The 57176-nt window shown below is 68.1% G+C and carries 49 protein-coding genes (2 of these 49 running past the window's edge); 34 read left to right on the top strand and 15 right to left on the bottom strand.

Translation table 11 applies throughout. From position 1 onward, the window contains the following. The 4 genes from DDF62_RS11380 to queG form a co-directional block, all read left to right on the top strand. Window positions 1-589: the 3' portion of a cation diffusion facilitator family transporter gene (locus tag DDF62_RS11380; RefSeq protein WP_116489223.1), read on the top strand. Its footprint begins 299 nt before the window's first position; the window shows 589 of its 888 coding nt (coding positions 300-888); its start codon lies beyond the left edge, outside the window; its stop codon occupies window positions 587-589. A 206-nt stretch (window positions 590-795) separates the two neighbouring features. Further along, on the top strand, window positions 796-2250 hold the full coding sequence (gene rfaE1 / locus DDF62_RS11375; RefSeq protein WP_116489222.1) for a D-glycero-beta-D-manno-heptose-7-phosphate kinase: 1455 nt from the start codon (window positions 796-798) through the stop codon (window positions 2248-2250). A gap of 229 nt (window positions 2251-2479) precedes the next feature. After that, a complete protein-coding gene (gene fzlA, locus DDF62_RS11370; protein WP_116489221.1) occupies window positions 2480-3166 on the top strand; it encodes an FtsZ-binding protein FzlA in 687 nt (228 codons plus the stop codon). After that, window positions 3147-4229, top strand: a complete 1083-nt coding sequence (queG, locus tag DDF62_RS11365) for a tRNA epoxyqueuosine(34) reductase QueG (protein WP_116489220.1) — start codon at window positions 3147-3149, stop codon at window positions 4227-4229. The genes fzlA and queG overlap by 20 nt, the downstream gene beginning before the upstream one ends. Here the strand turns inward: queG and rfbC are convergent. Together rfbC and DDF62_RS11355 are read right to left on the bottom strand one after the other, a co-directional pair. Further along, window positions 4217-4783 (bottom strand): dTDP-4-dehydrorhamnose 3,5-epimerase, encoded by a 567-nt coding sequence (gene rfbC, locus DDF62_RS11360; protein WP_116489219.1) that lies wholly within the window; start codon window positions 4781-4783, stop codon window positions 4217-4219. The two genes, queG and rfbC, sit on opposite strands and share 13 nt — an antisense overlap. Next, entirely contained in the window at window positions 4783-6018 is a 1236-nt protein-coding gene (locus tag DDF62_RS11355; RefSeq protein WP_116489218.1) for a glycosyltransferase family 4 protein, read from the bottom strand. The genes rfbC and DDF62_RS11355 overlap by 1 nt, the downstream gene beginning before the upstream one ends. A gap of 69 nt (window positions 6019-6087) precedes the next feature. Between DDF62_RS11355 and DDF62_RS11350 the strand changes: the two genes are divergently transcribed. Next, window positions 6088-7110, top strand: a complete 1023-nt coding sequence (locus tag DDF62_RS11350; protein ID WP_116489217.1) for a glycosyltransferase family 2 protein — start codon at window positions 6088-6090, stop codon at window positions 7108-7110. On the opposite strand, the gene argE is transcribed toward DDF62_RS11350, so the two are convergent. Then, window positions 7073-8251 carry an acetylornithine deacetylase gene (gene argE, locus DDF62_RS11345; RefSeq protein ID WP_116489216.1) on the bottom strand — a complete coding sequence of 393 codons (1179 nt, stop codon included), beginning with the start codon at window positions 8249-8251 and terminating at the stop codon, window positions 7073-7075. The genes DDF62_RS11350 and argE overlap by 38 nt on opposite strands. 158 nt (window positions 8252-8409) lie before the next feature. Between argE and purU the strand changes: the two genes are divergently transcribed. After that, window positions 8410-9252 (top strand): formyltetrahydrofolate deformylase, encoded by an 843-nt coding sequence (purU, locus tag DDF62_RS11340; protein WP_116489215.1) that lies wholly within the window; start codon window positions 8410-8412, stop codon window positions 9250-9252. A gap of 61 nt (window positions 9253-9313) precedes the next feature. Here purU and DDF62_RS11335 read toward each other — a convergent pair whose 3' ends face one another. Both DDF62_RS11335 and DDF62_RS11330 read right to left on the bottom strand, forming a co-directional pair. Next, window positions 9314-11449: a TonB-dependent receptor domain-containing protein gene (locus DDF62_RS11335; protein ID WP_116489214.1), complete on the bottom strand. Its 2136-nt coding sequence runs from the start codon at window positions 11447-11449 to the stop codon at window positions 9314-9316. Between the two features lie 158 nt (window positions 11450-11607). Beyond that, window positions 11608-12129 carry an FKBP-type peptidyl-prolyl cis-trans isomerase gene (locus DDF62_RS11330; protein WP_116489278.1) on the bottom strand — a complete coding sequence of 174 codons (522 nt, stop codon included), beginning with the start codon at window positions 12127-12129 and terminating at the stop codon, window positions 11608-11610. Between the two features lie 172 nt (window positions 12130-12301). Here DDF62_RS11330 and galU point away from each other — a divergent pair, with 172 nt between their 5' ends. From galU to DDF62_RS11300, 6 genes are all read left to right on the top strand, one after another. Continuing rightward, a complete protein-coding gene (gene galU, locus DDF62_RS11325; protein ID WP_116489213.1) occupies window positions 12302-13171 on the top strand; it encodes a UTP--glucose-1-phosphate uridylyltransferase GalU in 870 nt (289 codons plus the stop codon). A 126-nt stretch (window positions 13172-13297) separates the two neighbouring features. Next, window positions 13298-13726 carry a hypothetical protein gene (locus tag DDF62_RS11320; RefSeq protein ID WP_116489212.1) on the top strand — a complete coding sequence of 143 codons (429 nt, stop codon included), beginning with the start codon at window positions 13298-13300 and terminating at the stop codon, window positions 13724-13726. Window positions 13727-13792: 66 nt separating this feature from the next. After that, a complete protein-coding gene (locus tag DDF62_RS11315) occupies window positions 13793-15964 on the top strand; it encodes a glycosyltransferase (protein WP_165832235.1) in 2172 nt (723 codons plus the stop codon). Between the two features lie 401 nt (window positions 15965-16365). Further along, on the top strand, window positions 16366-18441 hold the full coding sequence (locus DDF62_RS11310) for a hypothetical protein (RefSeq protein ID WP_133244917.1): 2076 nt from the start codon (window positions 16366-16368) through the stop codon (window positions 18439-18441). Then, window positions 18431-19264, top strand: a complete 834-nt coding sequence (locus tag DDF62_RS11305; RefSeq protein WP_133244916.1) for a coiled-coil domain-containing protein — start codon at window positions 18431-18433, stop codon at window positions 19262-19264. Before DDF62_RS11310 ends, DDF62_RS11305 begins: the two co-directional genes overlap by 11 nt. Before the next feature lie 88 nt (window positions 19265-19352). Then, window positions 19353-20330 carry an NAD-dependent epimerase/dehydratase family protein gene (locus DDF62_RS11300; RefSeq protein WP_116489208.1) on the top strand — a complete coding sequence of 326 codons (978 nt, stop codon included), beginning with the start codon at window positions 19353-19355 and terminating at the stop codon, window positions 20328-20330. 49 nt (window positions 20331-20379) lie between these two features. Here the strand turns inward: DDF62_RS11300 and DDF62_RS11295 are convergent, their stop codons facing one another. Beyond that, complete coding sequence (locus DDF62_RS11295; RefSeq protein WP_133244915.1) at window positions 20380-21972, bottom strand: hypothetical protein; 1593 nt, start codon at window positions 21970-21972, stop codon at window positions 20380-20382. Between the two features lie 239 nt (window positions 21973-22211). Here DDF62_RS11295 and DDF62_RS11290 point away from each other — a divergent pair, with 239 nt between their 5' ends. After that, entirely contained in the window at window positions 22212-23246 is a 1035-nt protein-coding gene (locus DDF62_RS11290; RefSeq protein WP_116489206.1) for a hypothetical protein, read from the top strand. Here the strand turns inward: DDF62_RS11290 and DDF62_RS11285 are convergent. From DDF62_RS11285 to DDF62_RS11275, 3 genes are all read right to left on the bottom strand, one after another. Then, entirely contained in the window at window positions 23230-24984 is a 1755-nt protein-coding gene (locus DDF62_RS11285) for a hypothetical protein (protein WP_116489205.1), read from the bottom strand. The genes DDF62_RS11290 and DDF62_RS11285 overlap by 17 nt on opposite strands. A 69-nt stretch (window positions 24985-25053) precedes the next feature. Continuing rightward, window positions 25054-25548 (bottom strand): NUDIX hydrolase, encoded by a 495-nt coding sequence (locus tag DDF62_RS11280; protein ID WP_208866851.1) that lies wholly within the window; start codon window positions 25546-25548, stop codon window positions 25054-25056. A gap of 115 nt (window positions 25549-25663) precedes the next feature. Then, on the bottom strand, window positions 25664-26866 hold the full coding sequence (locus DDF62_RS11275; RefSeq protein WP_116489203.1) for a threonine ammonia-lyase: 1203 nt from the start codon (window positions 26864-26866) through the stop codon (window positions 25664-25666). 243 nt (window positions 26867-27109) lie between these two features. Between DDF62_RS11275 and DDF62_RS11270 the strand changes: the two genes are divergently transcribed. From DDF62_RS11270 to DDF62_RS11255, 4 genes are all read left to right on the top strand, one after another. Beyond that, window positions 27110-27901, top strand: coding sequence for an ABC transporter permease (locus tag DDF62_RS11270; RefSeq protein ID WP_116489202.1), 792 nt, complete (start codon window positions 27110-27112; stop codon window positions 27899-27901). A gap of 10 nt (window positions 27902-27911) precedes the next feature. Further along, window positions 27912-28670: an ABC transporter ATP-binding protein gene (locus tag DDF62_RS11265; protein WP_116489201.1), complete on the top strand. Its 759-nt coding sequence runs from the start codon at window positions 27912-27914 to the stop codon at window positions 28668-28670. 82 nt (window positions 28671-28752) lie between these two features. Continuing rightward, entirely contained in the window at window positions 28753-30339 is a 1587-nt protein-coding gene (locus DDF62_RS26480) for a glycosyltransferase family 4 protein (RefSeq protein ID WP_116489200.1), read from the top strand. Then, a complete protein-coding gene (locus DDF62_RS11255; RefSeq protein WP_116489199.1) occupies window positions 30336-31565 on the top strand; it encodes a glycosyltransferase in 1230 nt (409 codons plus the stop codon). Before DDF62_RS26480 ends, DDF62_RS11255 begins: the two co-directional genes overlap by 4 nt. A gap of 37 nt (window positions 31566-31602) precedes the next feature. Here the strand turns inward: DDF62_RS11255 and DDF62_RS11250 are convergent, their stop codons facing one another. Beyond that, the gene (locus DDF62_RS11250) at window positions 31603-32385 is read right to left on the bottom strand and encodes an FkbM family methyltransferase (protein ID WP_165832234.1); all 783 of its coding nucleotides are present in this window, start codon (window positions 32383-32385) and stop codon (window positions 31603-31605) included. A gap of 237 nt (window positions 32386-32622) precedes the next feature. Between DDF62_RS11250 and gmd the strand changes: the two genes are divergently transcribed. Continuing rightward, window positions 32623-33603, top strand: coding sequence for a GDP-mannose 4,6-dehydratase (gmd, locus tag DDF62_RS11245; RefSeq protein WP_116489197.1), 981 nt, complete (start codon window positions 32623-32625; stop codon window positions 33601-33603). Beyond that, complete coding sequence (locus DDF62_RS11240) at window positions 33603-34559, top strand: GDP-mannose 4,6-dehydratase (protein ID WP_116489196.1); 957 nt, start codon at window positions 33603-33605, stop codon at window positions 34557-34559. Before gmd ends, DDF62_RS11240 begins: the two co-directional genes overlap by 1 nt. A 63-nt stretch (window positions 34560-34622) precedes the next feature. Here DDF62_RS11240 and DDF62_RS11235 read toward each other — a convergent pair whose 3' ends face one another. The 3 genes from DDF62_RS11235 to tkt form a co-directional block, all read right to left on the bottom strand. Then, window positions 34623-37817, bottom strand: coding sequence for a calcium-binding protein (locus DDF62_RS11235; protein WP_116489195.1), 3195 nt, complete (start codon window positions 37815-37817; stop codon window positions 34623-34625). 162 nt (window positions 37818-37979) lie between these two features. Further along, window positions 37980-39062: a 2OG-Fe(II) oxygenase gene (locus tag DDF62_RS11230; protein ID WP_116489194.1), complete on the bottom strand. Its 1083-nt coding sequence runs from the start codon at window positions 39060-39062 to the stop codon at window positions 37980-37982. A 38-nt stretch (window positions 39063-39100) separates the two neighbouring features. Beyond that, a complete protein-coding gene (tkt, locus tag DDF62_RS11225) occupies window positions 39101-41068 on the bottom strand; it encodes a transketolase (RefSeq protein WP_116489193.1) in 1968 nt (655 codons plus the stop codon). Window positions 41069-41269: 201 nt separating this feature from the next. On the opposite strand from tkt, the gene DDF62_RS11220 reads away from it, so the two are divergent. Further along, the gene (locus DDF62_RS11220) at window positions 41270-43297 is read left to right on the top strand and encodes an NAD(+) synthase (RefSeq protein WP_116489192.1); all 2028 of its coding nucleotides are present in this window, start codon (window positions 41270-41272) and stop codon (window positions 43295-43297) included. A gap of 57 nt (window positions 43298-43354) precedes the next feature. Further along, on the top strand, window positions 43355-44728 hold the full coding sequence (locus DDF62_RS11215) for a mannose-1-phosphate guanylyltransferase/mannose-6-phosphate isomerase (protein WP_116489191.1): 1374 nt from the start codon (window positions 43355-43357) through the stop codon (window positions 44726-44728). On the opposite strand, the gene DDF62_RS11210 is transcribed toward DDF62_RS11215, so the two are convergent. After that, on the bottom strand, window positions 44712-45866 hold the full coding sequence (locus DDF62_RS11210) for an AGE family epimerase/isomerase (protein WP_116489190.1): 1155 nt from the start codon (window positions 45864-45866) through the stop codon (window positions 44712-44714). The two genes, DDF62_RS11215 and DDF62_RS11210, sit on opposite strands and share 17 nt — an antisense overlap. A 100-nt stretch (window positions 45867-45966) precedes the next feature. Here DDF62_RS11210 and DDF62_RS11205 point away from each other — a divergent pair, with 100 nt between their 5' ends. The 10 genes from DDF62_RS11205 to DDF62_RS11160 all read left to right on the top strand — a co-directional run bounded on the left by DDF62_RS11205 (window position 45967) and on the right by DDF62_RS11160 (window position 53772). Continuing rightward, on the top strand, window positions 45967-46515 hold the full coding sequence (locus DDF62_RS11205; RefSeq protein WP_116489189.1) for an HAD family hydrolase: 549 nt from the start codon (window positions 45967-45969) through the stop codon (window positions 46513-46515). Beyond that, window positions 46512-47561 (top strand): dTDP-glucose 4,6-dehydratase, encoded by a 1050-nt coding sequence (rfbB, locus tag DDF62_RS11200; protein WP_116489188.1) that lies wholly within the window; start codon window positions 46512-46514, stop codon window positions 47559-47561. Before DDF62_RS11205 ends, rfbB begins: the two co-directional genes overlap by 4 nt. Then, a complete protein-coding gene (rfbD, locus tag DDF62_RS11195; protein WP_244286794.1) occupies window positions 47558-48442 on the top strand; it encodes a dTDP-4-dehydrorhamnose reductase in 885 nt (294 codons plus the stop codon). Before rfbB ends, rfbD begins: the two co-directional genes overlap by 4 nt. Continuing rightward, window positions 48439-49314, top strand: coding sequence for a glucose-1-phosphate thymidylyltransferase RfbA (gene rfbA / locus DDF62_RS11190; protein WP_116489187.1), 876 nt, complete (start codon window positions 48439-48441; stop codon window positions 49312-49314). The genes rfbD and rfbA overlap by 4 nt, the downstream gene beginning before the upstream one ends. Window positions 49315-49386: 72 nt before the next feature. Then, window positions 49387-50040, top strand: coding sequence for a fructose-6-phosphate aldolase (gene fsa, locus DDF62_RS11185; RefSeq protein WP_116489186.1), 654 nt, complete (start codon window positions 49387-49389; stop codon window positions 50038-50040). A gap of 153 nt (window positions 50041-50193) precedes the next feature. Then, the gene (locus DDF62_RS11180) at window positions 50194-50430 is read left to right on the top strand and encodes a hypothetical protein (RefSeq protein WP_116489185.1); all 237 of its coding nucleotides are present in this window, start codon (window positions 50194-50196) and stop codon (window positions 50428-50430) included. 86 nt (window positions 50431-50516) lie between these two features. Then, window positions 50517-51929: a pyridoxal-phosphate dependent enzyme gene (locus DDF62_RS11175; protein ID WP_116489184.1), complete on the top strand. Its 1413-nt coding sequence runs from the start codon at window positions 50517-50519 to the stop codon at window positions 51927-51929. 60 nt (window positions 51930-51989) lie between these two features. Next, window positions 51990-52253, top strand: a complete 264-nt coding sequence (locus tag DDF62_RS11170; RefSeq protein WP_116489183.1) for a type II toxin-antitoxin system ParD family antitoxin — start codon at window positions 51990-51992, stop codon at window positions 52251-52253. Further along, window positions 52254-52583: a type II toxin-antitoxin system RelE/ParE family toxin gene (locus DDF62_RS11165; protein WP_116489182.1), complete on the top strand. Its 330-nt coding sequence runs from the start codon at window positions 52254-52256 to the stop codon at window positions 52581-52583. Window positions 52584-52596: 13 nt separating this feature from the next. Next, window positions 52597-53772, top strand: coding sequence for a trans-sulfuration enzyme family protein (locus DDF62_RS11160; protein ID WP_116489181.1), 1176 nt, complete (start codon window positions 52597-52599; stop codon window positions 53770-53772). Here the strand turns inward: DDF62_RS11160 and DDF62_RS11155 are convergent. Then, on the bottom strand, window positions 53699-54682 hold the full coding sequence (locus DDF62_RS11155) for a mechanosensitive ion channel family protein (protein WP_116489180.1): 984 nt from the start codon (window positions 54680-54682) through the stop codon (window positions 53699-53701). The two genes, DDF62_RS11160 and DDF62_RS11155, sit on opposite strands and share 74 nt — an antisense overlap. A 481-nt stretch (window positions 54683-55163) precedes the next feature. On the opposite strand from DDF62_RS11155, the gene DDF62_RS11150 reads away from it, so the two are divergent. From DDF62_RS11150 to DDF62_RS11140, 3 genes are all read left to right on the top strand, one after another. Continuing rightward, on the top strand, window positions 55164-56324 hold the full coding sequence (locus DDF62_RS11150; protein ID WP_116489179.1) for a DegT/DnrJ/EryC1/StrS family aminotransferase: 1161 nt from the start codon (window positions 55164-55166) through the stop codon (window positions 56322-56324). Window positions 56325-56391: 67 nt separating this feature from the next. Beyond that, a complete protein-coding gene (locus DDF62_RS11145) occupies window positions 56392-57165 on the top strand; it encodes a hypothetical protein (RefSeq protein ID WP_116489178.1) in 774 nt (257 codons plus the stop codon). Further along, on the top strand, window positions 57165-57176 hold the 5' portion of the coding sequence (locus tag DDF62_RS11140; RefSeq protein ID WP_116489177.1) for a hypothetical protein. The gene runs 873 nt beyond the window's last position; 12 of the gene's 885 nt are visible here — the first part of the coding sequence; it begins with the start codon at window positions 57165-57167; its stop codon lies beyond the right edge, outside the window. Before DDF62_RS11145 ends, DDF62_RS11140 begins: the two co-directional genes overlap by 1 nt.

The following is a 57176-nucleotide window of genomic DNA, read 5'->3' as shown; positions in this document are numbered from 1 at the left end:
CGCCCTGATCGGGCGCGAGGCGATCGGCGGCCTGCTGAACCCGAAACCGGTGGAGCACGGGATCTGGGGCGTGGGCGTAATGGTCGTCTCCATCGCCCTGACCCTGGCCCTGATCCGCGCCCAGGCCGCGGTGATGGCCCGCACGCGCTCGGTGGCCGTGGCCGGCGACCACGCCCACTACGCCGCCGACCTGGCCTCCAACGCCGTCACCCTGGTCGGCCTGGCCGCCGTGGCCCTGCTGGACTGGACCTGGGTCGACGCCGCCGCCGGCCTGGTGGTCGCCGCCTGGCTGCTGTGGGGCGCGGTCGGGGTGCTGCGCCAGGCCGCAGACCAATTGATGGACCACGAGCTGCCCGTCGAGGAGCGCGAACGGATCCTGGCCCTGCTGGTCGACGATCCGCGCATCGGCGGCGTCCACCAGCTGCGCACCCGCGCGGCCGGCCCGCACATCCACGTCCAAGGCCACATGGACCTCGCCGCCGGCCAGAGCCTGGCGGAAGCCCACGCGATCATGACCGCCGCCGAGGCCCGGGTGAAGGCCGCCTTCCCGACGGCCGACGTGCTGCTGCATCCCGATCCACGCAGATAGATCCTCCCCCTCTGGGGGAGGTGTCGGCAAAGCCGACGGAGGGGGTGTGGCTGATGAAACGGCCGGCGTCCTGAAAGCTGAAAACGTCCCCCCTCCGGCCCTTCGGGCCACCTCCCCCAGAGGGGGAGGATCTTCGCCGCCCTCTTGCCCTCTCCGCCTGATGCGCCCAATTAGCGGCCTTCCCCCCATCGACGAGCCCCCCTTCCATGGACGACACCCTGGCCCGCCTGCCCGACGCCTTTTCCGGCAAGACCGTGCTGGTGCTGGGCGACGTCATGCTCGACCGGTTCGTCTATGGCGCGGTCGACCGCATCTCGCCCGAGGCGCCGGTGGCGGTGATCGCCATCGAGCGTGAGACGACCATGCTGGGCGGGGCCGGCAACGTGGCCCGCAACGTCGCCGCGCTCGGCGGGCGGGCGGTGCTGGCCGGGCTGGTCGGCGACGACGACGCCGGCCGCGCGGTGGCCGCCCTGGTCGAGCGCGAGCCGGGCCTGGACAGCGCCCTGGCCGTCGATCCATCGCGCCGCACCACCGAGAAGACCCGCTATGTCGCCGCCTCGCACCAGATGCTGCGCGCCGACCGCGAGGACCGCCACCCCGCCGACGCCGCCCTGGTGCTGGCGGCCTTCGAGAAGGCCCTGGCCGCCGCCGACGTCGTGGTGCTGTCCGACTACGCCAAGGGCGTGCTGACGCCCGACGTCCTGGCGGCCGCCATCGCCGCCGCCCGCGCCGCCGGCAAGCCGGTGATCGTCGACCCCAAGAGCCGCGACCTCGCCCGCTATGACGGCGCGACGGTGATCAAGCCCAACCGCCGCGAGGCCGCCGAGGCCACGGGCGTGACGGGCGCGGGCGACGAAGCCGCCGAGGCCGCCGGCGAGGCGATCCTTTCCGCCGCCCCCAACCTGTCCGCCGCCCTGGTCACCCGCGGCGCGGCCGGCATGACCCTGTCGCAGCGCGGCGCGGCCCATGTGCACCTGCCGGCCAGCGCCCTGGAGGTGTTCGACGTCTCGGGCGCGGGCGACACCGTGGCCGCCACCCTGGCCCTGTCGCTGGCCGCCGGGGCGGACCTGCCCGCCGCCGCGCGCCTGGCCAACGCCGCCGCCGGCCTGGTGGTCGCCAAGCTGGGCACCGACGTCGTCACCGCCGCCGAGCTGAAGGCGGTGCTGGCCGGCGCCCACGGCGATCCCGGCCAGGAAAAGATCGCCGCCCGCGACCGGATGCTCGAGATCGTCGCCGGCTGGCGCGCGCGCGGCCTGAAGGTCGGCTTCACCAACGGCTGCTTTGATTTGCTGCACCCCGGCCACGTCTCGCTTCTGGCTCAGGCGAAAGCCGCCTGCGACCGCCTGGTGCTGGGCCTCAACACCGACGCCTCGGTCCAGCGCCTGAAGGGCCCGACCCGCCCGGTGCAGAAGGAAGACGCCCGCGCCGCGGTGCTGGCCTCGCTGTCGGCCGTCGATCTGGTCACCCTGTTCGACGAGGACACCCCGCTGGAGCTGATCACCGCCATCAAGCCGGACGTGCTGGTCAAGGGCGCCGACTACACGGTAGAGACCGTGGTCGGCTCGGACGTGGTGCTGGCCAATGGCGGCCGCGTGGTGCTGGCCGACCTGAAGGCGGGCCAGAGCACGACGGCGCTGATCGCACGGGCGAATACGCCTTGAGGAACCTCCCCCTCTGGGGGAGGAGATCGCGTAGCGATCGGTGGGGGCGTTTCTGCGAAACCCGCCAAGGACACGGCGGCTGAAAACTTCCCCCCACCGGCCTTTGGCCGCCTCCCCCACGGGGGGAGGTTCCAAAAACGCTCATTCGGCTCAATAGTCCTTGCCCGGCAATATCTTGTTAAGCAAAGCGGCGCATCGATCAGACGATGCAGCCTGAACGCATGTGGGCATGAGCGTCGAACGCACTCTTCACCATTTCCCGTTGGACCCGGCCTCGCGCCAGGTGCGCCTCGCGCTGGGCGAAAAGCGGGTGGCGTTCTCCGAGGTCCAGGTGCGCTATTGGGAGTCGCCGCCGGAGTTCACGGCGCTGAACCCGTCGGGCCTGACGCCGGTGCTGGTCGAGACCCGCCACCAGCGCACCGCCGTGATCTGCGAAAGCCGCGCCATCCTCGAACACATCGAGGAACAGGAGCCCGAACCCGCCCTGCTGGGCCGCGAGGCCGGCGAGCGCGCCGAGGCGCGGCGCCTGATGCAGTGGTTCGACCGCAAGTTCGACAACGAGGTCAACGGCTTCCTGCTGCACGAGAAGATGGAAAAGCGCCTGCTGCGGATGGGCGCGCCGGATCTCGGTTCGCTGCGCCGGGGCCGCGACGCCCTGCGTGACCACCTGGGCTACATGGAAAGCCTGTTGCAGCAGCGCGACTGGCTGGCCGGGCGCCGCATGAGCCTCGGCGACTTCGCCGGCGCGGCGCATCTTTCCGTCATCGACTATTTCGGCGACGTGCCGTGGAAGGACTTCCCCGCGGTCCGCACCTGGTACATGAAGCTGAAATCGAGGCCGTGCTTCAGGCCCATCCTGGCCGATCGCTGGCCCGGCCTCGCGCCGGCCGCGCACTATGACGACCTCGACTTCTGACCTGACGCCCCAAGATCGCCTTCTGGCTATTCGGGACGAGATCCGCCGCGAAGCCCTCGCGCTGGGCTTCGACGCCTGCGGCTTCGCGTCGGCCGCCGACGCCTGGCCCAATGGCGAGTGGCTGCGCCAGTTCGTGGCCGAGGGCCTGCACGGCGCCATGGGCTGGATGGAGGAGACGCTCGAGCGGCGCAGCCACCCTACCGCCATGTGGACCGAGGCGAAGAGCGCGGTGGTGCTGGGCGTCAACTACGGCCCCGACATCGATCCGCTGACCCAGCTGGAGCATCGCGACCGCGCCGCCATCAGCGTCTACGCCCAGGGCGACGACTATCACGACGTGGTCAAGAAGCGCCTCAAGCAGCTGGCCGGCTGGATGCACCGCCGCTGGGGAAACGACGTGAAGGTGTTCGTCGACACCGCGCCCCTGATGGAAAAGCCGCTGGCCCAACGCGCGGGCCTGGGCTGGCAGGGCAAGCACACCAACCTCGTCTCGCGCCAGTTCGGCTCGTGGCTGTTCCTGGGCAGCGTGCTGACGACTCTGGACCTGCCGGCCGACGAGGCCGAGTTCGACCGCTGCGGCTCGTGCCGGGCGTGCCTGGACATCTGCCCGACGAACGCCTTCCCCGCGCCGCACCGGCTGGATGCGCGGCGCTGCATCTCGTACCTGACCATCGAGCTTGCCGGCCCGATCCCGGACGAGTTCCGCCCCCTGCTGGGCAACCGCATCTACGGCTGCGACGACTGCCTGGCCGCCTGCCCGTGGAATAAGTTCGCCAGCCTGTCGGCCGAGGCCAAGTTCCACGCCCGCGAGACCCTGAAGACCCCGTCGCTGGCGCAGCTGGCCGTGCTGGACGATCCGTCGTTCCGGGCCCTGTTCAGCAAGAGCCCGATCAAGCGCATCGGTCGCGACCGCTTCGTGCGCAACGTGCTCTACGCCATCGGCAACAGCGGCGATCGCGCGTTGATGGCCGTGGTCGAGCCGCTGCGGAGCGACCCCGACGAGACCGTCCGCGACGCCGCCGACTGGGCGGCGGCGCGACTGGCGCCGGCTCAGGCCTCGTAGACGTAGGGGCTGGCCAGGTCGGCCAGCAGCGGCGCGGCGGCGTCGCGGGCGTTGACGGTCAGGTCGGCGCCCGGGATGGTCCAGTCGACGCCGATGGCCGGATCGTCGAAGCGCAGCGTGCCTTCGGCCTGGGGCGCGTAGTAGCCGGTGACCTTGTAGAGCACCTCGCACTCGTCGGTCAGGGTGCAGTAGCCGTGGGCGAACCCTTCCGGCACCAGCAGCTGCAGGGCGTTGTCGGCCGAAAGCTCGGCGCCGACCCACTGACCGTAGGTGGGCGAGCCCGCGCGGATGTCCACCGCCACGTCGAAGATCGCGCCGCGCACGCAGCGCAGCAGCTTGGCCTGGCCGTGCGGCGGCTTCTGGTAGTGCAGGCCGCGCACGACGCCGCGCGTGGTCGAGCGCACGTGATTGTCCTGCACGAAGGCGCCGCCCGTGAAGCCGGCCTCCTCCAGCGCCGACTGGCGGAAGGTCTCGGAGAACCAGCCGCGCTCGTCGCCGTGGCGGACGGGCGCGATCAGCAGGACGTCGGGAATGGCCAGGGGGGTGATCTGCATCACGCGGCGTCCTTGTTGTTCAGCGCATCGTCGACCAGCGCGGCGACGGCCGGCAGCGAAAGCCGCGCGGCGATCGCCCGTCGGGCGCGCTCGCCCAACGCCCCGCGCTCGATCGGATCGTCGATCAGCCGCGCCAGGGCGCGAGCGGCGAAATCGAGGTCGGGATCGGCCCACTGCCCGTCGGCATAGACGCCCTGGGCGTCTTCGACGGCCACCAGCCTGACGGGCGCCAGGACGGCGCTGTCCTCGTCCATGAAGTCGAGATTGCCCGACCATCCGGTGGCGACCACCGCCTTGCCGGCCGCCATGGCCTCGGCCGGGAACAGGCCAAACCCCTCGGCGCGATGCAACGACAGCAGGATGTCGCAACTGGCGACCAGGCGGTCCTTGTCCGCCGGGCTCATCGGCTCGACGAGCAGGCGCACGTCATCGGCGTCTCCGATCGCCTGGCGCAGCGACGCCAGGGCCTCGGGCGCGGCCTCGGAGCCGACCGTCTTGAACACCAGGACGGCGGGCGTCGGCGTCAGGGCCCGCGCCCGGCGGAAGGCCTCCAGCGCGCCAAGCGGGTTCTTGCGGGCGAACGACGAGCGGAAGTCGAAGGCGCACAGCACCACCACCGCCTCGGGCGGCAGGCCAAAGCGCGCCCGGTCAGGCGCCTGCGGGTCGACCTCGACCGTCAGCGGCGCGACCCTGACCTTCACGCGCCGCGGCGCGTCGCGGCGTATCGCGTCGGCCCCGAACTCCGACAGCGCCCAAACCTCGTCGACATAGCGGAAGGCGGGCCTCCAGGCCTTGGGAATGCGCGGCAGCTCCCAGGCCCAGCAACCGATCGTGCGGCGCCCGGCGAAGGGCGCGCCCCGGGTCTGGGAGATCAGGTGGATCAGTTCGACCGGATTGACCTGGACGATCATCACGCCCGTTCCCTGGGCCGGGGTCTCCGGATCCCCCTCGTCCAGGCGGCGCGCATGCCCCAGCCGTTCGGATACGTCCCAGGCGACGACCTGCCGCCCCGTGAGCCGAACCGCGCGCGTCAGCCCGCGCACCGCCTCGCCTAGGCCCAGGACCGCGCCCTGAAACCCCGCGACGATCACCGGCGCGTCGGCCGGCGCGGTGCGCACGCCTCGACGCTTCCAGCCATGGAACAGATAGGCGCGGACATAGGGCAGGCGTAGGGAAACCGCATGCGCCGCCCCGGGCAGGGCGCGCCAGACAAGACGCTTGAGCTGCTTGATCACCTTCGCCGTACCTTTGCGGGGCCCCCTGTGTTAGCGAGTGTCGCGCCGCGTTCAACCAAGCATTTGGGCATGCCGATCGTTTCCCCCGCTTTCAGCGTCATCATCGTCGCCTACCAGAGCGGCCCGACCCTGGCCCGCTGCCTGGCGGGCTTGGCCGCCCAGACCTTTGTCGACTTCGAGGTGCTGCTGGTCGACAACGCCTCGACCGACGGCGCGCCGCAGGCCGCCGCGAAGGCCGATCCGTCGATCCGGCTGATCGAGCCCGGCGCCAACACCGGCTTCGCGGCCGGCAACAACCTGGCGGCGCGGGAGGCCAAGGGCCGCTGGCTGGTGCTGCTGAACCCCGACGCCTATCCGCATGCCGACTGGCTGGAGAAGCTGGCGGCGGCCGCCGAGCGCCATCCAGACGTCAACAGCTTCGCCTCGCTGCAGCTGGTGGCCGACGAGCCCGAACTGATGGACGGGGCCGGCGACGTCATGACCTCGGCCGGCATTCCCTTCCGCGGCGGCTATCGCCGCAAGGCTTCGGCCAAGGTCTTCGAGGGCGAGGTGTTCTCGGCCTGCGGCGCGGCGATGATGCTGGACCGCGACCTGTTCCTGCGCCTGGGCGGCTTCGACGAGCGGTTCTTCTGCTATTGCGAGGACGTCGACCTGGGCTATCGCCTGCGGCTCGACGGCGAGCCGACCCTGCTGGCGCCCGACGCCAAGGTCGAGCACGTCGGCTCGGCGACGCTGGGGGTGCGCTCGGACTTCGCCCTGTTCCACGGCACGCGAAACCGCGTGTGGACCTTCCTGAAGAACACGCCCGGGCCGATGCTGTGGTGGAGCGCGCCGCTGCACTTCGCGGTCACCGGCGGCCTCTTCCTGCTGCACCTGCGCCGGCGCGACGCCGGTCCGGTGTGGAAGGGCTTCAAGGCCGCCTTCGTGAAGGCCGACCTCGATCCGATCCTGGCCTCGCGGCGCGAGATCCAGGCCGCCCGCAAGGCGCCGACGATCGACATCCTGCGGGCCATGGCCCTGGACCCGGTGGCCTTCTTCGGCCGCCGGATCGTCATCAGGCAATGGCGAGGTCGTCGATCAGGCGCCGCATGAACTGGGCGCCGCGCTCCATCTGGGCGACCTCGACATATTCGTCGGGCTGGTGGGCCTGGTCGATCGAGCCGGGACCGCAGATGACGGTGGAGAAGCCCGCGCCCTGGAACTGCCCGGCCTCGGCGGCGTAGGGCGCCACGCGGGCGGGGCCGTTGTCGCCGGCCATGCGGCGGGCGAAGGCCTCGGCGACCCCGTCCTCTTCCGGCGCGAAGGACGGCGTCAGCGAGCGCACCTCGACCTTGACCCCGCCTTCCGGGGCCTTGGCCCTGACCTCGGCGTCCAGCGAGGCGGCCAGGGCGAAGAAGTCGGCGAGGATGGCCTGCGGATCCAGCCCCGGCGGCGTGCGCAGGTCGAAGACGAAGACGCACTGGCGGGCCAGGATGTTGACCGCCGTACCGCCGTTGACCTGGCCGATGGTCAGGGTCGCGCCCTTGGGCATGAACGGCGAGGCCGGGTCGGCCTGGCGCTCCAGCCGCTCGGACAGCTCGACCAGATGGCTCATCAGCTTCACCGCGACCATGTTGGCCGAGACGCCCAGGTGGGTCAGGCTGGAATGGGCCTCGCGCCCGGTCACCGTCACCCAGTAGCTGGCGATGCCCTTGTGGGCCTGGACGGCGACCATGTCGGTGGGCTCGCCGACCACCACCAGGGCGGGCCTGGGCAGGTCGCGGGCGATGACCTCGATCATGTCGGGCGCGCCGAGACAGCCGACTTCCTCGTCATAGGAGAAGGCCAGGTGGACGGGACGCTTGAGGTCGGCGGCGGCCAGATCCGGCGCGGCGGCCAGGGCCAGGGCCAGAAACCCCTTCATGTCGCAGGTTCCCCGGCCGTAGAGGCGGCCGTCGCGCTCGGTCAGGGTCCAGGGATCGCTCGACCACGGCTGGCCGTCGACCGGCACGACGTCGGTATGGCCCGACAGCACGACCCCGCCCTCCACGGCCGGGCCGATGCTGGCCATCAGGTTGCTCTTCGTCCCGTCGGCGCTGGGCACGCGCCGGGAGGCCACGCCCAGGTCCGAGAGATAGGCCTCGACCCATTCGATCAGAGCCAGGTTCGAGCCGCGCGAGGTGGTGTCGAACGAGACCAGCCTGGCCAGGATGTCGACCGCGCGGGCGGAAAGCGCTTCGGGAGAGGAAACCATCCGCCAAGCCTAGGCCGCGCCGCCCCGGCCCGCCAAGCCCGGGCGGACCACCCTGGGCAGGATCATGCAGCGGCCCGAGAAAAGCTCGCTCCGCGCGCAAGAAACGTGCTGCGCCACGGCTTTTCTTCGTCCGAGCCAAGCTTTAGAGGAGACGGACCATGATCCTGACCCTCTCCTGCCCCGACCAGCCCGGCATCGTCGCCAAGGTCTCGACCTTCCTGTTCGAGCGCGGCTGCAACATCCTCGACGCCCAGCAGTTCGACGACCAGGAGACGGGCGACTTCTTCATGCGCGTCGTCTTCGATCCGGACGGCGCCGACCGCGCCGCCCTGCGCAGCGAGTTCGAGACCCTGGCCAAGGGCTTCTCGATGCGCTGGACCCTGCGCGACCCGGCCGAGCGCTACCGGGTGATGATCCTGGCCAGCAAGTTCGACCACTGCCTGGCCGACCTCGTTTATCGCTGGCGCATCGGCGAGCTGCCGATGGACGTCACCGCCATCGTCGCCAACCATCCCGCCGAGACCTACACCCACGTCGACCTGTCGGGCCTGCCCTTCCATCACCTGCCGGTGACCAAGGAGACCAAGTTCGAGCAGGAGGCCGCGCTCTGGAAGCTGATCCAGGAGACGCAGACCGACATCGTCGTGCTGGCCCGCTACATGCAGGTGCTGTCGGACGGCCTGGCGGCCAAGCTGAAAGGCCGCTGCATCAACATCCACCACTCGTTCCTGCCGGGCTTCAAGGGCGCCAAGCCCTACCACCAGGCCCACGCCCGCGGCGTGAAGGTGATCGGCGCCTCGGCCCACTACGTGACCGGCGACCTCGACGAGGGCCCGATCATCGAGCAGGACGTCGAGCGCATCAGCCACCGCGACACGCCCGAGGACCTGGTCCGCAAGGGCCGAGACATCGAACGCCGCGTCCTGGCCCGCGCCCTGCGCTGGCGGCTGGAGGATCGGGTGCTGCTGAACGGCCGCAAGACGGTGGTGTTCACCGACTGAGGCGGCGCCGGGAACTACGCGGAACGAAAAAGGGGCGGCCCGAGAGCCGCCCCTTCTGCTTTTAGAAGTCCACCTGCACCGAGACCCACAGTCGGCGGGGCTCCTGGTTGTTGGTGTATTCAGGCGAATAGGCCACCGGCGTCCCGTAGGGCAGCTGGCGCACGAAGTCCTTGTTGAACAGGTTGTAGATCGTGGCGTTCAGGGTGACCGCCTCGGTCGCCTTGAACGACCCGCCCAGGTGGAACAGGCTGTAGGCCTTGAAGTCGCCCAGGGCGGCGCGGGCCGGACCCTCGCCGCGATAGCGTTCGCTGCGGTACTCGCCACGCACCCAGGCGTTCACCCGGTCGGTCACCCGCCAGCGCAGATTGCCGTTGACCATGTGCTCGGGCGTATCGGTCAGCTTGCGGCCGGCCTCGGCCCCGCTCTTCTGCTCGCTGTCGGTGAAGGTGTAGTTCAGGCCCAGCGTCCAGTCGTCGGCGAAGCGCCAGCGCGCGGCCGCCTCGACGCCCTGCGTCACCGCCTCGTCGATATTGATGCTCTGGGCGAAGGTGGCCGCGTTCGGGAAGAAGCCGACGTCGACGCAGCCGGCCGGACGGCCCTGGCCCGAATTGTATTGCGTCTGGGTCAGGCCGAAGGCGCAGTTGGTCACCGGCGGGCCCGAGGCGATCTTGTCCTCGAACTTGTTGTGGAAGACCGTGACGTTGGCGGTGAAGCCGGCCTTGTTGTCGTAGTAGGCGCCGGCCTCGGTGCTGGTGCTGGTTTCAGGCTGCAAGCCGGGCGAGCCCAGCAGCGGCAGGCGGCCCTGCTGGCCGAAACCCATGATGCCGGACGCCAGCTGCTCCAGGCGCGGGGTCTTGAAGCCCTGGCTCACCCCGCCCTTGAAGGTCCAGTTCTGGTTGGCGTTCCAGACGAGGTAGGCGCGCGGGCTGAAGTGGCCGCCGAACACGCTGTGGTCGTCGTGGCGGGCGCCCAGGGTCAGGGCCAGGCCTTCGGTGAAGCGCCACTCGTCCTCGGCGAACACGGCCCACTGCTCGTGCACGAAGGGCTGCGGCGCGACGCCGTCCTTCATCTCGGCGTCCCAATACTGGCCGCCGATGGTGAAGGTGTGGTTCTTCCAGCGCGAATAGAGCTTGGTGTCGAAGATGGTGTTGGTCGATTCCAGGTCACGCGCGCCGCCGGCCCCGGCCACGCCGTTGGGGATGATCCGGCCGATGGTCTCGGTCTTGGCCTGCGAGAGGTTGCTCTCGATCTGGCCAAAGGGTAGGCGCCAGTTGTGGGCCAGGGCGATCTGGCGACGGTTGAACTCCAGGGCGTTGGCGTAGCCGCCGGCCGTGGTGTTGGTGCCCATCTGGCCTTGCGAATTGTCGTACCACTGGGTGGACTCGTCGATGTCGAGCCACAGGTCGTGGTCGGCGTGCGGCGTCAGGGTCAGGCGCGCGCCGATGGTGCGCAGTTCGCTCTTGGTGGCGCTGCGGCCAAAGCCGGTGATCGGCGCGTCGACGCCGCCCACGTTCTCGAAGGTCAGCTTGGAGGCTTCGCGGTTCAGGAAGCTGCCGCGCACGGCCAGGCCCAGCAGATCGCGGACGATCGGGCCGTTGGCGTAGAGATTGCCGCCGTAGAGATTGCCGAACTCGTCGTCGCCCTGCAGCGTGCCGTCCAGGCTGGCCGTGCCGCTCCACTTGGTCCCGACCTTGCGGGTGATGATGTTGACCACGCCGCCCATGGCGTCCGAGCCGTAGAGGGTCGAGACCGGGCCGCGCACCACCTCGATGCGCTCGATGGCCGCCACCGGCGGCAGGAAGCTGGTCGAGGTTTCACCAAAGCCGTTGGGCGTGACGCTGCCGGCGGTGTTCTGGCGGCGGCCGTCGATCAGGATCAGCGTGTAGTCGCTGCCCATGCCGCGGATGTTGATGTTCAGGCCGCCGGTCTTGCCCACGGCCGAGCCGACGTCGACGCCTTCGACATTGGTCAGCACCTCGGCGAGGCTCGCCGCGCGCATCTCCTGCAGCTCCTCGCGCGGCACGACGGTGACGCTGGCCGGGGCGTTGACCAGCTTCTGCTCGAAGCCGGCGGCGGTGACGACAACGCCGTCCAGGTCGGCCGCGTCCGGCGCGGGCTCGGCGGCCAGGGCCGCGCCCGACAGGGCCATGGCCGCGGCGGACCCCATCAGAACGGAAGCAAACGTAACGCGCGACATCCCCAACTCCAGCCAAGCTTCTTGCGAGTGATTGTCGCTATCAGCCCAGTGAGCCCGGGAAACCAAGCAGTTTGACCGCCTGGACACGATTTGAAACCAGCCAGCAACGCGAGCGCAAGACAGCGCCCGCGCCGACCGGTTCGTCAGTCGTCGGAAGATCAGCTCTTGGGAGCCTGCAACTTGCTGCGCAGCACGTCGATCAGTTCGATCTTGAACACCAGGGTGCTGCCCGGCGGAATGTCGGCTCCCGCCTGGTTGTCGCCATAGGCCAGGTCAGCGGGCACGTAGAGCATCCACTCGTCGCCCGGACGCATCAGCTGCATGGCCTCGATCCAGCCGGGGATCAGGCCGCGCAGCGGGAACGAGGCGGGCACGCCGCGCTCGTAGGAGCTGTCGAACACGAAGCCGTCGAGACGCTTGCCCTCGTAGTGGACCTTGACCTCGTCGATCGGGCGCGGGTGCAGGCCGGTTTCCGGGCCCGACCGGATCACCTTGTATTGCAGGCCGCTGGGCAGGGTGACGACGCCCGGCTCCTTGGCGTTCTTGGCCAGGAAGTCGGCGCCGGCGGTCTTGGCGGCCGACATCGCCGCCTGCCGCGCGGCCAGGTCTTCCTTGGAAGGACCGCAGGCCGCCAGCGAAACGCTGGCCAGGGCGGCGAGAAGAAGGAACCGAGCGCGCATGAAAGTGTTTCCGATGGCCAAATCCGCGTCCTGAGCTAGCAGGCCTGGCGCGAACATCAATCATTCCGTGCTTGGAACGCATTCCCGACACCGTTGTCACGCAACGGTGGTGGCGCGCTCCGGGGGCGCGCTCTAGAACTCTGTCCATCCGAGACACAGACACGAGGTGCTCATGAAACCCGTCCGCAAGGCTGTCCTTCCCGTCGCCGGCTTGGGCACTCGCGTTCTGCCCGGGACAAAGTCGACGCCGAAGGAGCTCCTCAACGTCGTGGACCGGCCGATCCTGTCCTACATCGTCGAGGAAGGCCGCGCCGCCGGCATCGAGCATTTCGTCTTCGTCACGGGTCGGAGCAAGGGCGCGATCGAGGACTATTTCGATCACCAGATCGAGCTGGAGATGCAGCTCGAGGCCAAGGGCAAGCTCGAGATCCTCAAGCAGCTGCGCGACGAACTGCCCAAGCCGGGCGAGATGAGCTTCGTGCGCCAGATGGCTCCGCTGGGTCTGGGCCACGCCGTGTGGTGCGCCCGCGACATCATCGGCGACGAGCCCTTCGCCGTGCTGCTGCCCGACGTCATCGTCGACTCGCCGAAGTCGGCGCTCAGCCAACTGATCGAGGTCTATGACCAGGTCGGCGGCGGCAACGTCATCGGCGTCGAGGAAGTGCCCGAGAGCGAGACCCACAAGTACGGCGTCGTCGCCCCCAGCAAGGTCGAGGGGCGACTGGCCACCATGAGCGGCATGGTCGAGAAGCCGCCCAAGGGCACGGCCCCGTCGAACTGGGCCATCGCCGGCCGCTACATCCTCCAGCCCGAGATCTTCGACCTGCTGGCCAGTCAGGAAAAGGGCGCCGGCAATGAGATCCAGCTGACCGACTCCATGGCCAAGCTGATGCAGGACCAGGCCTTCCACGCCTATGTCTACGAAGGCGACACCCACGACTGCGGCGACAAGATCGGCCTGCTCAAGGCCAATGTCGCCCTGGCGTTGAAACGCCCCGACCTGGGCGAGGCGGCGCGGAAGGCGATTTCGGGGCTGCTGTAGTCGCCAAACAGCCAAGCTTTTCGCTAAGGCCTTGCCCCGAACCTCGAAAGGTGCTGACACGAGCACTGTCCGATCGCGCCCAGGCGCTCAACCTGGGCGGGACCCGCACCGAGTGTCGAGGAGTTCATGAACCACCCCGCTTCCGATCCAAAGATCGCCGCCGGCCGCTCCGCCAAGACCTCGGCCGGCAAGGACAACGATCTCGACGCGGCCCTCAAGGCCGCGCAATCACGGGCGGACCGCAGCGAGGCCGAGCTGCGACGCGTGGTGGTCGAACTCGAGGCCTACCAGCAGGAACTGTTCGAGAGCGAGCGGCACGGCGCCTACCTGGCGGCCGAGCGCCAGGGGCTGGCGGGGCAGGTCGCCTATCTCGAGGCGCTTCCGCGCCTGGGCGAGCCGATGAGCGACGTCCAAAGCAAGCTCGCCGCCCTCGAACGAACCGTGGAGATGAACGCCTCCTACATTCGCTCCCTGGAAGCATGGGTCAATCGCGCCGAGGAACGGGCCGCCGCCGCCGAAGCCGAACTTGTTCGTCTGCGCGCCGATCGCGCCTAGGCCGTCGATCTCGCCTCTAGTCTAAGCCCGTTTGATTTCAGGTCCGGTATGGTCCAGCAGAGCAACTTGAACGCAGAGATCTGCGTCGTCGGCCGTTGTCGCTTCGATGTCGGAATTGGCCACCACACCTACGCCTATTGCGAACTCCTGGCCCGCAACTTCCCCGTCTGCATTCTGCCCACCGAGCCGGAACTGCGCGATCGCGACGAGGTCGTCCTGCCCAGCGGCCGCAAGATCCCGGTCTGGAAGGGCCAGGCGCTCAAGGCCTCGATCTTCGTCGATGTCCTGTGGAACGGCGCGTACGACACCAATTACGAGCTGACGCCCCAGGACGGCCTGCGACTGGCGCTGGTGGTGTTCGACTCCGACCTGCTGCCGCCCGAGTGGACGCGGATCCTCAACGAGCGTTTCGACGGGGCCATCGTGACCAGCCCCCACATGCGCGACGTCCTCGAGAAGAACGGCGTCACCGTTCCGGTCAGCGTCATCCCCCTGCCCCTCAACAACGAGCCGCTGCTGCGTCGCCCCGCGCGTGAATGGCGGGGCAAGACCCGGATCGGCTCGATCGCCGCCTTCCATCCGCGCAAGGGCGCCGACGTCCTGGTCTCCGCCTTCGCGCAGACGTTCGGCGACCGCGACGATGTCGAACTCGTCCTGCATTCAAATCTTTCGTTCTCGCGGACGGTCGAGAACCTCAAGCGGCAGATCGCCGACCTCGGGCTGCGCAACGTCGTCGTGTCGACGGACAACCTGTCCGACGAAGACAAGTCGGACCTGATCAGCTCCTTCGACGTCTTCGCCAGCTTCTCGCGCGGCGAGGCCTATTCCATCGGCCCGCGCGAGGCCCTTTCGGCCGGCGCCGTCCTGGCGCTTTCCGACGTCGGCGGCCACAGCGACCTGGCGGACGTTCCCGGCGTCTTCCTCACTCCCGCGCGGCTGCGGCTGCCGGCGCGCTACGTCGAGATCGACAACCGCGTGTTCGGCGAGCAGCGCGGCGTGGTCGTCGAGGACGCCGCCGCCACGCTGAAGCGGGCCGTGGAGTTCGTCGAGAGCGGCCGCGCCCACGAGACCCGAACCGCGCGCCGGGCCTATGCCGGCGCCCTGTCGTTCAGCCGGATGTCCACCGCCGTCGCCGAGCTGCTCGAGCCCGACATCCGCGCATTCCGCCGCGACGCTCCCCAGGCCGAGCATGTCTCGATCCCGGCGTCCTTCAAGACCACCATCCGCGGCGGGCTGGCGGCGAGGGGCGGCTTCAGCCACAAGCGCGCGCGCGTCATCCAGGCACATGACGGCGGGTTCTTCTCGCTCTTCAACACCTACTTCAGCCACATGGCGTGGGACCTGAAGGACGAGCGCTGCCATCGCACCCTGCCCGACTGGGACGTCAATCGCTTCCTGGAGCGACAGAACGGCGCTCCGGCCACCAGCTTCTGCTACGGCCGCCCCGAGGACGGCAACGCCTGGACCCAGCTGTTCGAGCCCGTCTTCGACCTCACCGTCGAGCAGATGAATGACGGCGACCTGCTCTACGCCAACGCGGTGCGCCCGGACTATCCGTTCAACGAGGCGAGGGAACCGACCCTCACCTACGTGCACGCCTACCGCCTCTACAAGACGCCCCAGTTCCGTAACTTCAGGCGGCACTACAACCGCATCTATCGGGATCACATCCGCCTTCATCCCGAACTGGCCGCGGAAATCGACCGCTTCGCCGCGGACCTTCCGACCGACGGCGTCCTGTTGGGCGCGCATGTGCGCCACCCCAGCCACGCCATCGAGCAACCCGGCGAGGGCATGGCCCACACCGAGAGCTACATCCAGGCGCTGAAGGCGCAGATCCGCGACAAGCAACTGGAGAAGAAGGGCGCGCCCGACTGGAAGATCTTCCTCGCCACCGACCAGGAAAGCGTCGTGCGGCGCTTTGCCGAGGAGTTCGGCGACCGGGCCTGCTGGTTCACCTCCGTCGAGCGCACCAAGGAAGCGGACGACGCCAAGCTGATGGGCGGCGGGGCCGAACTGCAACGCGTTCAGGGCCATCAGGTCCAGCACCTGATGGCCGCGTCGGTGGACACCTGGTCGGCCGACCTGGCGCGTCAGGTGATCCGCGACGCGGTCATGCTGTCACGCTGCCAGTCGATGCTGCACGTCGTTTCCAACGTCTCGACCGCGGTCTCGTACATGAATCCGGATTGCGAATTGATCTTCTGTCGACCGGGCGAAATGGCTTCGACCGGATGAGTTCCCCCGGGAATGGGGTAGAGGGGCGCTGCTCAACCGCGGAATGCGGGCGCCGGTTTACTCCGCACTTGGGTTAGTCCATATCCTCACAGGGGGCGAGGAGTTGGAGGCTCGACCAGCGGATTTGAGTTACGAGGAGTGTCGTTTTTCGTCGACAATGTCGGCGTCAACACCTTCTCGCGCACGGCTCGCCCCCCTTAATTCAGGCCCGAGTGGCGACGCACGTACTGGGATAGATGTAAATGTCCGATAAGGTCGAAGTTTCTCTGAAATCGGTCTTCGAGCGCGCGCCCAGAACGAAGATTACCGTCACAATCGTTGGTAAGGGTAACTCCTACACTGGGATCGGACGTCAAGCGCACGCCTGGCTGAAAGCTTTGGAAGGCGCGCCGAACGTTCGCGTGCGGTTCATCAACAGCGCGCCCGAGGCGGGTGACGACGTCCACTATCCCTGGGTAGAGAAGATCACCGACGCTGAAGGCCACGCCGAACCGGGCGATGTCGCGATCTTCTGCGACGTGCTCTGGAACGGGGTCGGCGACCGCAACTACGAAAAGTGCCCGGCGGCGCGACTGAAGTACTGCTATCCCGTCTTCGACTCCACTCAAGTACCGCCGGAGTGGACGCAGATCATCAACACCCACTTCGATGCGGCCTTCGTGCCGGCCGGCTTCCTGCAGACCGTGCTCAAGAGCTGCGGCGTCGCCAAGCCGATCTTCACGCTGCCGATCGCGATGGACATGAAGGCCTTCTTCACCGCGCGTCCCAAGCCGGTGGGCCAGCCCTACGTGTTCGGCGTCGTCGGCGCCTACGACTTCCGCAAGAACGTCCACATGATCGCCGACGCCTTCGAAGCGACGTTCGGCCTCGACAACCCCGACGTCCAGCTGCGGATGAAGCTGACCTATTCCCTGCTGCCCGAGGATGAGGCCGCCGCGTTCGCGCAGAAGTACCGCGGGACCAACATCGAGGTCATGCGCGGCAAGGTCGACGAAGGCGCCTACATGCGCTTTGTCGAAGACGTCGACTGCATGATCAACATCGCGCGCGGCGAGGGCTATTCGATCCCGGCCCGTGAAGCCGTCGCTCTGGGCAAGCCCCAGATCCTCGCCGACCATTTCGCTCACCAGGATCTCGCGGGCATCGACTCCGTGCGCTTCGTGCGGGCCGAAATCCCGGTGCCCGCCCTCTATCCCCAGATCAACGAGCGCTTCATCGGCCTGCAGTACGTGCCGCACGCGGTCGACGTGCGCGCGGCCATGCGCGACGTGTACGACAATCGGTACGACTACGCCGCCAAGGCCGTGGCCAATCGCGACGCCGCCCACGCCTGGACCGTGGAGGCGCTCAAGCCAATCTATCGCGCGATCGTCACGCCCGCGAACGTCAGCGTCCGCGGCGGCCCCGACACCCTGAACGACCTGGGCATGGCCACGCCGGACAGCTATTTCTACGAGCGCTGCCACGCCCTCTACGGCGACAGCGCCTGCCGCTCGGCGCGCAATCCCCAGTTGGTCAACCACAACAGCAACAAGGTCGTGGTCATCGGCAACGACGGGGGCTTCTTCTCCCTGTTCAACCGCTACGCCTCGTATCTGGTCTGGGAAAAGGACGCCGATCCCTCGCGCGTCGTGCTTCCCGACTGGCGCGCCTCGGCGATCCAGGAATACTTCGGGCTCTCGGCGTTCACGAGCTTCTGCTACGCCTCGCGCGAGGAAGGCAACGGCTGGCTGCACCTGTTCGAGCCCGGGCCCGACGTCCAGGACATCTCGGTCTACAACGACACCGCCGCCATGTACGACGGCGCCTACATCGCCGACGACTTCAACGAGAAGCGTGAACCCTGGCTGACCTATGTTCACGCCTACCGGCTCTACCAGATGCCGGAGTTCCAACGCTGGCGGCGCTGGTATCACGCCAAGGTCTCGGAATACATGCGCCCGGTGGCGTCCATCCAGGCCCGCATCGATCGCAACATCGACATGCTGGGCGACGGCCACCGCATCGGCGTGCACATCCGCCACCCGAGCCACGCCATCGAGCAGCCCGGCGCGCGCCTGTCGCACATCGAGATCTATGTCCGCGCGATCAAGGAATACATCAGCCGCGAAGGCATCGAGAACCCGCAGATCTTCCTGGCCACCGACCAGGACTCGACGATCGAGGAAATGCGCAACCACTTCGGCGACTACCTGCATTACGACACCGACGTGAAGCGCACCTCGATCGCCGACGACCAGCAGTTCTCGAACCTGTCGACCAACGACAAGATGCGTGAAGGCCACCAGATCCAGCACCTGACCGCCGCCGATCCGGCCAACTGGTCCTCGACCATGGCGGCCGAGGTGATCGCCGACTGCTACTCCCTCGCGCGCTGCAACGTCCTCTTCCATATCGTCAGCAACATCTCGACCGCGGCCAGCTACATCAATCCGGACCTCGAGATGGTCTTCGTGGGTCAGCGTCATGACGACTGAGAACCTCACCCTGGAAGAAGCAGAGCTCGATCGAATGATCGCCGACGAAGGTGATGGCGAAGAGCTGCTCATGCGCCGGCTGCGCGACGAACTCGCGGCCGGCGAGGCCCAACTGCTCGACACGACCGCGGCGATGAACGAAGCGCGCGCCAACCAGGCCACGCTGGAAGATCAGGTCCTGACCCTGAGCTCCGCGCTCGGAACGGCCCAAGCCGATGCGGAAACCCAAGCCGCGGCCCGGAGCCTGCTCGAGATCAAGCTGCGCGACATGATCTCGGTCACCGAAGCCGAGATCCGCAAGATCAGCGACCATACCGAACGCCTCCAGGGGCTTCGCTTCGTCGACCACGAAGCCGGCGCGCTCCGCGCCCAGCTCCAGGCGGCCGCGGCCTCTCTCGCCGAGACCGAAGCCGCCCTGGCGCAGGAACACGCGCGAAGCCAGCAGCACGCCGAGGAACTGCGCGCCGCGCACGCCCACGCCGCTCTTCTGGATGAAAAGCTCCAGGGCGTTCTGGCGATCATGGCGTCCGAGGCTGAGCGGATGACGGCCTATTCCGCTGAGCGGGCCGCCCCGGCCGCGCCCGTTGTGGTGGAAGTCCCGCATGTGGTTGAAACGCCCTCCATCGGCGCGATCCAGATCCAGCACGGCAATGTCGTCCGGGAGCTGGAGGCCCAGAGGGACGAGGCGATCCATCGCGAGCGCGACGCCAACGATCGGCATGCCGCCGCGCTCTCGGCGATCTACGCCTCCACCTCATGGAAGATCGGCAAGCCAGTGCGCCTGCTGGGCAGGCTGTTGATCAGGTTCAAGGTCAAGCAATAAGCTTCCGCGAACCCGGCGACGGCGCCAACGGATCCAGGCTGGCTTACGGCCGGCGACAATAACCCTACGGGGGACAAGGAGAATTTAAGTGAGAGCTTTGGTTACCGGCGGGGCCGGCTTTGTGGGCCGCCATCTCTGCCACGCGCTGCTCGAGCGCGGTTGGGACGTCGTCTGCGTCGATCCGATCGTGCCGCGCACCGGTGGCCTCCGCCCCGAGGAATGGCCGCTGTACGACCCCCGCACCTACAAGGGCTTCACCTGGGTCGAACAGGACTGCCGCGAATACTTCCGCAAGGACGAGAAGTTCGACTACGCCTTCCACCTGGCCGCCATGGTCGGCGGCCGCCTGATGATCGAGTATGATCCGCTGGCCGTGGCCGAGGATCTGGCGATCGACGCCGACTTCTTCCGCTGGGCGCTGCGCACCCGTCCGAAGAAGAACATCTTCTTCTCGTCGTCGGCCGCCTATCCGATCTCGCTGCAGACGCGCGACAACCAGCACCTGCTGTCGGAAGACATGATCGACTTCGACACCAAGCTGGGCATGCCGGACCTCTCGTACGGCTGGGCCAAGCTGACGGGCGAGTACCTGGCTCGCCTTGCGCACAAGAGCTACGACCTCGACATGGTCTGCTATCGTCCGTTCTCGGGCTATGGCGAAGACCAGGACCTGACCTACCCCTTCCCGAGCATCTGCAAGCGCGCTCTGGAGTTCCGCGGCCAGGACACCCTGACCGTCTGGGGCACGGGCGATCAGTCGCGCGACTTCATCCACATCAGCGACGCCGTGCGCTTCGTGCTTGAATCGATGGACCTGATCAGCAACGGCGACGCGATCAACCTGTCGACCGCCCGGAAGACCACGTTCAAGGAGTTCGCCAAGATCGCGGCCAACGCCGCCGGTTACGATCCGACGGTCATCGGCACCTCGGACAAGCCGGAAGGCGTGTTCGCGCGCGTGGGCGACACCACCCTTCAGAACAAGCTGGGCCTCAAGCCGCTGATCGGCTTCGAGGAAGGCGTGGCGCGCGGCGTCGCCTACCAAGCCAAGCTGCTGGGGCTCTAAGCCTCTACCGACCCCCAGGGGCGCCGCCGGCGCCCCTGGGCTGGTCGCTTCAGGCGCCGGGGCCTTGCCCGTCCTCCCGGCGCAGGGTGTAGCTCGCCACCCGCAGCGCTGCGCCTTCCGCGTGGATGCGCACCTCGAAAGCCGGCACGGACCGATCGCACGAGAAGACCACCGTCTCGTTGGCCCATCCCTTCAGCGGCAGGGGTTGCGCTTCAAGCACCCGAATGGCGCCGTAGTCGCCCACGATGTCCAGCATCGCCGCACCGTCCGCCGACGCCGGCAACGGCGCGCCGTCATAGGTCAGGGTCAGGCTGTAACGGCCCGCCGGAAGCACCCAGTGGGGCCCGAACGCAACCAGCGACCGCTCCGGGCGGGCCGACGTGATGGTATAGATCTGCGTCTGCGCATCCAGGCGAAGAGCCGCGCCGGGCGGCACGTACATCGCCTGCGCATCGACCCGCAGGACATTGTCGGCGTCGCCGCTCAGGCGGTGCGGAACCGTCCGCAGGGGCTCGGGCACCGAGTGGCCGCCGAAGAAGCTGGCCGCGCAGGGATCGGGCAGCTCAGGCGCACGGCGGCCTTCGGGATCCAGCGCGCCGAGCATCTCCATCGACGAGAAGCGCTCGAACGGACCGACCTCGGAAAGGCGCTCCGCCTGAACGGCCTCGGCCTCCAGGCGCTCCTGCAGGAAGCGATGCGCCGGCGTCCGTCGCTTGAACATCCGCACATGCCCGCCCGACCAGAGGCAATAGTCGGCCAGGGCCTCGATACGTGCGAAGCGCTCCTTGAACTGAGGCATGGTGTCGATCTTGGACGGCCTCACGCCGGAAAGGTCGAGCTTGAAGTCATGCTCCGCCATCAGCGCGTTCATTTCGGCGATCCGCTCGGGCCCGGCCGCGATATCGAAGATCGCATCCGCCGCCTCCAGCGCATGCCTGAATTGACGCTTCCAGAGATAGGCGTGAATGAAATAGAGCTGGTGGATGTCCAGATTGGCCGCGACCTTGGCGTAGTAGGCCTGCTCGACCGCCAGGTTCGGGCTCTGGAAGACGGGGATCTTCACCAGCTTCGCGGCCAGCTCGGCGTCGAACGCCGAAACGTTCTGCGCGAAGATCTGGCAGTTCGCCGCCATGAAATACAGGTTCCCATGCTCGGCGTTCCACATGTACGAGCGGAACTGATCGAAGCACGGACGCAGCAGGGCCAGATGCACCCCGCCGCAGTTCTGGCGGATCCATCCAATCCGTCCCTGGCTGCGCACATACTTCAGCACCGGCCGATGGCCGCGCGATCGCGCCAGTAGTTCGAGCGAATTGAGATAGCGGGCCAGATCCGCGGCCGGCTCGGCGCGATCGAGAAAGAAGCGCTCATATGAGAAGGATTTACGAAACCCTCGCAATCCGCCCAGCGGGTTTATCAACCCCTTGTAGCACTCGAAGACATCAGCATTCTTGCGAACACCCAAATCTTCCACGATGCTTTCATCAATAGATCTGTTGTCGAAATCTGTAATGATCGACAGTTCTTCATGCAGCGGCTCATAGAACGGCGTATTGCCACCCGCAGACTTCATTGCGGCCCACACCAGAGTGCTACCCGTGCGAAACCCCGCGTGAATGTGTATAGCGGACAGGCCAGTCATTTACTAAAATCTCGCGCAACATCGCTCAAAAATTCATACTCTGAGCGATCTAACGCAGGCTGCCTAGCCTCGCAACCCATATGAGCACCTGCACGATCTCGGGCCGGAGCCCCCGCCAGGTACCGCTTTGATTGATCCTGCGCGGTGATCGAGTATGAAAGCCCGATCCAAAACGGGGCGATGCGTCGCTCGGATCGTCGCGGTTTCGCGGCTCTGGACCGACGCTACTGGAGATCTGCATGAGTGAGCGCAATTCGACGCCGGAAGACGTCCATGGATGCTATCGGCTGCTGCTGGGTCGCGAACCTGAGTATCCGCAGGCCCTGATCGATCGGGCGCTGACCTATCCCTCGCGCGTGGCGCTTGTCTCCAGCTTCCTGCACACGCTGGAATTCCAGCTCCGGCACGGCTCGCGCCTGGATGGGCGCCTCGATATCGGCCTGCTGTCGGAGTTCGCGGCGCCGGGCCTGCAAGGTCGCGCCGACTACGTCACCGACTTCCTGGGCGGCCTGACCCGCACGGGCGTCCTGGCCTGGGCGCACGACAAGGGCGGCCAGGTCGAGGCGCCGCCCGTCCTGGGCAACCTGTTCGGCTCCCTGCCCGAATGGCTGGCGGTTCTGGCGGCCGTGAAGGCGGCGGCGGAACGGGGTCGGCAGCGCTTCGTCGCCGTCGAGATCGGCGCGGCCTGGGGCCCCTGGCTGGTGGCCGCCGGCCTCGCGGCCCGGAGCAAGCAGATCGACGCCGTCCGCCTTGTCGGCGTCGAGCCCGCGCCGGAGCTCTGCGCCGTCATGCGCGAGCACCTGTCGGTCAACGGCTTCACCGAGGAAGAGACCACGGTCATCCAGGCCGCGGTGATCCCCGGCGCGGAAGCCGCCGAGCACCCGATCCTGGCGCACCCGTCCATCGAGTTCGGCCACCGCTCGGCCCCCCGCCCCTCCGCGAAGCGCAGCCGGGATGGATGGCGGTCCTGCAAGACCGTCGACGTGCAGGAGATCTTCTCGCAGGAGCCGGAAATCGACCTCCTGGTGCTCACCACCGGCGGCGAGGAGCGGGAGATCCTGTCCAGCATCGACCTGACGACGGGCCCCGTGCGCGCGATCCTGCTGTCGACCCACACCCCGCGAGCGGACCTGGAGATCTGGGAGATGCTGTCGGCCGCCAAATGGCGAAACGTCGTGTCCCAGCCCTGCGAGATCCAGCAGGACGGCGCCGACCCCGCCATCCTGCATACGCTGCGGGACGGCTGCCAGCTGTGGATCAGAACGACCGACTGACGCCGTCCACGCCAACCGGCTCGCGCGTGAGCAACGCGCGAGCCAGCCGGTTGCGGGTTTCCATTTTCTCCACGAGGTCGAGCAGGGCGTCGCGCTGCTCGATCATCACCTGCCGGCGCTCGATCAGGCGAACGATGCGCCCCTGGTCGCGCGTCTGGCGCTCGCCGGCCGCCTGCAGCGCCTGACGCTCGCGGACAAGGACGCCGGCGGCGTCGTCGACGGCCGAGACCAGCGCCAGCAGCTTGGCCCCGGCGTCGTTGGGCAGGTCCGCCCGCGGGGCGGCGCCCGCGCCATCCACGTCGCCGCGAACGACAAGTTCGTCGCGGATCCGCTGGAAGGCCTGCTCCAGAACGGCGATGTTCTCGTTCAGCCGCTCGCTGAACTTCAACTCGTGCCGCAGCTCGCTCTCGATCGCGACAAGCCGATCGGCCAGCACGTTGTTCTCCCGGCCCTGGTCCGACAGCAGGCCCTGCAAGCGGTCGATCTCGTCCGCCTGCTCGGCGTTGAGGACCTGGTTGCGCTTGAGCACCTCGCCAACCATCTGCTCGGCGGCCGAGCGCACGCCATCCAGCTCCGCCTCTAGCGCCTCGGCCCTCTTGAGCGCGGCCTCCTCGGCCGAGCGATCGACCGCCTGAGCCGAGGCCGCGAAGAGCGAGCGCGTATAGAAGGTGAAGCGGGCGTGCTCGTCCCACATGTCGCGGATCAGGCCGCGCACGAAGGCTTCGGCCTCGGCCGTGGGGCGAAGGTCCTCGAGCGCGTGGCGCAGGAAGGTATCGATCTTGAACGCCACGCCTTTGGGGTCTTCGAGGGGCTTCAGGGGCGCCTCGATGGTGGTGATGGCGTCGGAGAGATCCACCTCCACGCCGGCCTGGCTGGCGATCCGCTGTTCGATTTCCTGCCGGTAGGCTTTATCCCCGGCCAGGCGATTGACATCGATCGGCAGATCGAGCTCAGCGTAGGCGACCAGATACAGGTAGATGTGCAGCGCCATGAACGCGACGAAGACGTCGTCGTACGAGCACCGCGTCAACCAGTCCTCGCTGTCGACCTGGTTCTGAACGCTGAGGAAATATTTTATCTTCCTGAAGAACTCGACGTGTTCGGAATATTCGATCGAGTTCTTTATGCTGTCGATGAAGTAGCGATTACCGTCGCGGTGCTGGCTCGAGTACGAGCACCACTGCTGAAAAAGATTGCGGTAGATAAAAATATGCAGCCCGCCGAAGCGTCGCTTCATGCCGACAGCCCGGCCAAGCGTCCGGGTGTCGGTCAGCACCGCGGTGCGGGAGGAACTCGCCGCATTGTCGATCAGTCGGCCCACATAGGCGACCTCGTCATCGGTCAGGTCGCCCAGCACGCCGTCGCGAGGCACGAACCACTCGAAGGGCATGCTCTTGCTGAACCCCTGAACGCCGCCGCCAGGCCCCAGCAGGTCGAAGAACTCGATGAAGTAGGGCGAGCTGGCCGGATGGCGCGAGCGCCAGGAGCTCGGACCGATGCGCGGGATCTCGTCCAGCGTCAGCCCGGCCAGGATCTCGTGAAAGATCTCGCAGTAGGCGACCGTGTTCGCGTTGCCGCGGAAGCGGGTCCACAACCAGGTGCTGGCGGTTCGAAAGCTGGAATGGACGAAAACGGCCGGTCGCGCGACCGGCGCCGCGACCACCTCGGCCTTGGTCCCGGGGCGCCCCTTGGAACGATGCGACGAGGGCTTTGCTTGGGGCGTGCGCTTGGCGGTCATGATTCACGTTTTCTCGTGCGCGAGCCAATCGCGCAAGGGCGCCTGGGATCGCAATGCAGCCCCAGACCGTCAGATCCAGGGCGGCGATTGCAACCCCAGGGCGCGCAAAAATTGCTGAACTTCCGCGTTGCAGGCGGCGCGGAACAGCAGCGCGACCTGGCTGGGAACCGCCAGCTCTCCGGCCAGGGCCATCGCCTTCAAGTCGCCCCCTGAAACCAGCCGCGGCGCCATGCCGGCCTCCGGGGCGCTGGGCTCAGGCTCCAGAAGCGCGAAGAAGTCGTAGATGCGGTTGGTCCTGCGTGGAGGATCCTCATGGAGCGCGCCCAGCGGGATCATCCGCCCGACCCGGTAGCCGGTCTCCTCGGCCAGCTCCCGCGCCGCGGCCGCCGCGGGATCCTCGCCGGGATCCACGCAGCCGGCCGGCAGCTCCCAGGTCCACGCCTCGATGACCGGGCGATACTGCCGGACGATCAGGAACTGGAAGTCGGCGGTCATCGCCAGCACCATGGCCGCATCGGCCTGACGCAGCCCGTGATAGGTTTCCACCCCGGTCGATCCAGGCATGCGGACCTCGATCTCGTCGATCTGCAGCCAAGGCGAAAGCGGACGCGTCCGCCTTCGCACGACCTCGACAGGATGATCCGGCCACGGCTCCATCAGGCGATCCCCTCCCCCGGCGTCAAACCGTGCGCGGCGGGTAGCCCTTCTCGCGCAGGGCGTCGATGACCTCCTGCGTGTGCTGGGCGTCGCGGGTTTCGATCGTGATGTCGAACTCCGCGCCCTTGGCGGGAACGTCGAGCGCCAGGCGATTGTGATTGACCTCGATGATGTTCGCCCCCATCGCGCCGATCACGTGAGAGACCGTCGACAGCAGGCCGGGACGGTCGTCGCCGACGATCCGCAGGGACACCAGCCGCTGGGCGCGCACCAGCTCGCGGGTCAGGACCGATGCGAGCAGCCGCGTATCGATATTGCCCCCGCACAGGATGAGGCCGCACTTCTTGCCCCGGAAGCGTTCCGGATAGGCCAGGAGGGCGGCCAGCGACGCCGCGCCCGCGCCCTCGGCGATGGTCTTCTCGACGTTGCAGTAGAGGGCGACCGCCTGCTCGATATGAGGCTCCTCGAGCAGCAGCACGTCGTCGATCAGCGGACGGGCCACGGCGTAGGTCAACTCGCCCACCGTCTTGACCGCGACGCCCTCGGCGATGGTCTGGCCTCCGCAATGGGCCTGCACGCCGCGCATCTTGGCCGTGAAGGACGGATACATGGCCGGCTCGCAGCCCACGATGCGGATATCCGGCTTCAGGGCCTTGGCCGCGGTCGCCACGCCGCTGATCAGTCCGCCGCCGCCGATCGGCACCGGCAGCACCTCGAGATCGGGCGCGTCTTCCAGCATTTCGAGCGCGATGGTGCCCTGGCCGGCCATGATGTCGTAGTCGTCGAAGGGGTGGACGAAGGTCAGCCCCTGCTCGGCCTGCAGCTTGCGCGCATGGGCTGAAGCCTCGTCATAGGTCTCGCCCTCGATCACGACGGTCGCGCCGAAGTCGCGCGTGTGCTGGACTTTGATGAACGGCGTCGTCCTGGGCATCACGATGGTGACCGGAACGCCGAGCCGCGCGCCATGATAGGCCAGGCCTTGCGCGTGGTTGCCGGCGCTCGCGGCGATCACGCCGGTCTTCTTTTCCGCCTCGGAGAGCAACATCAGCTTGTTGAGCGCGCCGCGCTCCTTGTAGGCGGCGGTGAACTGCAGGTTCTCGAACTTCACCCAGACTTCCGCCCCGGTGATCGCCGAAAGCGTCCTGGAGTAGCGGCAGGGGGTGCGCTCGATATGGCCGGAAAGCCGCTCGGCGGCGGCGCGAACGGACTTGATGTCGAGTGTCATAAAACGATCTTGTCGTGGCGAACGGGAGAGCGGACCCGAGCGTGCAGCTAATAGCCGCTTTCGCAGGCAAGCGCAGCCCATATAGGACTTTCCTGAACACGGCCGAAATGAGGCTTCTACTTATCGCCTCGTCAGCCTTTTTTCAGGCCGTTGACTTGTCTTTCCATAGTGCCTAGACGCGGCGGACCTTCGGTCTGTGAGTTGTCGAAGGTGTTTCGTCACCATATTCGGATCGAATCGGGAATGTCGCACGCTTTGAGGGCCGCTCTGACCGATCTCGCAGACGGGATCCGGCTCGCCCCCCTATGGACCAGCCTTGGTTGGGAACAGACCATCGGGCGGTTCCGCAGGACCCTGCTCGGCCCGTTCTGGCTTTCGACGACCCTGCTCTCGATGGGCTTCGCGCTCAGCTTCGTCTTCGGCGGCATGATGGGCACGCCCTGGCGCGAAAGCTTCCCCTACGTGCTCGCCGGCATTCTCGCCTGGGGCATGGTCGGTTCGGGGATCGGCGAAGGCGCCAACATGTTCATCAACGGGGCCGGGATGATGCAGGTGCAGCGCCTGCCCCTTTCGTTCCACGCCTGGCTGTCGCTGATGCGCATCCTGATCAACTTCGCCGCGCAGCTGATCACCTACTGGGCCGTGCTGCTCGTCCTGGGCCTCGCCGCCATTCCGTCCTGGACGATCATACTGTCCCTTCCGCTGGCGCTGCTGGCGACGCTGCTGGCCAGCCTGGTCGTGGCCTTGCCGTCGACGCGCTTCCGCGACATCGGCTTCATGGTCGGCTTTGCGATCCAGCTGCTGTTCTTCATGACGCCGGTGTTCTGGCGCGCCGAGAACAGCACCGGCCTGCGGCACATGGTGGTCGAATACAACCCCTTCACCCACCTGGTGGCCCTGATCCGGACCCCCTTGCTCGGCCAGGCGCCGACGATTTCCGACTGGACCTGGGGGCTGGGCTGGACGGCCACGATGCTGGTCCTCGCCGTGATCCTGCTTGCCGCGCTGCGTAAGCGCGTCATCTTCTGGCTCTAAGGTGCACGCGATGAAGCACTTCGTGGAACTCAGCGGCGTCACCCTGGACTATCCGGTCTATTCGGTCCGGGCGCACTCCATCCGCAGCGCCGTGTTCGCGCGGAACATCGGCGGCCAGATGTACAGCAGCGCCGACGTGACCGTGGTCCGGGCGCTGGCGAACATCAACATGAAGCTCAGCGAGGGCGACCGCGTCGCCCTGGTGGGCCACAACGGATCGGGCAAGACCACCCTGCTGAAGGTCCTGGCGGGGATCTACGAGCCGACGGCTGGCCGCGTCTCGATGAACGGCAGTGTCGCCACGACGATCTCCGTCTCGGCCGGCCTCGACTACGATGTGTCGGGCCTGCAGAACATCTACAACCTGGGCCGGATGCGGATGGTCCCGCGCAAGACCGTGCAGAGCAAGCTGGACGACATCATCTCCAGCTCGGGCCTGGCGCAGTTCATCCACCTGCCCGTCCGCACCTACTCGCAAGGCATGGTCGCGCGCCTGATGTTCGCGGTCACCACGGCCTTCGAGGCCGACATCCTGATCATGGACGAGTGGCTCAGCGCCGGCGACGCCGACTTCCAGGCCGAAGCCACCAAGCGCATGGACCGCTTCGTCGACAAGGCTAAGATCGTTGTCCTGGCGACCCACGATTTTGGCCTGGTCCAGCGCGTGTGCAACAAGGTCTGCGCCCTGGGCAGCGGCAGGATCGGGTTTTTCGGCACCACCAGCGAGTGGCTGGAATGGATCGAGAACGGCGCTGTCGCCAGGGAGTAAGATTGCCGGACGCGCCGAAGTAGGGCGCCAAGGCCTCCAGTGCGTACCTTCTACCGACGCAAGCCAGCCATGATAGGGTGACATGGACGAAAAGCTGAGCGCCGCCCCTGCTCGAACGCCTAAGACGACTCGCCGGAGCGCGAAGGAAAAGGCGCGTGCGAGCCTGCCGGGCAAGCGCCTCGCCTTCGACCTCTCGACCTCCGCGCGCTGGGGCGGCATCGCCGTTGGGATCGTGCGCGTCGAGCGCGAACTGGCCCGGCGCGCCGCCGCGCGCTGGGGCGACCGGCTCGACTACTGCGTCTACGACACGCAGCAGAACTGCTTCCGCCGCATCTCCGTCGCCGCGGCGATGGAGATCATCGAGGGGCGGCTGCAGCTTGACTTCGAACAGTCCGGCAAGGCGCCGCTGGCCCAGACGGACATGGCGCTGCGCGTCCAGCTGCGCGCGCATCTGCTGCGCCGCCCCGCCCTGTTCGCCCTCACCCAGGTGGTGCGCGGCCGCAAGGTGGACATGCCCGCCATCCACAGCCTGGCCGCGGAGACGGGCGCACCGACGCTCAGCCTGCGCCGGCTCGGCCGGGAATACGTCCTGGGCCATGCGCGCCTCTATCAGGCGATCCAGCGCCTGCGCGGGCGCTCGTTCTCGCTCGAGCAGATCAAGCAGCTGCAGGCCGAAAGCCTGGAGAGCCGGGCCCAGACCCTGCCCGACGTGCGCGTGCCGCTTCGCGAAGCCGCGCCTGACCTCATTCCGCTCGGCCCCGACCTGACCATCATCTCGGGCGGCCTCGACTGGGATCACAAGAACCTCCGCGCGATCTACGCCCTCAAGGCCGAACACAAGTTCCGCTACGCGGCCATCATCTACGACCTCATCCCGTTGAAGTTCCCGCACTATGTGGTGCCGTTCTACGTCGATCTCCTGACCGACTATTTCGGGGAGCTGTTCTGGACGGCGGACTACGGCATGTGCATTTCCGAATGCACCGAGCGGGATGTCCGCGAGCACTGCATCGAGAACGGCCTGCCGCCGCTGGGCCTGGCGAACTTCCCGTTGGGCGGCGATCTGCCCGACAACGACGAGAGCGACGCGGAGCTGCCGCCGGCGCTCAAGGGCAAGCGCTACGCCCTGTTCGTGTCGACGATCGAGCCGCGCAAGAACCACCGGGCGCTCTACGAGGCTTGGGACCAGCTCATCCAGCAAGGCGCCGTCGACCCGGAGACCTGCCGCCTGGTGTTCGTCGGCCGCCATGGCTGGAACACCGGGGAGCTGATGCACGAGATCCGCACCAATCCCCGCACGCGCTCGACCATCGTCATCCTGCAGGGCATCAGCGACGCCGCGCTCAACGCCCTCTACCGCGGCGCCGAGTTCGGCCTGTTCCCCTCGCGCTACGAAGGTTACGGCCTGCCCCTGGCGGAAATGCTCAGCCACGGCCTGCCCTGCATCTCGAGCCCGACCGGCTCCCTGCCGGAGGTCGGCGGCACGATGGTGACCTACAAGGACCCCGTGGATATCCACGGCTGGGCGAACGCCATGGCGCAACTGTTCTCGGATTCCGCCGAACTGGCCAGGCAGCGCCGGGCGGTTCGCGTCAACTACCAGCCGACGAGCTGGGACAAGGCTGCCGAACTCTTCTTCGAGCGCCTCGACGCCCTGGTGACGCCGTGACCCGACGCATCCTCGCCCTTTCGACCTACCCCATCGCCAAGCCGCGCCACGGCGGGCAGCTGCGCGTCTCGGCGCTGCAGGACTTCTATCGCGCGCTCGGCCACACCTTCGAGTGCGCGGCGGTCTATACCGCCCCGTACGGCCCCGGCACGGTCGGCCCCAACGACATCAAGCTCGGCTTTGTCGGCTCGCGCTGGACCGATACGCCGTTCGTCACGGACCTGGCTTCCGGGCGCTTCGCGGCCGAAAACCCCGCCGCCTACGCGCACTTCAGCGGACTCGTGGCGCGCCAGCGCCCCGACGTGATCCAACTGGAGCAGCCGTTCCTGTGGCCCCTGGTCAAGCGGCTGCGGGCCGAGGGCAAGCTCGACGGCGTGTCCATCGTCTATTCGTCCCACAACTGGGAAGGTCCGCTGAAGGAAGCCCTGCTTCTGAACGCCGGGATATCCGCGACCAAGGCCGCCGAGTTCCGGGCCGAGATCGAGGCCATGGAAACCGAGCTGGCGGGCGCTTCGGACATCATCATCGCGGTGTCGGCCGAAGAGGCCAAGGTCTATGCCGCGATGGAAACCTCGGCCAGGATCCTGCTCGCGCCGAACGGCACGTCGCGCCCGCCGGGCCGCCTCGTGGAGTCCAAGGCCAAGGCCGAGTTCGGCGACGCGCCCTTCATGTTCTTCGTGGGCAGCGCCTATCCGCCGAACTCCGAGGGCTTCATCGACCTGGTCGCGACCGGCGGCTTCTATTTCCTGCCTCCGCACAAGCGCCTAGCCGTTTGCGGGGGCGCCTCGGACGCCATCTTCTCGCATCCGGAGTATCAGCGCTTCCTGGGCGCGAACAGCCAGCGCGTTCACTTCTTCCCCGACCTCGGCGACGAGGACCTGTGGGCGGTGAAGGCCTCGGCGCACGCCTTCCTGCTGCCGATCAAGTTCGGCGGGGGAACCAATTTGAAGTCGGCCGAGGCCTTGGCCTCCGGCAAGTGGGTCATCGCCACCTCGACCGCCCTGCGCGGCCTCGATCGCTTCCTCGACGCGCCCGGCGTGATCGTCGCGGACACGCCGGCGGCTTTCCGCAAGGCGGCCATCAAGGTCATGGGCAGCCCGGCGCTGAAGCTGACCAAGGCCGAGCGGGACGCTCGGGATACGGTCTATTGGGATCGCGCCCTGGCGCTCAGCGGGCTTGGCCAGGCGATCGGCGAAGCCAGGACCCCGGTTCCTTCACGGGCATAGGCTGGCGGCGACGGAGCGGTCCGTCGCCGCCGACGCCTCACTCGTCGGCAAGCATGGTGTCGACCCATTCCTGGACGCGCTCGGAGGGCACCATGAAGAAGTCCCAGGCCGAGCGGTCGCAGATGTAGCCCCACATCTGACGATTGACGACCACGTTGCCGAAGATGTCGGCCAGCTCATAGCCAAGCTCGGTCGCGAGATCATAGAGCGTATAGGCGCTGTTGTCGTAAGCAGCGTAGCTGGGCTGGCCATATTCGACGCTAATGATGGGACGGTGCTTCTTGAAGAAGCGCTCTTTTCCCCCGGCCAGGCAGTCGATTTCCCCGCCTTCGACGTCGATCTTGATATAGTCGACCTTCTGGAACTTGTCGGTCAGGTTATCGAGCTGATCGATCGCCACCTTGATCGTGGAAATCTGCGGGGCGTCCATAAAGTATTCGCGCTGCCGCAGGCCCGACATTTCAGCCGCGTTCTCGACGAAGTTGAAATTGGCCTCGCCCGTGTAGTTGCTCAGGGCGACCTGGTGAATCTCGACGTTGTGCACCCCGCCGAACTGCTCGACCAGACGCTCGGCCATGACGGGGATGGGCTCGAAGGCCGCGACGAAACCGCTGTCGCCGACCAGATTCAGGAAGTGTCGCAGGTGCAGCGCGGCGTGCGCCCCGATATCCAGCACCGTTTGACCTGGACGAATCACCCTTCGGTAGGTGTTGCTCAGAATGTGTTCGTAATTCGGCACACAGCCGTTGAGATGCAGAATACGGAGCGCATCAGCGACTGCGGCTGCGCGATTCGTCGCAAGCTTTTGGCCGAAATCCATACGGACACTGCTTCTCATTGTTGCTCTTCGTAACTGCAAATAGCAGCTAATCCTGGCCCATGCCATGGCGCCCGCCGGTCATTCTCATGGCCTTCGGATCTTGCTTTGCGAGGGAAGCGACGCCTTCGGCGAACGATGCTCAGGGTTACTTTGACGGTGCGCCGTTATGCGTTGTGCCGATGCACGGCCAATGCTAACACCCCCTCGCAATTTTCCCACTTGGGGGTCAGGATTCGAATGTCGCGAACGGCTTTGATTACCGGCATCACTGGACAAGACGGGGCCTATCTCGCCAAGTTGTTGTTGGAAAAAGGCTATTCGGTGCATGGCGTCGTCCGCCGCAGCAGCCATTCCGAAGTCCACGATCACCGCCTTCGCTGGATCGGTGTCGAGAACGACGTACAATTGCACGAAGGCAACCTGACGGACCTGTCTGGCCTTATCCGCACCGTGCGCGACGTCAAGCCAGACGAAGTCTACAATCTGGCGGCCCAATCCTTCGTGAAGTCTTCGTGGCAGCAGCCGATCCTGACCGGCCAGGTCACGGCGATCGGCGTCACCAACGTGCTCGAAGCCGTCCGCCTCGAAGCCCCCGAAGCGCGCTTCTACCAGGCGTCGTCTTCCGAAATGTTCGGCCTCATCCAAGAGGCCCAGCAAAGCGAGAAGACCCCGTTCTATCCGCGTAGCCCGTACGCCGTGGCCAAGCTCTATGGCCACTGGATCACCGTGAACTATCGCGAAAGCTTCGGCATGCACGCGAGCAGCGGCATCCTGTTCAACCACGAATCGCCGCTGCGCGGCCTCGAGTTCGTGACCCGCAAGGTCACCGACGCCGCCGCCCGCATCAAGCTGGGCCTGGCGCCGTACGTGGAGCTGGGCAACCTCGAAGCCAAGCGCGACTGGGGCCATGCCCGGGACTACGTCAAGGCGATGTGGCTGATGCTGCAGCAGTCCACGCCCGACGACTACGTCGTCGCGACGGGGAAGATGTTCACCGTTCGGGAACTCTGCCGCCTGGCTTTCAGCGCGGTCGACCTGAACTACGAGGATTACGTCCGCGTCGCCGAGGCGCACATGCGTCCGGCCGAGGTGGACGTCCTGCTCGGCGATCCCAAGAAAGCCAGCGAGCAACTCGGCTGGACCCCGGAAACCACCTTCGAACAGATGATCGAAGAGATGGTCCAGGCCGATTTGGCGCGGCACAAGCGTAACCTCTGATGTCGCCGGCCAGGCGCATTCTGGTCACCGGGGGCTCTGGCTTCGTAGGCCAGGCCCTACTTCCGGCCCTGCGCCGCGCATATCCCGAGGCGGAGATCCTGGCGACGGGATCTGGCGACCTCGGGATCGCGACCATTCGGTCGACCCCTCTCGACCTGACCAGCACCGACAGCGTCGACCGTGTCGTCGACGCGTTCGCGCCGACGGACCTCGTCCACCTGGCGGCCTTGTCGAGCGTGCAGGGCGCCTTCGGCTCGCCCCGCGCCGTCTGGGACGTCAACGTCTCGGGCGTGCTGCGCCTGGTCGACGCGCTTCACCGGACCTCCCCCGACGCCAACTTCATTTTCGCCAGCAGCGCCGAGGCCTATGGCCGGTCGTTCGCCAGCGGCGATCCGCTGGACGAGAGCGCGCCGCTCGCGCCCGAGAACCCCTACGCCCGCAGCAAGGCCGCGGCGGAGTACGCGTTGCGCGACCTGTGGGGCGATCGAGGCCGGCTGGTGATCCTGCGGATGTTCAACCACCTGGGCCCAGGCCAGGACGAACGCTTCGTCGCCGCGGCCTTCGCCGCCCAGGTGGCCCGCGCGGAGCAGGGCGCCGGCCCGCGGACCATCAATGTGGGCGACCTGTCGGCTGAACGCGACTTCGGCGACGTGCGCGACCTCGTTCGGGCCTATGTCGCGGTCCTGGACCAGGCCGAGAACTTCGAGACGCGGACGACCTTCAATGTCTGCTCCGGCGTCACGCGTCCGGTCCGGGCGATCGCGGAACGGCTGGCCGAACTGGCCAAGGTCGAGATTGACTTCGTCGTCGACCCCGCCCGCGTGCGGCCTCAGACCATTCCAAGGGCCGCGGGCTCGAACGCGGCCCTGGCCGCCGCGACCGGCTGGAAGCCCCAGGAACGCTTCGAGGATACGATCGAGGCCGTCCTCGACTACTGGCGCGCCAAGGCGGCCTAGAAGCCTCTCCCAGGACACAGGGCCGTCAGGGACGCTTCGCAGCGTCCCTTTTCGCATGGCCCGTTACGCCGCCCAGATATCGCTGGCGACGATGTTCACGTTGTTGCTGAACGTCGCCATCAGGATCGCGGCCTGGCTGCCGGCGCCGTCGGGATCGTAATACAGCTGGTGCGTCCCGGTGTTGAACAGGAAGGTCGCCCCCGAGTTGGCGGCCACCGGATTGCTGCCCGAGACGAACCGCCCGGCGTCGATGGCGCCGGCCGGCGCGATCGGCAGGCCGAACCAGTATTCGGAGAAGAAGATGCGATCCTGCCCCGACACGAAGTCGGTGATCGTATCGCCGCCTTCGCTCTGCAGCAGGAAGAAGAACGTATCTGCCCCCGTGCCGCCGCTCAGCGTGTCGGCCGCGTCGCCGCCGTACAGGTTGTCGTCGCCGCCATAGCCATACAGGGTGTCGGTCCCGGCGAAGCCGTAGACCTGGCCCGCGCCATCGGTGCCGCCGAGGATGTCGTTGTGCTCCGACCCCCAGATGTTCTCGATGGCGATGTATTGGTCGCCGAACGCCTCGCCGGCATTGTTGAGGTAGTTGTTCATGTAGGCGGTCACGCCGGCCGAAGCCTCGCGATAGGAAGCGACGTCGTCGCCTGATCCGCCGTCCAGGATGTCGTGACCGATCCCGCCCTCGAGCAGGTCGTTGCCGTTGCCGCCGACCAGCAGGTCGTCGCCGCCGATGCCGAGGATCCAGTCGTTGCCGTCGTAGCCCTGGATCGTGTTGCTGGTGTTGTCGCCGCCGATCAGATCGGCATAGGCCGAGCCCAGAACGCCCTCGATCGAGGTGTAGCTGTCGCCCACGGCCTCGCCGGCGTTCAGGAAGGCGCCGCCCAGGAACACCGTCACGCCCGCGCCGGCCTGGGTATAGGAGGCGTAGTCGTAGCCGGACTGGCCGTCCAGGAAATCGCCGCCGACGCCGCCTTCCAGGAGGTCGTCGCCGCCGCCGCCATAAATGGCGTCGGCGCCGCTCCCGCCGAAGATCGTGTTCTGGACGTCGGAGCCGCCCAGCACGTCGTTGAAGTTGCTGCCGATCAGGTTTTCGATGCTGGCGTAGGTGTCGCCGGCCGCTTCGCCGGTGTTCAGGTTGGCGCCCAGCAGGAACGCCGTGACGCCGGAGGCGGCGTTGCCGTAGCCCGCGGTGTCGACACCGTCGCCGCCGTCGAGGAAGTCCGCGCCCAGACCGCCCTCGAGGCCGTCGTTGCCGGCGCGCCCGAAGAGATAGTCATTGCCGGCGAGGCCGAGGATGGTGTTGCCGCTGTTGTCGCCCGACAGGATGTCGCCGAACAGCGAACCGGCCAGGTTCTCGACCTGGGTGAAGGTGTCGCCGGCGGCGTCGCCCAGGGTGCCGCTCGTGGTCAGCATGTCGGCGGTGACGCCCGCGCTCGCGGTCACGTAGCTGACGAGGTCGACGCCCGCCCCGCCGTTGAACTGGTCCGCGCCCGCGTCGCCGATCAGGATGTCGGCCGCCGCGCCGCCGAACAGGCGGTCGTCGCCGGCGCCGCCGTGCAGGTTGCTGGTCGCGAAGTCGTAGCCGTACAGCGTGTCGTTGTACTGGCTGCCGTCCAGGGCCTCGATCGAGCCGTAGCTGTCGCCGGCCGCTTCGCCGGTGTTCAGGTTGTAGTTCTGCAGGGACGCGGTCACCGCGGCGCCGGCGGTGGCGTAGCTCACCGTATCGAAGCCGTCGCCGCCATCCATCAGGTCGCCGCCGGTCCCGCCGTACAGGAAGTCGTCCCCGCCGCCGCCCCAGAGGCTGTCGTTGCCGGCGCCGCCTTGCAGCCGGTTCGCGGCGCCGTCGCCGCCCAGCACGTCGCCGTAATCGCTGCCGATCAGGCCCTCGATGTTGGAATAGGTGTCGCCCACCGCGTCGCCGGTGGCCGTGAAGGCCACGCCGAGCGTCGCCACGACGCCCACGGTCGAGCGCGTATAGACGGCGTAGTCGAAGCCCGTGCCGCCATCCATGGCGTCGGCGCCCGCGCCGCCTTCCAGGAGGTCGTCGCCGCCCATGCCGCGCAGGGTGTCGGAGCCGCCGATGCCGAACAGGGTGTTGGCCGCGTTGTCGCCCTCCAGCGTGTCGCTGAAGCCCGAGCCCTGCATGTTCTCGATGTTGAAGTAGGTGTCGCCGGCCGCTTCGCCCGTATTGATGCCGGGGTTCAGCAGCGAAGCCGTCACGCCGACGCCCAGCGTCGTGTAGCTGGCCGGGAAGCCGTTGGCCGTGCCGGCGTTGGTGTAGCCGACCAGGTCGAGGCCGGCGCCGCCGTCGAGGCGGTCCGCGCCCGGGCCGCCCTCAAGCCCGTCGAAGCCAGCGCCGCCATAGATCTGGTCGTCGCCGGGCCAGCCGAGGATGTTGTTGTCCTGGGCGTCGCCGTAGAGGATGTCGTTGTAAAGGGACCCGGCGAGGTCCTCGATGTCGACATAGACGTCGCCGGCCGCATGGCCGGTGTTGAGCGAGGTATCGGCCAGGGAGGCCGTCAGGCCCACGTCGGCCGTCTCGTAGTCGGCCTCGTCACGCCCCGCGCCGCCATCCAGGTAGTCGGCGCCCGCGTCACCGATCATGACGTCGTAGCCGTCGCCGCCATAGATCTTGTCGTCGCCAGCAAGGCCCCAGAGGTTGTTCACCGCCTGGCCGTCGCCGTAGATGATGTCGTTGAAGTTGGTGCCGGTGACGTCCTCGAAGTTCGTATAGACGTCGCCCGCGGCGTCGCCGGTGTTGATCGAGGGGTTCAGCAGCGAGACGGTGATGCCGCCGGTGGTGGTCAGCTGGTAGCTCAGGGTGTCGATGCCGTCGCCGCCGTCGAGGTGGTCGATGCCCGAGCCGCCGATGACGTTGTCGACGCCCGCGCCGCCATACAGCCAGTCGTTGCCCTTGCCCCAGCCATAGAGGGTGTCGTCGCCGGCGCCGCCATAGAGCTTGTTGTCGCCGTCGTCGCCGTAAAGGCCGTCGTTGTAGTTGCTGCCGATCAGGTTCTCGATCGACGTATAGGTGTCGCCGACCGCCTCGCCGGTATTGGGACCGTTGCGAACCAGATAGGCTTCCAGCCCGGTGGTCGCGTTCTGGTAACTCGCCGCGTCCTCGCCGGAGCCGCCATCCAGGGTGTCGGCGCCCGCACCGCCGATCAGGACATCGTTGCCCCCCAGGCCCGAGATCGTGTCCGGGCCCGAAGTGCCCGTCAGGGTGTCATCGCCAGGTGTGCCGACAATCGACGCCATCGAAATCCTCGCTCGTCTGGACTAGGGCTGGTGGACTAGGGCTGCAGCAACATGCACCGCGGGTCAGGTGTACAGGTAAGGCTTAACATTTTTCCAACCCGTAGCCCGATCAACGCCCGATGACGAAACTCGTGTCAGCGTGGCCACAAACTTTCCGCAACCCTACGTGTCGTCGCCCAGATCGGCGTCCGTTTCGGCCACGAATTCACGGTTAGCTTCGCGGATGCGCGCGCCCTCCTCGTCGTACAGGAAAGGCAGGAAGGCGAAGCGCTCGCCCCGCGTGACGCGCGTCGCCTCATGCAGCAGCGAGCAGGAGAACACGATCGCCCCGCCCGTGGGGGCGTGCATCACCTCGCCGCTGAACTCGGGAAAACGCAGGCCGCCGCCGTCGTACTCGCCGGCGTTCAGGTTCAAGGTCACGGCGAAGCGCCGGTGGGCGGTGCCCTTGGTGGTGTTGTCCCGATGCGCCCGGAAGTGCCCTTCGGGGCCGTAGCAGGAGACGAGATAGCGCTCCATCCGGGTCGCCTTGAACTGGAAGGCGTTGGCGATCGCTGGCGCCAGCCGGCGAACGATCCGGATGCGACAGGCCTCCCGCAGGTCCCGATCCTCGATCAGGCAGTCCGCGCGCCGCTTGTGGCTGGCGCCATGGGCCAGCACGGTCATGCCGTTGACCTCCTGCATGAAGCCCGAGGCATGGCCGCCGGTGCGCCGGTAGTAGTCCACCAGGTCGCTGCAGAGCTGCGGCTCGAACACGCGGGGCACGACCAGCACCGGCGGGCTGGTGGCGACCCCGGCATGCTGGTTCGTCGGCGGCAGCTTGCCCAGATAATCGAGCATGGACCCGACCTGCTCCAGGCCGCCGCCCGCCATCACCCGCAATGTCGGATCGAGCAACAGCCAGCCTCCGCGGCCGACATCGTCGTCCGTGGCCATGCCGTACAGCTTGGCGATGGCCCGATCGGAATCATAGAACCAACGCAGGCCCGGGGCGTCGTCGGCGACGCGCGCGAGCCGTTCGTCCTCGGGGTCCAGCGTCACCCCGAAACAGGAAGCCCGCACGTCGTTGAACAGCGCGCGCGCCGCCGCGATGCGGCTCCAGGCCGCACGCGCGTCGGGCGCGGCGCTGGAGGGCGCGAACAGCAGGGCGATGTACCGCCCCGCCACGGAAGAGAAATGGAAGGTGTCGTTCGAGCTTGTCTTGCCCACGAACCAGGGCGCCGGCTCACCGGGAAAAGGCACGCTCATTTCCCCTCCTCTCCTTCCGTGGCGATGCTTGGCTTTCCTCAGCCGGCGGCCGCTTCCACCACCGCCTCGGTGGTGATGCCGAACTCCTTGTAGAGGCGTTCGAACGGGGCGCTGGCGCCAAAGCCCGTCATGCCGACGAACTTGCCGTCCTCGCCGATGAAGCGTTCCCAACCCTGGCGGATGCCGGCCTCGACGGCCACGCGCACCGGCGCCGAGCCGATCACGGCCTTGCGATAGGCGGCCGGCTGCTGGTCGAACAGCTCCCAGCAGGGAACCGATACCACGCGGGTCGGCTTGCCTTGCGACTGCAGCACTTCGCGGGCGGCCACGGCCAGGCCGACCTCGGTGCCGGTGGCGAAGATCGTCACGGCCGCGTCGCCGCCTTGCGCGGCCAGCAGCTCATAGGCGCCCTTGGCCACCTGGTTCTCGCCGGCGAAGGTGCGCACGTGCGGAGTCTTCTGGCGCGACAGGCACATCACCGACGGGGTGGTGTTCTGCTGCAGGGCCACCTGCCAGGCCTCGGCGGCTTCCACCGCGTCGGCCGGACGGAAGACCAGCAGGTTGGGGATGGCGCGCAGGCTGGCCACCTGCTCGACCGGCTGGTGGGTCGGGCCGTCCTCGCCCAGGCCGATGGAGTCGTGGGTCATCACGTGGATGACCTTGGCCTGCATCAGGGCGCCCAGGCGGATCGCCGCGCGGCTGTAGTCGGCGAAGGCCAGGAAGGTGCCCGAGTACGGGATCACGCCGCCGTGCAGCGCCATGCCGTTCATGGCCGCGGCCATGCCGAACTCGCGCACGCCGTAGTGGACGTAGCGGCCGGCGTAGTCGGGCGTGTCATAGGCGCCCATGCCCTTGACCAGGGTGTTGTTCGAGCCGGTCAGGTCGGCCGAGCCGCCGATCATCTCCGGGATGGCCGGGATCAGCTGGTCCAGGGCCGAGCCCGAGTGGACGCGGGTGGCGTTGACCGGCTTGTTCTCGACGGCGGCGGCGATGTGGGCCTCGAGCTTGGCGAAGGCGTCGGCCGGCAGCTGGCCCTTGACCACCGCGCGGGTGAACTCCGCGCCCTTGTCCGAGGCGGCGACGGCGGCTTCCCAGCCCTTGCGGACGCGGGCGCCGCGGCGACCGACGCTCTTCCAGGCCTTGGCGATGTCGTCCGGCACGGTGAACGGCGCGGCGTCCCAGCCCATGGCCGCGCGGGCGGCGACGATCTCGCTGTCGAACAGGGTGTAGCCGTGGCTGTGGGGGTCGCCTTCCTTCGGGCCGGCGCCCTTGGAGATCAGCGTCTTGCACGCGATCATGGTCGGGCGGTCCTGCTTGGTCGCCCAGCGCAGGGCGGCGGCGATCTTGCCGTGGTCGTGGCCGTCGACGACCTTCACGGCCCAGCCGGCGGCCTTGAAGCGCGCCACTTGGTCGCCGGTCTCGGCGATGGTGGCCACGCCGTCGATGGTGGTGTTGTTGTCGTCGAACAGCACCGTCAGCTTCGACAGCTTCAGGCGGCCGGCCAGGCTGATGGCCTCATGGCTGACGCCTTCCATCAGGCAGCCGTCGCCGGCGATCACCCAGGTGCGGTGATCGACGAGATCCTTGCCGTAGACGGCGGCGAGGTGGGCCTCGGCCATCGCCATGCCGACCGAGGTGGCCAGGCCCTGGCCCAGCGGGCCGGTGGTGGTCTCCACGCCCGGGGTGTGGTGCACCTCGGGGTGGCCCGGGGTCAGCGAGCCCCACTGGCGGAAGTTCTCGATCTCCTTCATCGTCACGGCCTTGTAGCCGGTCAGGTGAAGCAGGGAATAAAGCAGCATCGAGCCGTGGCCGGCCGACAGCACGAAGCGGTCGCGGTCGGCCCAGTCGGGCTTGCCGGCGTCGAACTTCATGAACTTGCTGAACAGCACGGTGGCCACGTCGGCCATGCCCATCGGCATGCCCTGGTGACCCGACTTGGCCTTGTGCACGGCCTCCATCGAAAGGACGCGGATGGCGTCGGCCATCTTGATCGGCGAGACGGGCATGGGGCTCTGGCTCTTCGGCTTTTATGTCTGTGGACGGCGGGGGCGCCTGCGCGGCCCGCACGTGACATGCGAGGCCCCCAGGGTCAAGCAACCGGGGCATATAGCCCGCCTGCTGAGGCCGCTATGCAACGGCGCGCGGACCGGATATAGCTGGACGCAGACTTATGCTCACTTTTAGCATAACCTCGAAAGGTCGACCACGTGGGTAGCCCGTCGTTCTTCTCGCCCTATCGCCACGGCTTCGTCCGGGTCGCCGCCGCCGTTCCGAAGGTGAAGCTGGTCGATCCGGCCCACAACGCGCGCGCCGTGCTCGACCTCGTGCGCCAGGGCCACGACCAGGGCGTGGCGGTCATGGCGTTCCCGGAGCTGGGCCTGACCGGCTATTCGATCGACGACCTGCTGCAACAGGACGTGCTGCTGGACGCCGTCGAGGCGGCGATCGCCACCCTGGCCGAGGAGAGCAGGACGCTTTCCCCGCTGTTCGTGGTCGGCGCGCCGCTGCGTGACGGCGGACGCCTCTACAACACCGCGGTCGCCATCCATGCCGGCCGGGTGCTGGGGATCGTGCCCAAGAGCTTCCTGCCCAACTACCGCGAGTTCTACGAGCGCCGCTGGTTCACGCCCGGCGCCGGCGTCACCGGCAGGACCCTGAACCTGGCCGGCCAGCAGGCTCCGTTCGGGACCGACATCCTGTTCAAGGCGGACGGCTTCACCGTCGGCGTCGAGATCTGCGAGGACGTCTGGACGCCCACTCCGCCCAGCACCGCCCAGGCCCTGGCCGGGGCCGAGATCCTGCTGAACCTGTCGGCCAGCAACATCACCATCGGCAAGTCGGAGACCCGCCGCCTGCTGTGCGCCAGCCAGTCGTCGCGGACGATCGCGGCCTATGTCTATTCGGCGGCCGGCGCGGGCGAGAGCTCGACCGACGTCGCCTGGGACGGCCACCTGGACATCCACGAGATGGGCGCTCTTCTGGCCGAGACCGAACGCTTCTCGACCGGCCCGACCTGGACCTTCGCCGACGTCGACGTCGAGCGCCTGCGCCAGGAGCGCATGCGCGTGGGCAGCTTCGGCGACGCCATGACGCTCGCGCCGCCGGCGGTCCCGTTCCGCGTCGTTCCGTTCGACTTCGTCCCGCCGGCCGGCGACCTGGCCCTGGCGCGGGCGGTCGAGCGCTTTCCGTTCACCCCGTCGGATCCGGCCAGGCTGCGCGAGAACTGCTACGAGGCCTACAACATCCAGGTCCAGGGCCTGGCCCGGCGGCTCGAGGCCTCTGGCCTCAAGAAGCTGGTGATCGGGATCTCCGGCGGCCTCGACTCCACCCAGGCCCTGCTGGTGGCGGCCAAGGCCATGGACCAGCTTGGCCTGCCGCGCTCGAACATCCTGGCCTACACTCTGCCCGGCTTCGCCACCTCCGACCGCACCAAGTCCAACGCCTGGGCCCTGATGCGGGCCATGGGCGTCTCGGCCTCCGAGCTCGACATCCGCCCGGCCGCGACCCAGATGCTCAAGGACCTGGGCCACCCGTTCGGGCGCGGCGAGCCGGTCTATGACGTGACCTTCGAGAACGTGCAGGCGGGCCTGCGCACCGACTACCTGTTCCGCCTGGCCAACCACAACGGCGGCCTGGTCGTGGGCACCGGCGACCTGTCGGAACTGGCGCTGGGCTGGTGCACCTACGGCGTCGGCGACCACATGAGCCACTACAACCCCAATTGCGGGGCGGCCAAGACGCTGATCCAGCACCTGATCCGCTTCGTGGCCCATTCCGGCGACGTCGACGCTGCGACCACCGCCCTCCTGGACGACATCCTGGCCACCGAGATCTCGCCCGAGCTGGTGCCCGGCGAGCAGACCCAGGCCACCGAGAGCTTCGTGGGGCCCTACGCCCTTCAGGACTTCAACCTCTTCTATATGAGCCGCTACGGCATGGCGCCGTCGAAGATCGCTTTCCTGGCCTGGAGCGCCTGGCGCGACGCGGCCCAGGGCGGCTGGCCGGCGGGCCTGCCGGAGACCGCCCGCCGCGCCTACGACCTGCCCGAGATCCGCAAATGGCTGGAGCTTTTCCTCAAGCGCTTCTTCGCCAACCAGTTCAAGCGCTCGGCCGTGCCCAACGGGCCGAAGATCTCGTCCGGCGGCGCGTTGTCGCCGCGCGGCGACTGGCGGATGCCCTCGGACGCGAGCGCGGACGCCTGGCTGGCCGAGCTCTCGGCGAACACCCCAGGATAGCAATTCAGCCGTAGCGCCAATGCATTAGGCTTTGAAGGGGCGTAGACCAAAGGGGCAATGTCCTATAGATCGCGCAACGTATCCGCGTGCGAGTTTTTGGGGGGAAGTCCTTTGGTCGACGCTATCTATCCAGTCATCCTCTGTGGTGGGTCGGGCACTCGACTCTGGCCGTCGTCGAGGTCGGATCGCCCCAAGCAGTTCCTCAAGCTGATCGGTGATCGCTCGAGCTTCCAGGAGACCATCCTTCGCGTGATGGACCTGCCCGGCGCCCACGAGATCGTGGTGGTGACGGGCCGCCACATGGCCGAGCTGGTCGAGCGCCAGGCCAGCGAGATCGGCGCCAACCTGGTGGTGATCATCGAGCCCGAAGCCCGCGACTCCGCGCCGGCCATCGCCGCCGCCGCCGCCTATGTCCGCGCCAAGACGCCCGACGGCGTCGTCCTGATGCTGGCCGCCGATCACCACATCGCCGAGGTGGACGTGTTCCGCGAGGCCGCCCTGACGGCGGTGAGCGCCGCCCGCACCGGCCTGATCGTGACCTTCGGCGTCCAGCCGACCAGCCCCGCCACCGGCTTTGGCTATATCAAGCCGGGCGATGCGCTGCCCAGCGGCGTCAAGTCGATCGACGCCTTCGTCGAGAAGCCCGACCTCGAGACGGCCAAGCGCTATCTCGCCGAGGGCTATTACTGGAACAGCGGCAACTTCGCCTTCGCGGCCAAGACCCTGCTCGAGGAGCTCGACACCTACGAGCCGGCGATCAGCAACGGCGCCATCGACGCGGTCGAGAAGGGGTCTCGCGAGGGCATCACCCTGCGCCTGGACGCCAACGCCTTCTCCACGACGACCAAGAAGTCGCTCGACTACGCCGTGATGGAACGTACGGACAAGGCGGCGGTCGCGCCCGCCGCCTTCACCTGGTCCGACCTCGGGGCCTGGGACGCCATCTGGGAGGCCTCGATCCGCGACCTCTCGGGCAATACCGCGACCGGCGACGTCCACCTGATCAACACCCGCGGCGTGCTGGCTCGCTCGAACGGCCCGTTCGTCGGCGCCATCGGCGTCGAGGACCTGCTGATCGTCGCCGAGAGCGACGCGGTCCTCGTCTGCCGCCGCGACGACGCCCAGGCGGTGAAGACCCTCGTCGACGTGCTGAAGGCCAGCGGGCGCGATATCGCCCACCGCCACGCCATCGCCTTCTCGGGCGGGATCGAGCGCCAGCCGGTCACCCGTTCGGCCAAGGTCGAGGTGTCCTTGTGGCGCTTCGAGGCCGGGGCGATGACCAGCCTGCCGGTCAGCTCCATCCAGGTGCTGGACGGCGCCCTCGAAGCGGAGACCGAAACCTACGCCCAGGGCGCCCGCGCCGACCTGCACTCACCAGTGATGGTGCGCGCCGGCGAAGCCAGCACCGCGCTCGTCACGATCTGGCGCTGACCACCCTATCGAGCTCCAGGATCGCGCAGACGATGTGGTAGAACGAGCTGGCCGGCGCCGGCTCGTCCACGAACGTCCCGTCGGCCTGGAGCTTGTCTCGCCAGAGACCCGGCACGGCGACATCGAAGTATTTGAGCAGGGCCTCGGCGCCGTCGGCCGCCACCTCCAGCCAGGCGTCGTCGCCGGTGACCTGGGCGGCCAGGACACCGGCCTTGATCCATTCGGTCTGCGCCCACAGGCGGGCGACGTCGTCGTGCACGCTCATGTCGTCGAGCAGGGCGAAGATGGCCACGCCGCGCGCGGGATCCACGCCCGGCCCCTTGCCGATCTCGATCATCCGCAGCGCCGCGGCGCGGGCGTCGGCGCGCCCCGACAGCTGGCTCCAGCGGAGCAACAGCCAGGCCCACTCGAACTGATGGCCCGGCTCGACGATGCGGCCCGCCACGCCGGGGGCCGCGTTCCAGTCGCCGTCATAGTATTCACGCAAGCCGCCGCTGGCGGGGTCGATGAACTTGGCCAGCGCCAGCTCCGCGATCTCGTCGGCCATCGCCCGCCAGCCGGCGTCGCCGCCCGCCTCGATCCAGGCCAGACTGGCCTCGAAGAGGTGCATGTGCGGATTGGACAGCAGCGGCAGGGTGCGCGGAACGCTTTCCTCGAAACCGGCCACGGGATGCTTCAGCGTCGCCTGCAGGGCGCCCCGCAGCTCGACGGCGATGCGGGGCAGGTCCTCGCGCTCGGGCAGCGCCTGGCTGGCCATGGCCAGGCCGAACAGGCCGAAAGCCTGGTCGTAGAGGTCGACCTTGTCGTCCAGCGGCGAGCCGTCCGACGCCACCAGCGTGCGGAAGAAGCCGTCCGCACGACGATAGCGCGCCAGATAGAACTCCAGGCCATGGGCCAGGGCCTCGCGCCAGGGCCCTTCCCAGCCGAGGGCGCCCGCTGCGGCGTACGAATAGATCTGACGCGGCTGCACGCGAGCGCGGCGCGGCGCCTCGACCGGCGTACCGTCCAGGGCGACCTTCTCGAAGAAGCCGCCCTTCTCGCGGTCCGCGCCGACGGTCCACCACAGGGGGAAGGCGTCGTTCAGCGCCCAAGCCTTGAGCTGGTCGCGAAGGCGGACGATGCGGGCCGAAGCGGTCATGCTGTTCTCCAGTAGAGTTGAGCGGTTTTCTAGCGTCCAGGCGGCGCTACGCAAGCCTCGGCTTGTGACCGGCGGGGCCGTCGCGTAATGGCGAGACAAGATGCATGACCACAACCCACTGAAGGCCGTCTTCTTCGATCGCGACGGCGTCCTCAATGTCGACCGGGGCTACGTCCACGATCCGGCCGAGCTGGAATGGGTCCCCGGCGCCCGCGAAGCGATCGCGGCCCTGACCGCGGCGGGCGTCCGCAGCATCGTCGTCACCAACCAGTCCGGCGTGGCGCGCGGCTACTACGGCGAGGACGCGGTCCACGCCCTTCACGCGCACATGCAGGGCGACCTGCACCGCCTCGGCGGCGAGATCGCCGCCTTCTACCACTGCCCGTTCCACAAGGACGCCGTGGTCGAGGCCTATCGCCGCGACGACCATCCCGACCGCAAGCCCAACCCCGGGATGATCCTGCGCGGCCTGGCCGAGGCCGGCCTGTCGCCGCAGGACTGCGTGCTGGTCGGCGACAACGACAGCGACGTCGAGGCCGCCCGACGGGCAGGCGTCGAAGGCTTCCTGTTCACGGGCGGCGACTTGCTGCAATTTCTCAGAACCAAGCTCGGCCGGCGCTTCCCGGCCGCCCCGGGAGACCCGGCTTGAAACTCCTGATCACCGGCGGCGCCGGCTTCATCGGCTCGACGCTGGTCCGCGCCGCCCTAGCCGCCGGCCACGCGGTCGTCAATGTCGACGCCCTGACCTATGCCGGCGACCTCGCCAACCTGGTCGAAGTCGCGACCCATCCGGCCTACGCTTTCGAGCAGGCCGACATCGCCGACGCCGACACAATCGCCGCGATCTTCGCCCGCCACGACCCCGACGCCGTCCTGCATCTGGCGGCGGAATCTCATGTCGACCGCTCGATCGACGGGCCCCTGGCCTTCGTGCGGACCAACGTCATGGGCACGGCCGTGCTGCTCGAGGCCGCCCGCGCCCACTACGGCCGGCTGGACCCCAGCCGCGCCGCGCGCTTCCGCTTCGTGCATGTCTCGACCGACGAGGTCTATGGCGCGCTCGGCCCGGACGACGCCCCGTTCGACGAGCGCTCGCCGATCGATCCGACCTCGCCCTATTCGTCCAGCAAGGCCGCCTCGGACCTGCTGGCCCGGGCCTGGGGACGCACCTACGGCCTGCCGGTGATCGTCACGTCGTGCTCGAACAACTACGGCCCGCGCCAGCATCCCGAAAAGCTGATCCCGACGGTGATCTTCAACGCCCTGGCGGGCCGGCCCATCCCGGTCTACGGCGATGGGCGGCAGGTCCGCGACTGGCTGCACGTGGAAGATCACGCCGCGGCCCTGCTGCGGGTGCTGGAAGCCGGCGCCCCTGGCGAGACCTACCTGATCGGCGGCGACGCCGAGCGCGCCAACATCGACCTCGTGCGCACGATCTGCGCCGCGCTCGACCGCATCCGCCCGGGCAACACGCCGCGCGAGGACCTGATCACCCACGTCACCGATCGCCCCGCCCACGACCGTCGCTACGCCATCGACGCCGGCAAGCTGCAGCGCGACCTCGGCTGGTCTCCGGCCCTGACCGTCGAGGAAGGCCTGGAGCGGACCGTGCGCTGGTACCTCGACAATGACGGCTGGTGGGACGCGCTGCGCGCCAAGGGCTTCGCGGGCCAGCGGCTGGGCGTGACCGCGTGATCCGGATCCTGCAATTTGGCGCCACCGGCCAGGTTTCGCGGGCGATGATCGCCGCCGCGCCGGGCCGGGCCGTTCTCGTCCCGCTGTCGCGCAACGACGTGGATCTCGCCGCCGAAGCCGCGATCGAGGCGGCCATCGCTGGGGCCGACTGCGACCTCGTGGTCAACTGCGCCGCCTTCACCCTGGTCGACAAGGCCGAGGCCGAGCCCGAGGCGGCCCGCGCCGCCAACGCCCTGGCGCCGGCCGCCATGGCCAGGGCCTGCGCGGCCCGCGGCCTGCCGCTGGTGCATCTCTCGACCGACTGCGTGTTCGACGGCGCCCTCGACCGCGCCTATCGCGAGGACGACGCGCCCAACCCGCTGTCGGTCTATGGCGCCACCAAGCTGGACGGCGAGACCGCCGTCCTGGCCTGGGAAAAGGGCGTGGTGCTGCGCGTTTCCTGGGTGTTCTCGCGCTTTGGCCGCAACTTCATCCGCACCATGCTGGAACTGGGACGCGCGCGGGACGAGCTGCGCGTGGTCGCCGACCAGTACGGCTGCCCGACCGACGCCACGGCCCTGGCCGACTTCATCCTCGGCGCCGCGCCGCGCTGGGCCTCGGCCGACGCGGGCGATCCGGCCTTCGGCCTGTTCCACTTCACCAACGCCGGGGCGACCTCGCGTCACGACCTGGCCGCCGCCGCCCTGGCCCGCGACCCGCGCACCCGCGCGCGGCTGTCGCCGATCGCCAAGCGCGACTTTCCCGAGCCCGCCGCGCGGCCGCTCAACGGCGCGCTCGACAACAGCCGGGTTTCCGCCGTTTTCGGCTGGCAAGCCGAGCCCTGGGCGAGCGCCGTGGCGCGCGCCGCCGACCAAATCATCGCCCAAGGACTGGACACATGAGGCGTGGGATCATTCTCGCCGGCGGCTCTGGCAGCCGGCTGGCGCCCCTGACCCTGGCCGTCAGCAAGCAGCTGCTGCCGGTCTACGACAAGCCGATGATCTACTACTCGCTGACCACCCTGATGCTGGCCGGGGTGCGCGAGATCCTGATCGTCACCAATCCCCATGACGAGAGCGCGTTCCGGCGCCTGCTGGGCGACGGCTCGCAGCTGGGCCTGCGGATCGAATACAAGCCCCAGCCGTCTCCCGACGGCATCGCCCAGGCGCTCATTCTCGGCGAGGACTTCCTCGACGGCGCCGACAGCGCCGTGGTGCTGGGCGACAACATCTTCTTCGGCGCCGGCTTCGCCGACCTCCTGCAGAAGGCGGCCGGACGCCAGAGCGGCGCGACCGTGTTCGGCTACAGCGTGGTCGATCCGCAGCGCTATGGCGTCGTCGAGATCGGGCCCGACGGCCGGGCCCTGAGCATCGAGGAAAAGCCGGCCAGGCCGCGCTCGCGCCACGCCGTGACCGGCCTCTATTTCTACGACGGCCAGGCCTCGGCCATCGCCAGGAGCCTGAAGCCCTCGGCGCGCGGCGAACTGGAGATCACCGACGTCAACCGCGCCTATCTCGACGCCGGCGACCTGACCGTCGAGCGGCTGGGACGCGGCTACGCCTGGTTCGACACCGGCACCCACGACTCCCTGATGGAGGCCGCCGAGTACGTGCGCGCCATCGAGCTGCGGCAGGGCTTCCGCATCGGCTGCGTCGAGGAGGTGGCCTTCCAGATGGGCTTCATCGACGCCGACCAACTGCGCGCCCTGGCCGGCGAGACCCCCAAGACCGGCTACCACCGCTATCTGCGCCAACTGGCGGACGGCGAAATCTGAAATCCTGGCGCGGCGGCCCCCGAGGGGCTAAACCCGCTGCAAATTCTCCACAACAAGGCCCCGCGCAGAGCCATGCAGATCTTCCTCGACAGCACCGACACCAAGGTCATCGCCGACTTCGCCGCGACCGGCCTGATCGACGGCGTCACCACCAATCCGACCCTGATCGCCAAGTCGGGCCGTCCGATGCTCGAAGTAATCGCCGAGATCTGCGACCTGGTTCCCGGCCCGATCAGCGCCGAAGTGGCCGCCACCACCGCCGACGCCATGATCGCCGAAGGCGCCAAGCTGGCCCAGATCGCCCCCAACGTCGTGATCAAGCTGCCGCTGACCCGCGACGGCCTGATCGCCTGCGGCCACTTCGCCAACGAAGGCGTCAAGACCAACGTCACCCTGTGCTTCTCGCCGGCCCAGGCCCTGCTGGCCGGCAAGGCCGGCGCGACCTACGTCTCGCCGTTCATCGGCCGCCTCGACGACTACGGCTTCGACGGCATGGACCTGATCCGCGACATCCGCGCCATCTACGACAACTACGGCTACGAGACCGAGATCCTGGCCGCCTCGGTGCGCAACACCATCCACGTGAAGGAAGCCGCCATAGCCGGCGCCGACGTCGTCACCATCCCGCCGGCGGTGTTCGGCGACATGTTCAAGCACCCGCTGACCGACAAGGGCCTTGAGCAGTTCCTGAAGGACTGGGCCAGCACCGGCCAGTCGATCCTGTAACCAGCGATTTTTTTGATCGCCGCAACCCGTTGCGGCGCAAGGCGCGGCCCCGGATTCGTCCGGGGCCGTTTCTTTTTGCGACTGCGAAGGTGGTTCGCAAACGCGAACTGGCGCGTTAGGGTCGGGAAACCTCGAGTTCTGAGGAGCGCGCCCATGAAAGCCGCCGCCGACATCGCCGTCGACATCTGCCTGGCCTCGGCCGAGGAAGCCCTGCGCTTCTCGCGCTTCGTGCAGAACTTCCTGGCCAGCAACGGCTTTCCGTTCGTGATGATCCACAACACCCCCGAGCTGGGCGCCGAGCGCCGCAAGGTGGTGTTCGAGGACGTCGGCGTCGGCAGGAAGTTCGCCCGCGAGTGGCGGATGGACCGGCTGGCCGCCGCCGGGGCCTGACGGCCAGGCTTTCAGAACGGCGTTTCCTGTTTCCGGTTTTGGGCGTTACACAGGGTGATCGTTTCGCCCTGCCCCAGAGTCGCGCCATGAACGACCCCAAATCCACCCTTCCCCCGGTCGCCGGTTCCGCGCTCGACCTGATCGGCCGCACGCCGATGCTGGAGGTGCGCAATCTCGACACCGGCCCCTGCCGCCTGTTCCTGAAGCTGGAAAGCCAGAACCCCGGCGGCTCGATCAAGGACCGCGTGGCCCGCTCGATGATCGAGGCGGCCGAGGCCGACGGCTCGCTGAAGCCGGGCGGGACGATCGTCGAGGCCACCGCCGGCAACACCGGCCTTGGCCTGGCCCAGGTGGCGACCCTGAAGGGCTACCGGCTGATCCTCGTCGTTCCCGACAAGATGGCGCGCGAGAAGATCCTGCACCTGCGGGCCATGGGCGTGGACGTTCGCCTGACCCGCAGCGACGTCGGCAAGGGCCACCCGGAATACTACCAGGACATGGCCGAGATCCTGGCCCAGTCGATCCCCGGCGCGATCTACGTCAACCAGTTCGCCAACCCGGCCAATCCGCGGGCCCACGAGACCGGCACCGGCCCCGAGATCCTCGAGCAGATGGGCGGCGACGTCGACGCCGTGGTCGTCGGCGTCGGTTCGGGCGGCACCCTGACAGGCGTGGGCCGCTACATGGCCGCTCACTCGCCCAAGACGCAGATGGTGCTGGCCGACCCGGTCGGCTCGATCCTCTGCGACTACGTGGCCACCGGAACCTATGGCGAGGCCGGCTCGTGGATCGTCGAGGGCATCGGCGAGGACTTCATCCCCGACAACGCCCAGATGGACCTCGTCCGCAAGGCCTACTCCATCAGCGACCGCGAGAGCGTCGACACCGCCCGCCTCCTCCTGCGCAAGGAAGGCGTGCTGGCCGGCTCGTCGTCGGGCACCCTGCTGGCGGCGGCCCTGAAATACTGCCGCGAGCAGACGCAGCCCAAGCGGGTGGTCACCCTGGTCTGCGACACCGGCGCCAAGTACCTGACCAAGATGTTCAACGACATGTGGCTGGCGGCGCACGGCTTCGACCAGCGCGAACTGCACGGCGACCTGCGCGACCTGATCGCCAAGCGCTACGCCGACGGCGGCGTGATCGCCATCGGCCCGCAGGATACGTTGCTGACCGCCTACAACCGCATGCGTTCGTCCGACATCAGCCAGCTGCCGGTGGTCGACGCGGGCCGCCTGGTGGGCATCCTCGACGAGAGCGACATCCTGGCCGCCGTCGAGGGCGGCGACGAGCACCATGAGGACCATCGCGGCGCCCGCTTCAAGACCCCGGTCGCCGAGGCCATGACCCGCGAGATCAACACCCTGCAGGCCCACCAGGGCGTCGAGGCCCTGCCCGAGGTGTTCGACCGCGACGAGGTGGCCCTGGTCGTCGACGGCGACGAGTTCGTCGGCGTCATCACCCGCGTCGACCTGCTCAACCACCTGCGGCTGGGGGCGTGAGGGCGTTGCGGAAACGTTCTCACGGAGGCATGCTGTGAGCGAAATCGAGACGAGGGTCGCATGGCCATCCAGGTGAAACTGACGCCCGCCTTGGAGAAGTTCGCCGAGGATTGCGTGGCGGACGGGCGTTTCGGCGACGTCAACGAAGTCGTCGAGGCCAGCCTGCGCCTGCTGCAACACCAGGAGCAGAAACGGCAGGCCTTCTTGCAGTCGCTCAAGGACGCCGAGGACGAGGCCGACCGGGGAGAGGTGTTCACGCTCGAGGAGGTCATGGCGGATCTGGACGCCATCATCGAGGCCGCCGAAGCCCACGCCGCCGAATAGATGCCTCCCGCCACGCTGTCAGCCACGGCTCGCCGCGACATGATGGCGGCGGCCAGCTGGATCGCCGGAGACAGCCTGAAGGCTTCACGCCGGTTCCAGATGGAATTGAGGCAGGCGCTGGCCCTGCTGGGAAGCTTCCCCATGACCGGCGCGAGCCGCCCTGAGCATGCGCCCGAGCCCTATCGGTTCTCGCTCCTGCCCGGCTTTCCCTATGTCCTCGTCTACAACTGCCAGCGCCGACCACCCGTGATCATGCGTATCCTGCATGGATCCCAGGACTTACCGGAAATTCTGAGCACGCTGCCGTCCGCCGACGACAGCGCCCCATGAAAGCCCTTCACGCATGACCGACATCCCCGGCAAGAACCGCCTGGCCTTCGCCACCCGCGCGATCCACGGCGGCCAGTTCCCCGACCCGACCACCGGCGCCGTCATGGTGCCCATCTACGCCACCTCGACCTATGTCCAGTCGAGCCCGGGCGAGCACAAGGGCTTCGAATATAGCCGCAGCCAGAACCCCACCCGCTTCGCCTTCGAGCGGGCCATCGCCGACCTCGAGAGCGGGACCGCCGGCTTCGCCTTCGCCTCGGGCCTGGCGGCGGCCTCGACGATCCTGGAGATCCTCGACAGCGGCGCCCACGTGATCGCCAGCGACGATCTCTACGGCGGCTCGTTCCGGCTGTTCGACAAGGTGCGCAAGCGCTCGGCGGGCCTGTCGTTCAGCTTCGTCGACATGGGCGACGTCTCGGCCATCGAGGCGGCGATCCGCCCCGAGACGAAGATGATCTGGGTCGAGACCCCGACCAACCCGATGCTGCGCCTGGCCGACCTGGAGACCATCGCGGCCCTGGCCAAGCGTCGCGGCCTGATCACCGTGGCCGACAACACCTTCGCCAGCCCTTTCGTGCAGCGCCCGCTGGAGCTGGGCTTCGACATCGTCATGCACTCGGCCACAAAGTACCTGAACGGCCACTCCGACGTGGTCGCGGGCGTGGCCGTGGTCGGCGACAATCCCGAGCTGATCGACAAGCTGAAGTTCCTGCAGAACGCCGTCGGCGCGGTGCTGGGGCCGTTCGACAGCTTCCTGGCCCTGCGCGGGGTCAAGACCCTGGCCCTGCGCATGCAGCGGGCCTGCGACAGCGCGCTCGAGATCGCCCAGTGGCTGGCCACCCGCAAGGACGTCGAGCGGGTCATCTATCCAGGCCTGGAAAGCCACCCCCAGCACGACCTGGCCCGCCGCCAGATGCACGGCGGCTTCGGCGGGATCATCTCGGTCGAGCTGAAGGGCGACGAGGCGACGGCGCGACGGGTTCTGGAACGCACGCGCCTGTTCACGTTGGCGGAGAGTTTGGGCGGGGTCGAGAGCCTGATCGAGCATCCGGCGATCATGACCCACGCCTCGATCCCCGCCGATCAGCGCAAGGCGCTGGGGATCAGCGACACCCTCATCCGGCTTTCGGTGGGGATTGAGGACTGCTCGGACCTGATTTCCGACCTTTCCTCGGCGCTCTCAACTTGAACAGGTGATGGTCCTTGTCGCCGGGCATCGACGGCGACGGGTCCGGAGCGTTCGACTTGCGCGGGGGCGGCAGCTCCCGCGTCGGGTCCTCCGCCCACAGGTGGGCGGCCAGCATCAGGTCGGTCTTGACCGGACCGAAGTCCTCCTTGGCTGTCCAGACGCGGATGGCGGCCTGGGCGAACACCTCCGACAGGTCGGTGACCTCGATCATCGGCGCCGGCTCCTTGCGCACGCGCGGATCGTTCTCGGCCCGCTCGCGCATCTTCTGCAGCACCAGCACGAGGTCGGTCTTCAGCGGCACCTTGAACAGCACGTCGGCCCGGCGGGTGCGGTGGGTCGAGTAGTTGAGGATGACGTCGCCGAACACCTTGCTGTTGGGGATCATCACCTTGACGTTGTCGGGGGTCGAGATCTCGGTGAACAGCAGGTCCAGCGACTTGACCGTGCCCTGGCGGGTGGCCGTCTCGATGACGTCGCCGACGCGATAGGGGCGGAACAGCAGGATCATCACCCCGGCCGCCACGTTCGACAGCGCGCCCTGCAAGGCCAGGCCGATGGCCAGCGAGGCCGCGCCCAGCACGGCGATGATCGAGGTCGCCTGCACGCCCAGCTGCTGCAGCACCGCCACCAGGCCGACGGCGACGATGGCGTAGCGCACCAGCGACGAGACGAAGCTTTCCAGGGTCGGATCGGGATTGGTCCGGTGCACCCGGCCCAGCGCCCGCCTGGCCATGCCCGCCAGCCAGCCGGCCGCCCAGAAGGTGACCACCAGGATGATCGCGGCCACCACCAGGTTGACGGCGATCTTGCCCAGCCAGTCGAGGAAATGCCCGAACATGGTCTCGTCGGCCTTGATGTTGGCGATGGACGGCAGGGAAAGGTCTTGCGGCACGATGGTCGGCTTGCTCATGAAACTCTCGATGGCGCCCCCGCGCCGGCCGGTCAACGACAGGCGGCCAAGGTTCGTTCCAAACCGCAAGATCCTCCCCCTGTGGGGGAGGCGATCGCGCAGCGATCGGTGGGGGGAGCGACCACGAAACCGGCCACCCCCTCGAAAGCTGAAACCGCCCCCCACCGGCCTTCGGCCGCCTCCCCCAGAGGGGGAGGTTCGCCGACCAAGATCCTCCCCCTGAAGGGGGAGGTGGCCCGAAGGGCCGGAGGGGGAAGTGTCTGATGAGGTCGGTGAGACCCAAACGACTCCAGTCCCTTCCCCCTCAGCCGGCGGAGTTTATCCTCGGGCCGGCCTTTGGCCGGACCCGGGGGCGACAGCTCCCCCTTCAGGGGGAGCATCTTGAAGGACGGGCCGGAGGGGGCCGCACAGACAGCCGAGAAACAGTCGGTTACATCAATTGGCTCGAAACCGCCGCCTTTGAACTCTAAGAGCCGCGCCCATGAGCATGCCCTTCATCGACCTCGCCGCGCAGCAGCGCCGGATCCGCGACAAGATCGACGCGGCGATCGCCGCCGTCCTCGACAGCGGCGCCTATGTCATGGGCCCGCAGGTGCGCGAGTTCGAAGCCCAGCTGGCCGCCTTCGGCCAGGCGCAGAAGGCGTTGTCCTGCGCCAACGGCACCGACGCCATCGCCCTGCCGCTGATGGCCTGGGGCGTGGGCCCGGGCGACGCGGTGTTCTGCCCGTCCTTCACCTTCGCCGCGACGCCGGAAGTCGTGCCGTGGGTCAACGCCACCCCGGTGTTCGTCGACGTGCTGCCCGACACCTACAACCTCGACCCCGCCAAGCTGGAAGCCGCCATCGCCGACGTGAAGGCGCAAGGCAAGCTGACCCCGAAGGTGGTCATCGCCGTCGACCTGTTCGGCCAGCCGGCCGACTATCCGGCCATCAAGGCCATCTGCGAGCGCGAAGGCCTCAAGCTGGTCGCCGACAGCGCCCAGGGCTTCGGCTGCACCCTGCACGGCCAGCATCCGCTGCGCTGGGCGGACGTGGCCACCACCAGCTTCTTCCCGGCCAAGCCGCTGGGCTGCTACGGCGACGGCGGCGCGGTGCTGACCAACGATCCGGTGCTCTGGGACCTGATGGACAGCTACCGCGTCCACGGCAAGGCGGTCGGCCCCGACCTCGAGGGCAAGACCTTCGACCACGACCCCAAGTACCTCAACACCCGCATCGGCATGAACTCGCGGCTGGACACCATCCAGGCGGCGATCCTGATCGAGAAGCTGGCGATCTTCGCCGAGGAAATCGAGCTGCGCCAGGCGGTGGCCGACCGCTACGCCGAAGGCCTGGCCGGCGTGGTGCTGTCCACGCCCAAGGTCATCGACGGCGGCGTCTCGGTCTGGGCCCAGTACGTCATCGAGCACGAGAACCGCGACGGCCTGGCCGCCCACCTGAAGACCAAGGGCGTGCCGACCGCCGTCTACTACCCCGTCCCGATGCACGTGCAGGCGCCCTACGCGGCCTTCCCGCGCGGCGCGGGCGGCCTGCCGGTCACCGAGGCCAAGGCCGAGACGGTGCTGGCCCTGCCGATGCATCCCTACCTTCCGGAGGCCGACCAGGCGGTGATCATCGAGGCGATCCGGGGCTTCAACGGCTGAGCTGCGCCTCATTGAGGCCTCAACTTCTAGCATTGTGCGCCGCACTACTCCCTGCCAGAAGGCCCGCATGCACGATCCGGTCACCAGCTTCGTCGTCTCGGTCTTTAGCGCGCCCAGCGCGGCCCTGATCATGGCCGGCGCCATCCTGGCGCTGGCCATCGGCCTGATCTTCCAGTCCGGCCATTTCGAGTTCGCCCCCCTGAAGGAAGACCTCCGCCGCCGCGCCGACCTGCTGTCGGAACTGCGCGGACAAGACCAGCAGAAGGCCTTCGCCGAGGCCTTCGCCACCCTCGACAAGCGCCTGGGCGGCGCGGCCTATCCCACCCTCGAACTGGGCTGGGCCGCCTATCGCGGCCAGCTGGCCGAAACCGGCGACGGGCGCCTGGCCTCGTCGATCCACGCGGTCGACGCCTTCGAACATGCCGATGGTCCGGCCCGCACCCTGGAATGGTGGGCCAACCTGCTGGTCGCCATCGGCCTGGTCATCACCTTCATGGGCATCGTCGCGGCCCTGACCGAGGCGGTCGACGCCATGCAGCGCCAGGGCGGCGCGGGCATGCAGACGGCGCTTATGGGCCTCCTGGCCGTGGCCGCCACCAAGTTCTGGACCTCGATCGCCGGCGTGCTGGGCTCGATCGTCCTGCGCCTGGTCGCGCGCCGCCGTCGCCAGGCCATCGAGGCGCTGGAAGCTCACTTCTTCGCCCTGCTTGACGGCTGCGTGCGCTTCGCCCCGCCCGAAAAGGTGATGCTCGAGCAGCTGGCGGTGCTGTCGCGCATCGAGGCCGCCCTTGGCGCCGGCGCGCACCCGCGCCAGGTCCCGGCCGCGCCGAGCCTGGCCTGATGGCGGGCCTG

The organism is Caulobacter radicis, assembly GCF_003094615.1.
GTDB lineage: Bacteria > Pseudomonadota > Alphaproteobacteria > Caulobacterales > Caulobacteraceae > Caulobacter > Caulobacter radicis.
Note: the sequence above shows the minus strand (reverse complement) of the source record. Positions and strands in the feature narration are given on the sequence as shown.

Bases quoted from the DNA above. Each gene is read 5' to 3' on its own strand.
- rfaE1 (WP_116489222.1), top strand. From the start codon at position 796: ATGGACGACACCCTGGCCCGCCTGCCCGACGCCTTTTCCGGCAAGACC.
- fzlA (WP_116489221.1), top strand. From the start codon at position 2,480: ATGAGCGTCGAACGCACTCTTCACCATTTCCCGTTGGACCCGGCCTCG.
- queG (WP_116489220.1), top strand. From the start codon at position 3,147: ATGACGACCTCGACTTCTGACCTGACGCCCCAAGATCGCCTTCTGGCT.
- rfbC (WP_116489219.1), bottom strand. From the start codon at position 4,783: ATGCAGATCACCCCCCTGGCCATTCCCGACGTCCTGCTGATCGCGCCC.
- DDF62_RS11350 (WP_116489217.1), top strand. From the start codon at position 6,088: ATGCCGATCGTTTCCCCCGCTTTCAGCGTCATCATCGTCGCCTACCAG.
- argE (WP_116489216.1), bottom strand. From the start codon at position 8,251: ATGGTTTCCTCTCCCGAAGCGCTTTCCGCCCGCGCGGTCGACATCCTG.
- purU (WP_116489215.1), top strand. From the start codon at position 8,410: ATGATCCTGACCCTCTCCTGCCCCGACCAGCCCGGCATCGTCGCCAAG.
- DDF62_RS11335 (WP_116489214.1), bottom strand. From the start codon at position 11,449: ATGTCGCGCGTTACGTTTGCTTCCGTTCTGATGGGGTCCGCCGCGGCC.
- DDF62_RS11330 (WP_116489278.1), bottom strand. From the start codon at position 12,129: ATGCGCGCTCGGTTCCTTCTTCTCGCCGCCCTGGCCAGCGTTTCGCTG.
- galU (WP_116489213.1), top strand. From the start codon at position 12,302: ATGAAACCCGTCCGCAAGGCTGTCCTTCCCGTCGCCGGCTTGGGCACT.
- DDF62_RS11320 (WP_116489212.1), top strand. From the start codon at position 13,298: ATGAACCACCCCGCTTCCGATCCAAAGATCGCCGCCGGCCGCTCCGCC.
- DDF62_RS11305 (WP_133244916.1), top strand. From the start codon at position 18,431: ATGACGACTGAGAACCTCACCCTGGAAGAAGCAGAGCTCGATCGAATG.
- DDF62_RS11295 (WP_133244915.1), bottom strand. From the start codon at position 21,972: ATGACTGGCCTGTCCGCTATACACATTCACGCGGGGTTTCGCACGGGT.
- DDF62_RS11290 (WP_116489206.1), top strand. From the start codon at position 22,212: ATGAGTGAGCGCAATTCGACGCCGGAAGACGTCCATGGATGCTATCGG.
- DDF62_RS11285 (WP_116489205.1), bottom strand. From the start codon at position 24,984: ATGACCGCCAAGCGCACGCCCCAAGCAAAGCCCTCGTCGCATCGTTCC.
- DDF62_RS11280 (WP_208866851.1), bottom strand. From the start codon at position 25,548: ATGCCTGGATCGACCGGGGTGGAAACCTATCACGGGCTGCGTCAGGCC.
- DDF62_RS11275 (WP_116489203.1), bottom strand. From the start codon at position 26,866: ATGACACTCGACATCAAGTCCGTTCGCGCCGCCGCCGAGCGGCTTTCC.
- DDF62_RS11270 (WP_116489202.1), top strand. From the start codon at position 27,110: ATGTCGCACGCTTTGAGGGCCGCTCTGACCGATCTCGCAGACGGGATC.
- DDF62_RS11265 (WP_116489201.1), top strand. From the start codon at position 27,912: ATGAAGCACTTCGTGGAACTCAGCGGCGTCACCCTGGACTATCCGGTC.
- DDF62_RS26480 (WP_116489200.1), top strand. From the start codon at position 28,753: ATGGACGAAAAGCTGAGCGCCGCCCCTGCTCGAACGCCTAAGACGACT.
- DDF62_RS11250 (WP_165832234.1), bottom strand. From the start codon at position 32,385: ATGGATTTCGGCCAAAAGCTTGCGACGAATCGCGCAGCCGCAGTCGCT.
- gmd (WP_116489197.1), top strand. From the start codon at position 32,623: ATGTCGCGAACGGCTTTGATTACCGGCATCACTGGACAAGACGGGGCC.
- DDF62_RS11240 (WP_116489196.1), top strand. From the start codon at position 33,603: ATGTCGCCGGCCAGGCGCATTCTGGTCACCGGGGGCTCTGGCTTCGTA.
- DDF62_RS11235 (WP_116489195.1), bottom strand. From the start codon at position 37,817: ATGGCGTCGATTGTCGGCACACCTGGCGATGACACCCTGACGGGCACT.
- DDF62_RS11230 (WP_116489194.1), bottom strand. From the start codon at position 39,062: ATGAGCGTGCCTTTTCCCGGTGAGCCGGCGCCCTGGTTCGTGGGCAAG.
- tkt (WP_116489193.1), bottom strand. From the start codon at position 41,068: ATGCCCGTCTCGCCGATCAAGATGGCCGACGCCATCCGCGTCCTTTCG.
- DDF62_RS11215 (WP_116489191.1), top strand. From the start codon at position 43,355: ATGTCCTATAGATCGCGCAACGTATCCGCGTGCGAGTTTTTGGGGGGA.
- DDF62_RS11210 (WP_116489190.1), bottom strand. From the start codon at position 45,866: ATGACCGCTTCGGCCCGCATCGTCCGCCTTCGCGACCAGCTCAAGGCT.
- DDF62_RS11205 (WP_116489189.1), top strand. From the start codon at position 45,967: ATGCATGACCACAACCCACTGAAGGCCGTCTTCTTCGATCGCGACGGC.
- rfbA (WP_116489187.1), top strand. From the start codon at position 48,439: ATGAGGCGTGGGATCATTCTCGCCGGCGGCTCTGGCAGCCGGCTGGCG.
- fsa (WP_116489186.1), top strand. From the start codon at position 49,387: ATGCAGATCTTCCTCGACAGCACCGACACCAAGGTCATCGCCGACTTC.
- DDF62_RS11180 (WP_116489185.1), top strand. From the start codon at position 50,194: ATGAAAGCCGCCGCCGACATCGCCGTCGACATCTGCCTGGCCTCGGCC.
- DDF62_RS11175 (WP_116489184.1), top strand. From the start codon at position 50,517: ATGAACGACCCCAAATCCACCCTTCCCCCGGTCGCCGGTTCCGCGCTC.
- DDF62_RS11170 (WP_116489183.1), top strand. From the start codon at position 51,990: ATGGCCATCCAGGTGAAACTGACGCCCGCCTTGGAGAAGTTCGCCGAG.
- DDF62_RS11165 (WP_116489182.1), top strand. From the start codon at position 52,254: ATGCCTCCCGCCACGCTGTCAGCCACGGCTCGCCGCGACATGATGGCG.
- DDF62_RS11160 (WP_116489181.1), top strand. From the start codon at position 52,597: ATGACCGACATCCCCGGCAAGAACCGCCTGGCCTTCGCCACCCGCGCG.
- DDF62_RS11155 (WP_116489180.1), bottom strand. From the start codon at position 54,682: ATGAGCAAGCCGACCATCGTGCCGCAAGACCTTTCCCTGCCGTCCATC.
- DDF62_RS11150 (WP_116489179.1), top strand. From the start codon at position 55,164: ATGAGCATGCCCTTCATCGACCTCGCCGCGCAGCAGCGCCGGATCCGC.
- DDF62_RS11145 (WP_116489178.1), top strand. From the start codon at position 56,392: ATGCACGATCCGGTCACCAGCTTCGTCGTCTCGGTCTTTAGCGCGCCC.